The organism is Acinetobacter sp. N1-1 (assembly GCF_056711485.1).
In genome coordinates this window covers 2,072,355-2,130,025 of the sequence record NZ_JBWXUO010000012.1, presented here as the reverse complement: position 1 = coordinate 2,130,025, position 57,671 = coordinate 2,072,355, and the positions used below count along the sequence as shown (strand labels likewise).

The 57,671-nt window shown below is 35.3% G+C and carries 57 protein-coding genes (2 of these 57 cut by a window edge); 33 read left to right on the top strand and 24 right to left on the bottom strand.

Annotated features, from left to right (window positions below):
• On the top strand, positions 1 to 1,087 hold the 3' portion of the coding sequence (locus tag AC1MPL_RS10590; protein WP_479765911.1) for an amino acid permease. 257 nt of this gene lie to the left of the window's left edge; 1,087 of the gene's 1,344 nt are visible here — the last part of the coding sequence; its start codon lies beyond the left edge, outside the window; it ends in the stop codon at positions 1,085 to 1,087.
• Between the two features lie 69 nt (positions 1,088 to 1,156).
• Here the strand turns inward: AC1MPL_RS10590 and AC1MPL_RS10585 are convergent, their stop codons facing one another.
• Entirely contained in the window at positions 1,157 to 1,786 is a 630-nt protein-coding gene (locus AC1MPL_RS10585; RefSeq protein ID WP_479765909.1) for an alpha/beta hydrolase, read from the bottom strand.
• A 127-nt stretch (positions 1,787 to 1,913) separates the two neighbouring features.
• Here AC1MPL_RS10585 and yaaA point away from each other — a divergent pair, with 127 nt between their 5' ends.
• Entirely contained in the window at positions 1,914 to 2,693 is a 780-nt protein-coding gene (gene yaaA / locus AC1MPL_RS10580; RefSeq protein WP_479765908.1) for a peroxide stress protein YaaA, read from the top strand.
• A 15-nt stretch (positions 2,694 to 2,708) separates the two neighbouring features.
• Here the strand turns inward: yaaA and AC1MPL_RS10575 are convergent, their stop codons facing one another.
• Positions 2,709 to 3,878 carry a cryptochrome/photolyase family protein gene (locus AC1MPL_RS10575; RefSeq protein WP_479765906.1) on the bottom strand — a complete coding sequence of 390 codons (1,170 nt, stop codon included), beginning with the start codon at positions 3,876 to 3,878 and terminating at the stop codon, positions 2,709 to 2,711.
• Positions 3,879 to 3,902: 24 nt separating this feature from the next.
• Between AC1MPL_RS10575 and AC1MPL_RS10570 the strand changes: the two genes are divergently transcribed.
• A complete protein-coding gene (locus AC1MPL_RS10570; protein ID WP_479763665.1) occupies positions 3,903 to 4,259 on the top strand; it encodes an IS630 transposase-related protein in 357 nt (118 codons plus the stop codon).
• Entirely contained in the window at positions 4,142 to 4,741 is a 600-nt protein-coding gene (locus tag AC1MPL_RS10565) for an IS630 family transposase (RefSeq protein WP_479766221.1), read from the top strand. The genes AC1MPL_RS10570 and AC1MPL_RS10565 overlap by 118 nt, the downstream gene beginning before the upstream one ends.
• Here AC1MPL_RS10565 and AC1MPL_RS10560 read toward each other — a convergent pair.
• The 4 genes from AC1MPL_RS10560 to AC1MPL_RS10545 form a co-directional block, all read right to left on the bottom strand.
• Positions 4,659 to 5,012: a deoxyribodipyrimidine photo-lyase gene (locus AC1MPL_RS10560; RefSeq protein ID WP_479766220.1), complete on the bottom strand. Its 354-nt coding sequence runs from the start codon at positions 5,010 to 5,012 to the stop codon at positions 4,659 to 4,661. The two genes, AC1MPL_RS10565 and AC1MPL_RS10560, sit on opposite strands and share 83 nt — an antisense overlap.
• Positions 5,013 to 5,106: 94 nt before the next feature.
• On the bottom strand, positions 5,107 to 5,589 hold the full coding sequence (locus AC1MPL_RS10555) for an FKBP-type peptidyl-prolyl cis-trans isomerase (protein ID WP_479765905.1): 483 nt from the start codon (positions 5,587 to 5,589) through the stop codon (positions 5,107 to 5,109).
• A 217-nt stretch (positions 5,590 to 5,806) separates the two neighbouring features.
• Positions 5,807 to 7,096 carry an NAD(P)/FAD-dependent oxidoreductase gene (locus AC1MPL_RS10550; protein WP_479765903.1) on the bottom strand — a complete coding sequence of 430 codons (1,290 nt, stop codon included), beginning with the start codon at positions 7,094 to 7,096 and terminating at the stop codon, positions 5,807 to 5,809.
• Positions 7,097 to 7,186: 90 nt separating this feature from the next.
• On the bottom strand, positions 7,187 to 8,452 hold the full coding sequence (locus AC1MPL_RS10545) for a D-alanyl-D-alanine carboxypeptidase family protein (RefSeq protein ID WP_479766219.1): 1,266 nt from the start codon (positions 8,450 to 8,452) through the stop codon (positions 7,187 to 7,189).
• Positions 8,453 to 8,652: 200 nt separating this feature from the next.
• Between AC1MPL_RS10545 and AC1MPL_RS10540 the strand changes: the two genes are divergently transcribed.
• On the top strand, positions 8,653 to 10,353 hold the full coding sequence (locus AC1MPL_RS10540; RefSeq protein WP_479765901.1) for a M61 family metallopeptidase: 1,701 nt from the start codon (positions 8,653 to 8,655) through the stop codon (positions 10,351 to 10,353).
• A gap of 37 nt (positions 10,354 to 10,390) precedes the next feature.
• Here AC1MPL_RS10540 and uraH read toward each other — a convergent pair whose 3' ends face one another.
• Positions 10,391 to 10,795 carry a hydroxyisourate hydrolase gene (gene uraH, locus AC1MPL_RS10535; RefSeq protein ID WP_479765899.1) on the bottom strand — a complete coding sequence of 135 codons (405 nt, stop codon included), beginning with the start codon at positions 10,793 to 10,795 and terminating at the stop codon, positions 10,391 to 10,393.
• 110 nt (positions 10,796 to 10,905) lie between these two features.
• Complete coding sequence (locus tag AC1MPL_RS10530; RefSeq protein WP_479765897.1) at positions 10,906 to 11,664, bottom strand: pseudouridine synthase; 759 nt, start codon at positions 11,662 to 11,664, stop codon at positions 10,906 to 10,908.
• 177 nt (positions 11,665 to 11,841) lie between these two features.
• Between AC1MPL_RS10530 and icd the strand changes: the two genes are divergently transcribed.
• The 5 genes from icd (at position 11,842) to AC1MPL_RS10505 (ending at position 18,033) form a co-directional block, all read left to right on the top strand.
• The gene (icd, locus tag AC1MPL_RS10525) at positions 11,842 to 13,098 is read left to right on the top strand and encodes an NADP-dependent isocitrate dehydrogenase (protein ID WP_479765896.1); all 1,257 of its coding nucleotides are present in this window, start codon (positions 11,842 to 11,844) and stop codon (positions 13,096 to 13,098) included.
• A 277-nt stretch (positions 13,099 to 13,375) separates the two neighbouring features.
• Positions 13,376 to 14,770: an L-cystine transporter gene (locus tag AC1MPL_RS10520; RefSeq protein ID WP_479765894.1), complete on the top strand. Its 1,395-nt coding sequence runs from the start codon at positions 13,376 to 13,378 to the stop codon at positions 14,768 to 14,770.
• 65 nt (positions 14,771 to 14,835) lie between these two features.
• Positions 14,836 to 15,651 carry a PhzF family phenazine biosynthesis protein gene (locus AC1MPL_RS10515; RefSeq protein ID WP_479765892.1) on the top strand — a complete coding sequence of 272 codons (816 nt, stop codon included), beginning with the start codon at positions 14,836 to 14,838 and terminating at the stop codon, positions 15,649 to 15,651.
• A 12-nt stretch (positions 15,652 to 15,663) separates the two neighbouring features.
• Positions 15,664 to 16,146, top strand: coding sequence for a peptide deformylase (gene def / locus AC1MPL_RS10510; protein WP_479765890.1), 483 nt, complete (start codon positions 15,664 to 15,666; stop codon positions 16,144 to 16,146).
• 264 nt (positions 16,147 to 16,410) lie between these two features.
• Positions 16,411 to 18,033, top strand: coding sequence for an inorganic phosphate transporter (locus AC1MPL_RS10505; protein WP_479765889.1), 1,623 nt, complete (start codon positions 16,411 to 16,413; stop codon positions 18,031 to 18,033).
• 32 nt (positions 18,034 to 18,065) lie between these two features.
• On the opposite strand, the gene AC1MPL_RS10500 is transcribed toward AC1MPL_RS10505, so the two are convergent.
• The gene (locus AC1MPL_RS10500) at positions 18,066 to 18,689 is read right to left on the bottom strand and encodes a rhomboid family intramembrane serine protease (RefSeq protein ID WP_479765888.1); all 624 of its coding nucleotides are present in this window, start codon (positions 18,687 to 18,689) and stop codon (positions 18,066 to 18,068) included.
• A gap of 147 nt (positions 18,690 to 18,836) precedes the next feature.
• On the opposite strand from AC1MPL_RS10500, the gene nfuA reads away from it, so the two are divergent.
• Positions 18,837 to 19,481: a Fe-S biogenesis protein NfuA gene (gene nfuA, locus AC1MPL_RS10495; protein WP_479765887.1), complete on the top strand. Its 645-nt coding sequence runs from the start codon at positions 18,837 to 18,839 to the stop codon at positions 19,479 to 19,481.
• A gap of 35 nt (positions 19,482 to 19,516) precedes the next feature.
• Here nfuA and AC1MPL_RS10490 read toward each other — a convergent pair whose 3' ends face one another.
• Entirely contained in the window at positions 19,517 to 20,527 is a 1,011-nt protein-coding gene (locus AC1MPL_RS10490; protein ID WP_479765886.1) for a hypothetical protein, read from the bottom strand.
• Positions 20,528 to 20,735: 208 nt separating this feature from the next.
• Between AC1MPL_RS10490 and AC1MPL_RS10485 the strand changes: the two genes are divergently transcribed.
• Complete coding sequence (locus AC1MPL_RS10485) at positions 20,736 to 21,350, top strand: carbonic anhydrase (protein WP_479765884.1); 615 nt, start codon at positions 20,736 to 20,738, stop codon at positions 21,348 to 21,350.
• Between the two features lie 76 nt (positions 21,351 to 21,426).
• On the opposite strand, the gene AC1MPL_RS10480 is transcribed toward AC1MPL_RS10485, so the two are convergent.
• On the bottom strand, positions 21,427 to 22,224 hold the full coding sequence (locus AC1MPL_RS10480) for a rhomboid family intramembrane serine protease (RefSeq protein WP_479765883.1): 798 nt from the start codon (positions 22,222 to 22,224) through the stop codon (positions 21,427 to 21,429).
• 73 nt (positions 22,225 to 22,297) lie between these two features.
• Between AC1MPL_RS10480 and mtgA the strand changes: the two genes are divergently transcribed.
• Both mtgA and ppk1 read left to right on the top strand, forming a co-directional pair.
• Entirely contained in the window at positions 22,298 to 22,972 is a 675-nt protein-coding gene (gene mtgA / locus AC1MPL_RS10475) for a monofunctional biosynthetic peptidoglycan transglycosylase (protein ID WP_479765881.1), read from the top strand.
• A 115-nt stretch (positions 22,973 to 23,087) separates the two neighbouring features.
• A complete protein-coding gene (gene ppk1, locus AC1MPL_RS10470; protein WP_479765880.1) occupies positions 23,088 to 25,187 on the top strand; it encodes a polyphosphate kinase 1 in 2,100 nt (699 codons plus the stop codon).
• A gap of 152 nt (positions 25,188 to 25,339) precedes the next feature.
• On the opposite strand, the gene AC1MPL_RS10465 is transcribed toward ppk1, so the two are convergent.
• Genes AC1MPL_RS10465 through AC1MPL_RS10450 form a run of 4 tightly spaced genes read right to left on the bottom strand, consistent with a single transcriptional unit; the run spans position 25,340 to position 30,137 of the window.
• Positions 25,340 to 26,440, bottom strand: coding sequence for an ABC transporter permease (locus AC1MPL_RS10465; protein WP_479765879.1), 1,101 nt, complete (start codon positions 26,438 to 26,440; stop codon positions 25,340 to 25,342).
• Positions 26,437 to 27,567, bottom strand: coding sequence for an ABC transporter permease (locus AC1MPL_RS10460; protein WP_479765877.1), 1,131 nt, complete (start codon positions 27,565 to 27,567; stop codon positions 26,437 to 26,439). Before AC1MPL_RS10460 ends, AC1MPL_RS10465 begins: the two co-directional genes overlap by 4 nt.
• Positions 27,567 to 28,640 carry an HlyD family secretion protein gene (locus AC1MPL_RS10455; protein WP_479765876.1) on the bottom strand — a complete coding sequence of 358 codons (1,074 nt, stop codon included), beginning with the start codon at positions 28,638 to 28,640 and terminating at the stop codon, positions 27,567 to 27,569. The genes AC1MPL_RS10460 and AC1MPL_RS10455 overlap by 1 nt, the downstream gene beginning before the upstream one ends.
• Before the next feature lie 3 nt (positions 28,641 to 28,643).
• Positions 28,644 to 30,137, bottom strand: coding sequence for a TolC family protein (locus AC1MPL_RS10450; RefSeq protein WP_479765875.1), 1,494 nt, complete (start codon positions 30,135 to 30,137; stop codon positions 28,644 to 28,646).
• Positions 30,138 to 30,304: 167 nt separating this feature from the next.
• Here AC1MPL_RS10450 and thiE point away from each other — a divergent pair, with 167 nt between their 5' ends.
• Both thiE and hemL read left to right on the top strand, forming a co-directional pair.
• Positions 30,305 to 30,931 (top strand): thiamine phosphate synthase, encoded by a 627-nt coding sequence (gene thiE / locus AC1MPL_RS10445; protein WP_479765874.1) that lies wholly within the window; start codon positions 30,305 to 30,307, stop codon positions 30,929 to 30,931.
• Between the two features lie 7 nt (positions 30,932 to 30,938).
• A complete protein-coding gene (gene hemL, locus AC1MPL_RS10440) occupies positions 30,939 to 32,234 on the top strand; it encodes a glutamate-1-semialdehyde 2,1-aminomutase (RefSeq protein WP_479765872.1) in 1,296 nt (431 codons plus the stop codon).
• Positions 32,235 to 32,273: 39 nt separating this feature from the next.
• On the opposite strand, the gene AC1MPL_RS10435 is transcribed toward hemL, so the two are convergent.
• On the bottom strand, positions 32,274 to 33,077 hold the full coding sequence (locus tag AC1MPL_RS10435) for a YdcF family protein (protein ID WP_479765870.1): 804 nt from the start codon (positions 33,075 to 33,077) through the stop codon (positions 32,274 to 32,276).
• 104 nt (positions 33,078 to 33,181) lie between these two features.
• Between AC1MPL_RS10435 and AC1MPL_RS10430 the strand changes: the two genes are divergently transcribed.
• Both AC1MPL_RS10430 and AC1MPL_RS10425 read left to right on the top strand, forming a co-directional pair.
• Positions 33,182 to 34,153, top strand: coding sequence for a patatin-like phospholipase family protein (locus AC1MPL_RS10430; protein ID WP_479765868.1), 972 nt, complete (start codon positions 33,182 to 33,184; stop codon positions 34,151 to 34,153).
• A gap of 237 nt (positions 34,154 to 34,390) precedes the next feature.
• Positions 34,391 to 34,912 carry an acyl-CoA thioesterase gene (locus AC1MPL_RS10425; RefSeq protein ID WP_479765866.1) on the top strand — a complete coding sequence of 174 codons (522 nt, stop codon included), beginning with the start codon at positions 34,391 to 34,393 and terminating at the stop codon, positions 34,910 to 34,912.
• A gap of 6 nt (positions 34,913 to 34,918) precedes the next feature.
• Here AC1MPL_RS10425 and AC1MPL_RS10420 read toward each other — a convergent pair whose 3' ends face one another.
• Entirely contained in the window at positions 34,919 to 35,170 is a 252-nt protein-coding gene (locus AC1MPL_RS10420; RefSeq protein ID WP_479765864.1) for a hypothetical protein, read from the bottom strand.
• Positions 35,171 to 35,518: 348 nt separating this feature from the next.
• On the opposite strand from AC1MPL_RS10420, the gene AC1MPL_RS10415 reads away from it, so the two are divergent.
• From AC1MPL_RS10415 to AC1MPL_RS10385, 7 genes are all read left to right on the top strand, one after another.
• Positions 35,519 to 35,857, top strand: a complete 339-nt coding sequence (locus AC1MPL_RS10415) for an FKBP-type peptidyl-prolyl cis-trans isomerase (protein WP_479765862.1) — start codon at positions 35,519 to 35,521, stop codon at positions 35,855 to 35,857.
• A gap of 304 nt (positions 35,858 to 36,161) precedes the next feature.
• Complete coding sequence (gene pgaB / locus AC1MPL_RS10410; RefSeq protein WP_479765861.1) at positions 36,162 to 38,165, top strand: poly-beta-1,6-N-acetyl-D-glucosamine N-deacetylase PgaB; 2,004 nt, start codon at positions 36,162 to 36,164, stop codon at positions 38,163 to 38,165.
• 12 nt (positions 38,166 to 38,177) lie between these two features.
• Complete coding sequence (gene pgaC, locus AC1MPL_RS10405) at positions 38,178 to 39,443, top strand: poly-beta-1,6-N-acetyl-D-glucosamine synthase (RefSeq protein ID WP_479765859.1); 1,266 nt, start codon at positions 38,178 to 38,180, stop codon at positions 39,441 to 39,443.
• 17 nt (positions 39,444 to 39,460) lie between these two features.
• Positions 39,461 to 39,874, top strand: coding sequence for a poly-beta-1,6-N-acetyl-D-glucosamine biosynthesis protein PgaD (gene pgaD, locus AC1MPL_RS10400; protein WP_479765858.1), 414 nt, complete (start codon positions 39,461 to 39,463; stop codon positions 39,872 to 39,874).
• 87 nt (positions 39,875 to 39,961) lie between these two features.
• Positions 39,962 to 41,083: an acyltransferase family protein gene (locus tag AC1MPL_RS10395; protein WP_479765856.1), complete on the top strand. Its 1,122-nt coding sequence runs from the start codon at positions 39,962 to 39,964 to the stop codon at positions 41,081 to 41,083.
• A gap of 84 nt (positions 41,084 to 41,167) precedes the next feature.
• The gene (pnuC, locus tag AC1MPL_RS10390; protein ID WP_479765854.1) at positions 41,168 to 41,746 is read left to right on the top strand and encodes a nicotinamide riboside transporter PnuC; all 579 of its coding nucleotides are present in this window, start codon (positions 41,168 to 41,170) and stop codon (positions 41,744 to 41,746) included.
• A gap of 66 nt (positions 41,747 to 41,812) precedes the next feature.
• On the top strand, positions 41,813 to 42,508 hold the full coding sequence (locus tag AC1MPL_RS10385) for a DUF421 domain-containing protein (protein ID WP_479765853.1): 696 nt from the start codon (positions 41,813 to 41,815) through the stop codon (positions 42,506 to 42,508).
• Between the two features lie 12 nt (positions 42,509 to 42,520).
• Here AC1MPL_RS10385 and AC1MPL_RS10380 read toward each other — a convergent pair whose 3' ends face one another.
• Positions 42,521 to 42,901, bottom strand: a complete 381-nt coding sequence (locus AC1MPL_RS10380; RefSeq protein ID WP_479765851.1) for a DUF3144 domain-containing protein — start codon at positions 42,899 to 42,901, stop codon at positions 42,521 to 42,523.
• A 107-nt stretch (positions 42,902 to 43,008) separates the two neighbouring features.
• Here AC1MPL_RS10380 and AC1MPL_RS10375 point away from each other — a divergent pair, with 107 nt between their 5' ends.
• Positions 43,009 to 43,641 (top strand): hypothetical protein, encoded by a 633-nt coding sequence (locus tag AC1MPL_RS10375; protein ID WP_479765849.1) that lies wholly within the window; start codon positions 43,009 to 43,011, stop codon positions 43,639 to 43,641.
• 36 nt (positions 43,642 to 43,677) lie between these two features.
• Here AC1MPL_RS10375 and AC1MPL_RS10370 read toward each other — a convergent pair whose 3' ends face one another.
• Entirely contained in the window at positions 43,678 to 45,123 is a 1,446-nt protein-coding gene (locus AC1MPL_RS10370; protein ID WP_479765847.1) for a CYTH domain-containing protein, read from the bottom strand.
• Between the two features lie 320 nt (positions 45,124 to 45,443).
• On the opposite strand from AC1MPL_RS10370, the gene AC1MPL_RS10365 reads away from it, so the two are divergent.
• Entirely contained in the window at positions 45,444 to 46,214 is a 771-nt protein-coding gene (locus tag AC1MPL_RS10365) for an OmpW/AlkL family protein (RefSeq protein ID WP_479765845.1), read from the top strand.
• Positions 46,215 to 46,397: 183 nt separating this feature from the next.
• Complete coding sequence (serC, locus tag AC1MPL_RS10360) at positions 46,398 to 47,477, top strand: 3-phosphoserine/phosphohydroxythreonine transaminase (RefSeq protein ID WP_479765843.1); 1,080 nt, start codon at positions 46,398 to 46,400, stop codon at positions 47,475 to 47,477.
• A gap of 55 nt (positions 47,478 to 47,532) precedes the next feature.
• Here serC and AC1MPL_RS10355 read toward each other — a convergent pair whose 3' ends face one another.
• Together AC1MPL_RS10355 and AC1MPL_RS10350 are read right to left on the bottom strand one after the other, a co-directional pair.
• Positions 47,533 to 47,673, bottom strand: a complete 141-nt coding sequence (locus AC1MPL_RS10355; RefSeq protein ID WP_479765841.1) for a hypothetical protein — start codon at positions 47,671 to 47,673, stop codon at positions 47,533 to 47,535.
• A gap of 39 nt (positions 47,674 to 47,712) precedes the next feature.
• Complete coding sequence (locus AC1MPL_RS10350; RefSeq protein ID WP_479765839.1) at positions 47,713 to 48,654, bottom strand: hypothetical protein; 942 nt, start codon at positions 48,652 to 48,654, stop codon at positions 47,713 to 47,715.
• Positions 48,655 to 48,847: 193 nt separating this feature from the next.
• On the opposite strand from AC1MPL_RS10350, the gene AC1MPL_RS10345 reads away from it, so the two are divergent.
• From AC1MPL_RS10345 to AC1MPL_RS10330, 4 genes are all read left to right on the top strand, one after another.
• Positions 48,848 to 49,324: a YaiI/YqxD family protein gene (locus AC1MPL_RS10345; protein WP_479765837.1), complete on the top strand. Its 477-nt coding sequence runs from the start codon at positions 48,848 to 48,850 to the stop codon at positions 49,322 to 49,324.
• A 295-nt stretch (positions 49,325 to 49,619) separates the two neighbouring features.
• The gene (locus AC1MPL_RS10340; protein ID WP_479765835.1) at positions 49,620 to 50,855 is read left to right on the top strand and encodes a lipoprotein-releasing ABC transporter permease subunit; all 1,236 of its coding nucleotides are present in this window, start codon (positions 49,620 to 49,622) and stop codon (positions 50,853 to 50,855) included.
• On the top strand, positions 50,848 to 51,525 hold the full coding sequence (gene lolD / locus AC1MPL_RS10335; RefSeq protein ID WP_479765834.1) for a lipoprotein-releasing ABC transporter ATP-binding protein LolD: 678 nt from the start codon (positions 50,848 to 50,850) through the stop codon (positions 51,523 to 51,525). Before AC1MPL_RS10340 ends, lolD begins: the two co-directional genes overlap by 8 nt.
• Positions 51,526 to 51,604: 79 nt before the next feature.
• Positions 51,605 to 54,037, top strand: coding sequence for a DNA internalization-related competence protein ComEC/Rec2 (locus AC1MPL_RS10330; RefSeq protein WP_479765833.1), 2,433 nt, complete (start codon positions 51,605 to 51,607; stop codon positions 54,035 to 54,037).
• Between the two features lie 5 nt (positions 54,038 to 54,042).
• On the opposite strand, the gene AC1MPL_RS10325 is transcribed toward AC1MPL_RS10330, so the two are convergent.
• Positions 54,043 to 54,984, bottom strand: a complete 942-nt coding sequence (locus AC1MPL_RS10325) for a lysophospholipid acyltransferase family protein (RefSeq protein WP_479765832.1) — start codon at positions 54,982 to 54,984, stop codon at positions 54,043 to 54,045.
• Between the two features lie 131 nt (positions 54,985 to 55,115).
• On the opposite strand from AC1MPL_RS10325, the gene sppA reads away from it, so the two are divergent.
• A complete protein-coding gene (gene sppA / locus AC1MPL_RS10320) occupies positions 55,116 to 56,132 on the top strand; it encodes a signal peptide peptidase SppA (protein ID WP_479765831.1) in 1,017 nt (338 codons plus the stop codon).
• A 49-nt stretch (positions 56,133 to 56,181) separates the two neighbouring features.
• Here the strand turns inward: sppA and purN are convergent, their stop codons facing one another.
• A complete protein-coding gene (gene purN / locus AC1MPL_RS10315) occupies positions 56,182 to 56,814 on the bottom strand; it encodes a phosphoribosylglycinamide formyltransferase (protein WP_479765830.1) in 633 nt (210 codons plus the stop codon).
• Positions 56,811 to 57,671, bottom strand: partial view of a phosphoribosylformylglycinamidine cyclo-ligase gene (gene purM, locus AC1MPL_RS10310; RefSeq protein WP_479765829.1) — the 3' portion only. 210 nt of this gene lie beyond the right edge of the window; 861 of the gene's 1,071 nt are visible here — the last part of the coding sequence; the start codon falls outside the window, past its right edge; the stop codon is at positions 56,811 to 56,813. The genes purN and purM overlap by 4 nt, the downstream gene beginning before the upstream one ends.

Genomic DNA, 57,671 nt, shown 5'->3' with positions numbered 1-57,671 from the left:
TCCAGGATTTATTTCAGGATGGAACTATTGGATTTTATATATCCTTGTTGGAATGGCAGAATTAAGTGCGATAGGGGTATTTGTTAATTATTGGTGGCCTGACTTTCCTAAATGGGCATCAGCACTTATATTTTTTATGCTTATTAATATTATTAATTTTATTAGTGTTAAGTTCTTTGGGGAAATGGAATTTAGTTTCTCGTGCATTAAAATTATTGCTATTCTTTGCATGATTTTCTTTGGGATATATCTATTAATTAGTGGTGAGGGTGGTGAGCATGCCACAATAACTAATTTATGGGCGATTGGTGGTTTCTTCCCAAATGGTCTACACGGCTTAATTATGGCAATGGCAGCAATTATGTTTGCTTTTGGTGGCTTGGAATTGTTGGGTATTTCTGCAGCAGAAACGGCTTCTCCTGAAAAGACTTTGCCAAAGGCAATTAATCAAGTTGTATATAGAGTACTGATCTTCTACATTGGATCAATTGCTGTTTTATTAAGTTTATATCCGTGGAGTAAGGTTGCTGAAGGAGGAAGTCCATTTGTAATGATTTTTCATTCCTTAAATAGTAATCTGATCGCAGGGATTTTAAATTTTGTAGTATTAACCGCGGCAGTATCTGTATATAACAGCTGTGTATATAGTAATAGCCGTATGCTACTTGGCTTGGCTCAACAAGGTAATGCGCCTAAAGCACTTGGGAAAATCAATAGTAGAGGGATTCCTGTACAAGCACTTGCATTTTCATCACTATGTACTGTGGGATGTGTTGCAATCAATTACTTTGTACCTGACAAAGCATTTTCTATGCTTATGTTATTGGTAGTAGCTGCATTAATTATTAACTGGTTAATGATTTCAATAACACATTTAAAGTTTCGTAAGGTTAGAGAGCAAGAAAACAAAAAAAGTAAGTTTCCAAGTTTCTTGTATCCACTTACTAACTATATAACGATTGTGTTCATGTTAGCTATATTGGCAATTATGTTGTTTTCTGATGGTATGCGCATTGCTGTGTTTATGTTGCCTATATGGTTAGCCGTCTTATCTATTGCCTACATGGTTAAAGAAAAGAAAGCCTAAGATTAAATACTGAGGCAATATACACTTGCTGTTTTAATTAAAAAAAGACCAAATTTTGGTCTTTTTTATTTATAATTGAATGTATCGTTGCATTGCTGTACGTATTTGCTTTAGGTAGCCTGTAAAGAAATGGTTGGCACCAGGGAAAATAGTAATTGCATGTTTTTGTGGCTTTGCCCACGCAATAGCATCAGAAAGTAAAGTTACATCATCGGCCTCACCATGAATTAGCAAGATATCACCGCTAATTTCTGGGGTTTTGTAATGTCTTAAGCCTTGAACTGTTGCTGTTGGTAAGCCACACAAGATGAGTTGTTCAGGGCGTAGCTGTTCATTGAGTGTATGATAAGCTTTTGCCATAACATGTGCGCCAAAACTAAAGCCTCCTGCAAAAAAGCGTAAGTTGGGGTTTTGCTGGCGAGCATATTTAATGACGAATAGAATATCTTCTGTTTCACTAAATCCCTCATCGTGAATACCTTCACTTTGTCCTGAACCTCTAAAGCTTGGACGATAGACGACACAGCCACGTTCTTTTAAAATTTGTGCCATAAGTGCAGGGACTTTATGATGGGGCGTACCGCCTTGCAATGGGTGAGGGTGACATACAACGGCAAATCCTTTTGCAGTACCTTCTGGATAGTCTACAAATACTTCGATTTTACCTACGGGGCCATCTAAAAAGATTGTATCTGTCATAAACTTTTTATGTGTGTTTAAAAAGAAAGGCTTATGATACCGATAATTGTCATTAAAAACACAAATTGGCTTTCAAAATAACGTACTGTTATAGTTATATCATAGAAAATAATGATTAGGATCTACAATGCTAGCGCTTGTTTCCCCAGCAAAAACATTAGACTACGAAACATATTTACCAACAGATCAATTTACACAACCAAGGTTACTTGAGCAGTCTGAAAAATTGATTGATGTTTGTCGTCAGCTTTCAGCATCACAAGTTGCAAGTTTAATGAGTGTAAGTGAAAAAATAGCTCAATTGAATGTAGAGCGATTTAGAGATTGGCAAAAAGATTTTGATTTTTCTAATGCTCGACAAGCAATTTTTGCGTTTAAAGGAGATGTCTATACAGGTCTAGATGCATATAGTTTATCGGATACAGATCTTTCTTATGCACAAACTCATTTTAGAATGCTTTCAGGGTTGTATGGTCTATTACGCCCATTTGATTTAATGATGCCTTATCGCTTGGAAATGGGTACACGATTAGTAAATGATCGTGGTGCGAATTTGTATCAGTTTTGGGGCGATCGTATTACACAAGTCATTAATCAAGACTTAGAAAATGCAAATGCTAAACTTTTGTTAAATGTTGCTTCAGACGAATATTTTAAAGCAGTCAAAACAGCAAAAGTGCAGGCAGATATTATTAAACCTGTATTTCTTGATCAGAAGAATGGACAATATAAAGTCATTAGCTTTTATGCAAAAAAAGCACGTGGTCTCATGGCACGCTTTATGTTGGAAAATAAGATTGATCAAGTCGAAGGTCTGAAATCATTTAATGTTGATGGATATTATTTTGATGTAGATAATTCAAGCCAAAAAGAACTTATATTTAAAAGAGATGAGGTGAGTAGATAGAACTACTCACATTTTTTAAAGATTTTTAAATGCAGATAAAGCACGTTCACGACTTGCCTTTAAATCTACAATAGGTTGAGGGTAGCCAGATACCTGCAACTTGGGTGCATGTATCTGCTTATTATCTAGATGTCGAAGCTCAGGTATCCATTTTCGAATATATTCACCTGTCGGGTCAAAGCGTTGTGATTGTGTGATTGGGTTAAAAATTCTAAAATAGGGAACAGCATCTGTACCTGTAGAAGCTGACCACTGCCAACCTCCGTTATTAGCAGAAAAATCACCATCTAGTAGATGTTGCATAAACCACTTTTCGCCAATACGCCAATCTATCAGTAAGTTCTTACTTAAAAACATTGCACAAATCATTCTTACCCGATTGTGCATCCATCCCGTTTCTTTTAGCTGGCGCATACCTGCGTCGACTATAGGAAACCCTGTTTCTCCATTTTGCCATTTTTTTAGGTCTTCTAAGCTGTTTCTCCATTTAATTTTTTGTGTTTCTTTTTTAAATGGTAGGTGTTTACATATATGTGGGAAATCCACCATAACATGTTGATAGAATTCACGCCATAAAAGTTCATCTATCCATGTTTGTTGACCTTTGTTTTTGATTGAAAAGATGTAGTCATTTTCTTTGAGTATTTCTTCTAAACATTGGCGTACAGAAATAGTACCAATGTTAAGATAAGGCGATAACTGGCTTGTACCATCTATAGAGGGAATATCTCTTTTTTCATCATAATGGCTTATTTTATATTTTATAAACTTATGTAATTTTTTTTGTGCTATTTTTTCACTGATCTCTAATTGGAATGCAAGATGAGTTTTATCATGCTTAAAGTTAGAAATGAGGTCTGTAATAGATTCATTTTCAATATTACTGAGATCTACTTTGGTTTGGCTCTTAGGTAGTGGATAGCATCTAGGTATAGAGATGCTGAGTCGTTCATAGCATGTCTTTTTAAAAGCTGTAAATACTTTATATGGTTCGCCAGATTGATTGCGAATACTTTGTGTTGGAAATAGTGTTCTGTCTTCAAATAGGTGGAAGCTCTTTTTAAATTTAGCCAAATCCATTCTGACTTGACTATCTCGTTGTTGCTCATTGAATGCTAATTCGGTGTTTGCGTAGACGGTATCAATATTTAACTTTTGACAGAGCGATGAGATATAGTCAAACAATCAAAAATATAAGACAATATGGAAATGAGTTATTCAGAACATTTTAGACGAAAAGTTATAGCGAAGCTTGAGGAAGGACATTCCATACGAGCGGTATCGACACAATTTGAGATTGATAAAAATACAATTTTGAGTTGGAAAAAAAGAATTGAGGTTAAAAGAACTCGCCCACGGAAACCTTTTAAAATTGAGGATGATGCACTACGTGCTGATGTTGAGAAATATCCAGATGATTATCAATATGAGCGTGCTGTACGCTTTTCCTGCTCAGCTGCATCTATTGGTTATGCATTAAAACGTTTAGGAATCACAGTGAAAAAAAGACCTTACGCCATCCACAAGCAAAAGAATCCCTCAGATCCGCATTCACCAAAGCTTTAGATCATCTTCAAAAAAAGCATCCCATTGTTTATCTTGATGAAAGTGGGTTTAAATCACACGATTATCGACCTCATGGTTACTCTCCTAAAGGAGCACCATGTTATGGATTATTTAATTGGCAATTAAATAATCAGACCAATGCCATTGGTGCATTGTATGAAAATAAGTTGTTTAGCGTTGGGCTATTCAATTGTAAAATTAATTCAGATGTATTCCATTTCTGGGTAGAGCATTTTCTTATTCCTGAATTACCTAGACACAGCATCATTGTGATGGATAATGCGACGTTTCACAAACGAGCAGACACACAGGAGTTACTAGAACATCATGGGCATCATATTTTATGGTTACCGCCTTATAGTCCTGATTTGAATTCCATTGAAAAGACATGGGCATGGATTAAGAAAAAGAGAAAAGAATGGCAAGAGGATTGTATTGATCGACTCTTTCAGATGTTTTTTCATGTCTGTATGAGTAATTAGATTGTTTGACTATATATGTAGGGATATTATCCCACCATGGAGTGGTTTTTATAATTAAGGGAATATTTAGCCGTTCTAACTCGGTTTGAAGATTTTGAAGTTGGCGTAAATAGAGATAAATTTTGCTTGGTGCATCGTCATGGCTATGCCACTGTTGTGGAGAAATAATGGCGAGAGCAATGCAATCTTGGCTATTTTGAGTTGCATGCCATAAGCCTACATTGTCATTTAAGCGTAGGTCTTGACGAAACCAAAATAAGTGTCTAGTCATTTTTATTTTATTGGAAAAAGGTGGGTTGATATATTTTATGTGGATATAAATAAAAAAAGCAAAGCTTGCGCTTTGCTTTTTAGAAGAAACCAACTTAGTGTTGGTGACCGCCTGCACCATGTACATGACCGTGCTCAATTTCTTCTTCAGTTGCTTCACGTACGTCTGCAACTTCAACATCAAATGTTAAGTCTTGACCAGCAAGTGGGAAGTTCGCATCTACAAGAACTGTATCGCCTTCAACACCTTTTACAGTAACGATTTGTACACCGTCATCTGTTTGTGCTTGGAATTGCATACCAGGCTCAATTTTTTCAACGCCTTGGAACATTTGAGCAGGAACTTGCTGTACTAAATCTGGGTTGTATTCGCCATAACCTTCAGAAGCAGGTACAGTGATTTTGAATTTATCACCAGCAACTTTACCTTCTAAAGCTTTTTCTAGACCAGGAATAATGTTACCTGCACCGTGCAAATATGTAAGTGGTTCACCTTGAGATTTATCAAGTGTTTCACCCTCAGCATTTGTTAGTGTGTAGTGGAATGAAACCACGTTGTTATTTGCAATAGCAGTCATATTGTCTATCCAATTTGTGTTTTAAGTAAATACCTCAACATAAAAACAGCAACTTTACAAGGTTTGCCATATTTTATTTATAAAGAAGTATTGCTCATTTACTTTAATAGTATGAGGGTCATATATAAAAAATCAATGAAACTATGATCTAAAAGTGTACAACCTATGTTTTTTAAATGAATATTAACCACATAGGTTGTAAAATTTCACTTAAAAATTAGTACAGTTTGATTTTTGGGCCAACTCGGCGAGTTACAAAATCTTTTGTCATCATTAAACCAGCTTGACCATAACCATGAACATTTGCTTGATGAATGCGGTATAAAGATGCATACATAGAGCGTGCAAGTGCGCCATGAACTTTTACTTGTCCCAAAATTTGTCCTATAGCTTTGTGGCGACTTAGAGAAACTAAAGAGCCTTTGTCTGTAAAGCTGAACATTGGAAGCTGTGCACCACGTAACCGTGCAGCAAGTGCTTGGGTTAAGAAAGTCGCTTGTTGGCTTGCAACTTGTGCCCTCGGGCCTAAAGGTGGTTCTTTTGCATCAGGTTGGCAGTGTGCACAATCGCCAAATGCAAAAATGTTTGGATCAGTCATCGTTTGAAGTGTTGCGTATACCTTAAGACGGTTAATTCTATCTTTTTCAAAGTTGCTGAACTGTTCTAAAACTTCTGGTGCTTTAACACCTGCTGCCCATACTTTCATACTTGCAGGAATTGTTTTTCCATCTGCAAAAATAATAGAGTCGGCAGTGACTTCACTTACTTTATGATTAGTAAGTACTTCAATTCCCATTTTCTCTAAAGTTTTTTGTGTTTGTGCTGAAATAGCTTCAGACAAAGCAGGCAAGATACGCTGAGTTGCTTCAATTAGCGTAATCTTTACTAGCTTTGGATCAATTTTATTTAAACCATATTGATGAAAGTTTTCTTTAGCATCAATAAGTTCAGCAGCAAGTTCAACACCTGTTGCACCCGCACCAATAATTGCAATATTAAGTGCAGATACGGTTTGACGATTTTGTGCATTTAAATAAAGGTGGAATAAGTCTTGCTGGAAGATTTCTGCTTGTTCTCTGTTATCTAAGAAATAGCAGTTGTCACGAACGCCTTTGGTATTAAAGTCGTTACAGCGAGAGCCAATCGCCATCACCAGTGTATCGTAGTTGATTTCTGTATAGCCATCTTGACAATACTTTTCAGAAATTTGAGGGGTGCTAATTTGAATCTTTTTCTGTTCACGGTCTATAGTTTCAAATTGACCTAGAATAAATTGATAATTGTGTTTTTTTGCATGAGCAAAATAGTTGGTTTCTTCAGCATGAGGATTAAGCGTACCAGCCGCAATTTCATGGAGAAGAGGCTTCCAAATATGAGATAAAGATCGGTCAATTAAGATGATCTGTGCTTTCTGGTGTTTACCAAGAGTATCTCCGAGTTGTGTTGCTAACTCTAAGCCCCCAGCTCCTCCACCAACGATAACAATACGGTGTAGCGCCTTACTCATAACTTGCGTTTGCCTTTATGCTTGAATGATAAAAGATGACATCTTAAGGTTATTAAATGTCATCTTTTAATAAATGTAAACGATTATCGTTTATTTGATCGGATAAACGATAGTTTCCGCAGTATTATCAGAGAAGAACGGCAAAATATGCTTTAACCAATGAATAAAACGTTCAAAGAAATTGGCACGTTCTAGTTCAACTTTTGCTGACAATGGAAAATCTTCAATTAATTGATTATTTTGGAAAACTTTAACATTTGCAAGGTTCATTTCCTGATTTAATGGCGCAGTGAGTTGTTTTTGATCAAGTTGTATTGATAGCTGTGTTTTTGTGTCCTGTAATGGTGCAATAGTTTGGCTGTCTATACTAATTAAGCCACTGGTATTGCTAAAATTTTTCATATTTATTGGGCTGTTTGAGTCATATAATGATGTTGTGATGATCTTTGTGCTATTCGCCTTTAAAGTAAATGTATTCTGTTTTCCTTCAATAACAGGAAATTGGGCAATTGGTTGGTTAGCCTTAATTGCGACTTCATCACGTGTATAGTTAAACGCCATGTTCATGAGCTCATAAGCAACTTCTGCGCGTTTATAAGCACTTTTTGTACCCATAACAACGACAATAAGACGACGCTCGGGAAGTTGTGTATTAACCGTTGGTCTTTTTGCAGTCAGTGCAAGGTTATAGCCTGCGGCTGCTGTATAGCCTGTTTTTAAACCGTCAACAGTAGGATCTTGTTTAAGTAGAATGTTGGTTGCATGGTGAGTATGCCCATTCCATGAGTAACTCGTTTGTTTAGAGTAATATAAATATTGTGGATATTGTTGTATGAGTATGTTTGCAAGCTTGGCTAAATCTGCAGCAGATGCATAATGACCATCCATAGTGATACCAGCAGGGTTGGTAAAGTGAGTATCTGTCATTCCGAGTGCTTTGGCTTCATTATTCATCATTTCCACGAAATGGGGAATGTCTCCACCTAATTGCTGTGCAAGTGTTACAGCAGCATCATTGGCAGACATAACGATGAGGCCACTTAAAAGTTGGTCTATAGTAATCTGTTGTCCTTGACGTAAGAACATCTGAGATTCATCTGGTTGAACAATATGGACGACATTTGATGCGGTAATGACATCTGTTGTTTTAAGTTTACCTTCTTGAATTGCTTTGAGCGTAAGGTAAGCAACCATCATTTTAGTTAAAGATGCAGGAGCACGTTGTGCATGACTGTTATGTTCAGCTAAAGTTTGTTTAGACTGTGGATCATAGATAATCCATGAAGCGGCTTCGACAGAGTCTGGATTAATTGTTAGAACACTGGCATGTATAGTTGTTGTGCATAGTAATGCCATGAAACTTGTGAGGAGCAGGGTGAAACGTTTCAAAAGAGCCGCCTTAAGGATGAGCTAGAGGTGGAAAAATACTATATAAAACTTAAAAAGAATTAAAATTTAGGTATGTATATAGAATCCGTACGAAGTATGCGATCTTAGAATAAAAAAATGCTAAGCTAAACCCTTGCTAAGCGAGATTAGGATTAGAATTCTGACTTATGTTGCACTATCAAATAGAATTTGACGATTATAAACAACACCTTATTCATGTAACATTACGTTTTTTGGCAAATCCATCTCAGGTTTTATGGATACCTACTTGGATTCCTGGTAGTTATTTAGTCCGTGAATTTGCCAAACATATTGAGTCTGTAAAAGCATATGATGAGGCTGGTCGTAACTTAACAATAACAAAATTTGAAAAGAATAAATGGCGTTTACATAATACCGATCATGAATTAATAACCGTTGAATATGATGTTTATGCATATGATTTGTCTGTACGTGGTGCATATGTCGATCAGCAACGTTTGTATATCAATCCAGCATGTGTATGTTTAGGTCTAGAAAAACAAGAAGATGTTGCCTGTGAAGTTGAGGTTTTTGTTCCTGAAGCACTAAAACATTTTTCACTTGCGACAGGTTTAAAAACAAAGAGTTTAGTATCGGGTAGACATACGCTTTATGCAAAAGACTATATGCAGTTAATAGATAGTCCTTTTGAGCTAGCAGAGCAAGACCGCTTTGTATTTAATGTCGAAAATATTCCACATGAATTTGTGCTTTCAGGCAAACACTCAACGAATTTAACGCGTTTGCAACAAGATATAGAAAAAATTTGCCGAACTGAAATTCAAATGTTTGGCTCAGCACCATTTCAAAATTATGTTTTTATGACGATTGCTACAGGCAATAGTTATGGTGGGTTGGAGCATCCGAATTCGACAAGTTTAATAACCCCACGTGATGATTTGCCCAAGATGAATGAACCAGAGGAGCCTTCAGCAGCGTATCAACGCTTTCTTGGGCTTTGTAGTCACGAATATTTTCATTCTTGGTTAGTGAAATTTATTCGCCCTGAAAATTTTACAAATTATGATTTAAATAAAGAGGGTTATACTTCTTTACTATGGATTTTTGAAGGATTTACGTCGTATTACGATGATCTTATTTTGTTACGCAGTGGTGTGATTTCTCAGGATAGTTATTTAAAACTGTTAAAGGCTCAAATTGACCGTTATTTACAGAATCCGGGGCGCTATATTCAGTCTGTGACAGAGTCGAGTTTCGATACATGGATTAAATTTTATAGACCTGATGAAAATACGAATAATGCAGGTACAAGCTACTATAATAAAGGTGCTTTGGTTGCACTATGCTTAGACTTAAGCTTAAGGAATTATGGGTCTAGTTTAGATGCTGTGATGCGCTGTTTGTATGAGAATGCACAGCAAGGTAAGCAAGTCAATGAGAAGACTATTTTTGAATTATGTCAAAAATTAACAGGCGAAGATTGGACAGAACGTTTGAGCTTCCTTATTCATACGACAGAAGAGCTGCCAATTGAAGAGTTATTATCGAGTGTAGGGGTTTCTTATAAACTAGAAGCAGAAAAAAGCTTACCATTTGGTATAAAAACTATTGAAAAACCTGAAGGGGTTGTTGTTCAGCAAGTGCGCCGTGATAGTGCTGCTGCCCACGCTGGTGTATCTGCACATGATGTGATTATTGCTATTGATGGTATTAAAGCTACTGATCAGAAATTGATAAGCTATTCACAGCAACAAGAAGCATTAGAATTGCATCTGTTTAGACGTGATGAACTGCTATGTTTATCTATAGAAGGGCAAAAAGTAGATTTAAACACAGTGAAACTTACTGTTGTAGATGAGCAAAAAGTCAAAAGCTGGTTGTCTTAATGTATAAAGAGGCATAGAAAGAGCTATGCCTCTTTTACTAATCAGCCGATTTATATGTGGAATAACCATATTGGCTAATTGTGAGAGGAATTTGATAGTGGTCTGTACTACCATCAATCACAAATACGATCGGAATTTCAGTGTAGAAAGCACGCTGATTCTTATTTTTAAACCAATCACCTGTTTTAAATGTAATTTTATAAATGCCTTTGTCTAGCGTTGTTTTTGTACTTGGGTAAAGTGTATCTAAATGACCTTTGTCATCTGTTGTACCTTCACCAATTTTTGTCCATGTATTATTTTGTTGAGCTTCAAGTTCAACATTCATTTGTGTTGCAGGGCCACCTGTCTCAAGGTTTGTGACTTGTACACTAATTGGTGTAATTGCAAAAGCCATGTGAGAAAAGATGAGCCCTGTCATCAGTGTGATTAGTTTCTTCATCGTTATCCTACATAAGTTAGGTTTACAATCTATCATACGGTTTCTTGCAAAAAATGCCGATATGAAAATGTAACTTCACAAATAAGACGACTAAATGAAGGAAGTGATCACTATTTTCTAGATCTACCTCTACCTTTCTTTAAGTTTGGACGTGTGGTGCCATTGGTAATACGACGTGGTCGTTTAGCATCTGTTTTAAAGATTTCAACAAGAACTTCTTCACGCTTTTTATTTTGCTTTCTCTTTTTAGGATCTTCACGTTTCCCTGATTTTTTAGCTGGTGCTTTAAGCTTTTCTATGACTGCTTTGTATTCAGGATAAAGCAAAGGCTCAATTGCGCGTTTTTCTCCAGGGAGTAAGCCAAGTTCAATGAGATCAACTGAACCTATTTGTGTACGAATAAGGCGTAGTGTTGGAAAGCCAACAGCAGCAGTCATACGACGAACTTGGCGGTTACGACCTTCTGATATTTTAATTTCTACCCATGTAGTTGGAATGTTAGCACGGTAGCGAATAGGTGGGTTTCTTTCCCATAGCCAAGTTGGTTCTTCGATGATACGGACTTGAGCTGGTCGTGTTGGACCGTCATTTAACTCTACGCCTGCGGTCAGTTTTTGAATTGCTTCCGCACTAAACTCACCTTCTACTTGAGCAAGGTAGGTTTTATGTTGTTTATTTTTGGGGTGAGTAATAAGCTGATTCAATCCACCTTGATCTGTAAGGATGAGTAAACCTTCTGAGTCACGGTCAAGACGTCCAGATACACGCAAGTCAGGGTCTGTAATAAACTCAGCCAGTGTGGGGTGCTTTTCATCCTCTCTAAATTGAGAGAGGACATTAAAGGGTTTATTCAGTACAGTGATTTTCATGGGAATATCTGCTTTAACAAGAATGGTATATATGTATTGATTTTTTAAATGTAGATTATTTCTAAGCTAAATAACATATTGTGTATATTTACTTTAGAATGATGGCACATTTAAAAAAATGAAAATTGTTCGAAAGACAATAATGTAGTTCGCCAAATATAAAAGGGAGCCTGGCAAATGGGTTATGAAAAGATTGTTGTACCAACAAGTGGTGACAAAATTACCGTAAATGCAGACCGTTCATGGAATGTTCCAAACCGTCCAATCATTCCTTTTATTGAAGGTGATGGTATTGGTATAGATATTACACCTGCCATGAAAGAGGTTGTTGATGCTGCAGTAGAAAAGGCTTACGGTGGCGAACGCTCTATTGAATGGATGGAAGTATACTGCGGTGAGAAGGCAAATGCTAGCTATGGTACATATATGCCAGAAGAAACTTTTGCCGCGATCCGTGATTTTGTTGTTGCGATTAAAGGCCCATTAACAACACCAGTAGGCGGTGGTATTCGCTCATTAAATGTAGCATTACGTCAAGAGTTAGACTTATATGTTTGTTCGCGTCCAGTGCGTTGGTTTGAAGGTGTACCTTCACCTGTAAAGCATCCTGAACAAACAAATATGACTATTTTCCGCGAAAACTCTGAAGATATTTATGCAGGTATTGAATGGAAAGCAGACTCTGACGAAGCGAAAAAAGTTATTAAATTCCTGCAAGAAGAAATGGGTGTGAAAAAAATCCGTTTCTCTGAAGGGTGTGGTATTGGTGTTAAACCTGTATCGAAAGAAGGTACACAGCGTCTCGTACGTAAAGCAATCCAGTTTGCAATTGATAATGATAAGCCATCTGTGACGTTAGTGCACAAAGGCAATATTATGAAATACACAGAAGGTGCTTTTAAAGAGTGGGGCTATGAGCTTGCACAAGAAGCATTTGGTGGTGAGCTAATTGATGGTGGTCCATGGGTAAGTATTAAAAATCCAAAAAATGGTAAAGAAATTATCATTAAAGATGTTATTGCAGATGCCTTCTTACAACAAATTTTAATGCGTCCTGCTGAGTACTCAGTAATTGCAACATTGAACCTAAATGGTGACTATGTTTCAGATGCATTGGCTGCACAAGTAGGTGGTATTGGTATTGCACCTGGTGCAAATATTGGTGATGCAGTGTCTGTTTATGAAGCAACGCATGGCACTGCACCAAAATATGCAGGTCAAGATAAAGTGAATCCTGGTTCAATTATTTTATCTGCCGAAATGATGCTACGTGATATGGGATGGACAGAAGCTGCCGATCTGATTATTAAAGGTGTTTCAGGCGCGATTGCTCATAAAACAGTGACTTATGACTTTGAACGTCTTATGGATGGGGCAACACTGCTCAGTTGTTCAGCATTTGGTAAAGCAATTGTAAAAAATATGGATGCTTAAATCTGTATTAAGTCTGAAAAGCTCTATCATTTGATAGAGCTTTTTTATTCTTATAAAAATTTAAACTAAGCTTAGTAAGAAAAAAGAATAACGATATTTTTATGTTTTTTGTGTTTTTAAGATCTTGTTTTTAAAATAAAAAATAATATTATGAAAATAAAGGCTAATTATATTAAAATTTTGAAGAAGAGAATGGCTCTCGTTATTTATCTATTTACTTTATAATAAATGGTAATTATATCTGATTTTGAGAATAGCCATTTGGCTAGGAGTTGCGATGAGCATGCCACTTATCATAAACACTGTGGTGTTTGTGATTTTACTATTGTTGCTTGCACAAACACGTAAAACAACATGGAGTCTTTCTAAGAAAGTACTTTCAGGGCTAGTGCTGGGTGTGCTGTTTGGATTAGGACTACATTTAGTTTACCCGACAGGTGCTCAAATTTTAACTGATTCGATTAGTTGGTTTAATATTGTTGGTAATGGTTATGTGAAACTTTTACAAATGGTTGTTATGCCACTGGTTTTTATTTCTATTTTGAGTGCAGTGGCAAAATTGCATACAGCGACGTCTTCTTTGGGAAAAATAAGTTTTCTTAGTATAGGTACGTTGCTTGTAACCACATTTATTGCAGCTTTAGTTGCTGTTTTTGTGACGCGACTTTTTGGTTTGACTGCAGATGGTCTAGTACAAGGTGCAGCTGAAACAGCACGTTTGAGTGCATTACAATCTGACTATGTTGGAAAATTGACTGATTTAAGTGTTCCCCAGTTTATTTTATCTTTTATTCCGACCAATCCATTTGCAGATTTAACAGGTGCAAAACCAACTGCAATTATTAGTGTAGTCATTTTTGCAGCATTTTTGGGTGTGGCAGCTTTACGCTTACTTAAAGATGATGAAGCAAAAGGGAAGTATGTTTTAACAGCAATAGATACTGCACAAATGTGGATCATGAAGCTTGTTCGTTTAGTGATGACATTAACGCCGTATGGTGTTTTTGCACTGATGACAAAAGTTGTTGCAAGTTCAAACTTGGCAGATATTTTAAAACTTGGTGGCTTCTTAGCAGCTTCTTATGTTGGTATTGCTATCATGTTTGTTGTACATGCGCTTATCTTGGCAGGCTCAGGAATTAACCCAATTCGTTTCTTTAAGAAAGTATGGCCTGTGATTACTTTTGCATTTACAAGCCGATCTAGTGCTGCAAGTATTCCAATGAGTATTGAAGCACAAACTAATCGTATTGGTGTACCTGAGTCAATTGCGAGCTTTTCAGCATCGTTTGGTACAACAATTGGTCAAAATGGCTGTGCAGGATTATATCCTGCAATGCTTGCAGTGATGGTTGCGCCAACAATGGGGGTAAACCCTTTAGATCCTTTATGGATATTAACTCTGGCTGGTATTGTGACCATGAGTTCAATTGGTGTGGCAGGTGTAGGTGGTGGAGCAACATTTGCTGCACTTATCGTATTACCTGCATTAGGGTTCCCAATTACATTGGCTGCATTACTTATCTCAATTGAACCATTAATTGATATGGGAAGAACAGCATTAAATGTTAACGGCTCAATGACAGCAGGTACTTTTACGAGTCAGGTCATGGGACTGACAGATAAAAATAAATTTGATCAGGAAAATGATAAAGATCTCGTAAATAGTTGATCATTTGAAGTATATTAAAAGAGCAAATGTTTTTAGCATTTGCTCTTTTTTTTGAGGATATAATAATGAAGATGTACCAAGTTGATGCATTCACAACACAATTATTTAAAGGAAATCCTGCGGCAGTTATTGTATTAGATGATTGGTTAGATGACGGTTTAATGCAACATATTGCACTAGAAAATAATTTGTCTGAAACAGCATTTGTAAAGAGAAATACATTAAATAACTATGATATTCGCTGGTTTACACCAACAGATGAAGTACCATTTTGTGGACATGCAACATTAGCCAGTGCATTTATTTTATTCCAAGAAGTTGAAGGGCTAGAATATATCGAATTTGAAACACGTGAGTTAGGAACTTTCTATATTCGACAAAAGAATGAAAAAGTTGTCATGAATTTTCCAATTTTAAGAGCAAAGAAGTTAGAAGATTATCCTAAAGCATTAAATACCGCATTTGATATTCCATTTAAGCAAGTGCATTTAAATAATCAGGCCTATATTATTGAATACGAAAATGCTCAACAGGTTTTAGATGTACAGCCAGACTTTTTAAAATTACGAGAAATTAGTTTAGCATCAAAAGAAATTTACGGTAAAACACGTGATATTGTTATTACGGCACAGGGTAATAAAGACTATGATTGCATCAGCCGTTATTTTGCGCCTGCAATTGGTGTAAATGAAGATCCAGTCACTGGTTCAATTCATACAGCTATTATTCCACTTTGGTCTGAAAAATTGGAAAAAGATGTAATTATTGCTTATCAAGCATCATCTAGAGGTGGTTGGTTATATGGTGAAATTTTGCCAAATGATCGTATAGAAATTTCTGGTCAGGCAAAATTATATATGATTGCAGATATTCATATTTAAAAGGAATAGCATATGGCTGAAGTGGTGTTACCTATTGCACAAGATGGTGAAGGTATACTTAAACTCATTGCAGCAAAGGTAAGTGCAAAGGAGTTTGGTTCGTTATGGTTGCGGCAGCTTGTACAAGCAATGCAAACAACTATGAGGTATCATCATGGCGTTGGGATTGCAGCACCACAGGTCTATGTTTCAAAAAGAATTATTGTTGTCGCATCAAGACCAAATCCACGATATCCGAATGCACCAGAAATGCCTGAAATTGTTATGGTTAACCCTGAAATTATTACCAAATCTAGAGAAAGTATTTTAGGGGAAGAAGGGTGTTTGAGTGTGTTCGGAGCAAGGGGAAATGTTTTACGTGCAGATAAATTAGTTGTTGAATACTATACGATTAGAGGTGAAAGAATACAGCAAAATTTTACTGGATTTCCTGCACGAATTATTCAGCATGAAATAGATCATTTAAATGGGGTTTTATTTGTAAGCTATTTATAGATATTTTCATTTTTCTGAAATATTTATCGTGCAAATTAAACAAAGTTAAATGAAATGAGAGACTTAATTTGAAGTTTTAAATAGTAATCAAGTTTTATGTGAAAATAACAATTTAAATAGGTATTTTTTTAGTACACTTTTTGCTCTTAAAGGAGGCGGAAGGTGGTCTTTTAGTGCATAATAAATAAAAATGTCATATAACTGTCATAATTTAATTAAACAATATGGCCACCTATAAAGTTTCGTCATACATGCAGCATGAAAATGAATACATCTTCTAAACAAGATTCCGTACCTCCTGATGCGATGAATAGTAAAAATGTAAATGTGCCTACACCTAAATTCTTCATGCCGGTGTTTCTTACAATTATTATTTCTACACTTGTTTATATCGGATTTCAGCTAAATGCTGATCTTGCAAACGTTCCTCCCCTGAGTCTTTATTCTGTCATTTTACTATCTACAGCACTTTTTATTGCGTTAGGCTTTGAGTTTGTAAATGGTTTTCATGATACAGCCAATGCTGTTGCAACAGTGATTTACACAAATGCTTTGCCTGCACCAATTGCTGTTATGTGGGCAGGTTTTTGTAATTTTCTTGGTGTGTTATTAGCAAGTGGTGCAGTGGCATACGGCATTATTGCTTTGCTTCCTGTTGAACTGATTATGAATGTAGGTAGTGGTGCTGGCTTTGCAATGGTATTTGCATTGTTAATCGCTGCAATTCTATGGAATTTAGGAACATGGTTCTTTGGTATTCCTGCTTCAAGTTCACATACAATGATTGGTTCTATTTTAGGTATTGGTCTTATGAATCATATCCTAAATACTGCAGCTGAGGCTGGAACTAGCGGTATTGATATGGAACAAGTCATGAAAGTAGGTAAAGCACTTCTATTTTCGCCATTAATAGGTTTTGCACTTGCTGCTGTTGTATTCTTACTTGTTAAGTTTGTTTTTAGAAAGCAATTAGAGTTATTTAAAGCACCTGAAGGGAGCAAGCCACCACCTTTAGTTATTCGTGCGTTGCTTATTTTTACATGTACAGGCGTAAGCTTTGCACATGGTTCAAACGATGGTCAAAAAGGAATGGGGCTTATTATGCTTATTCTGATTGGCTTAGTACCACTTGCTTATTCATTAAATAAAAATATTGATAGTAATCAGTTACAAGCGTTTAAGGGATTATCTCAAGAAGCAGCTCTTATTATTTCAGCAGATAATACGCAAAAATATAATCGTAAAGAAGCAAAAGATATTCTGACACGCTATATTCAAGACAAAAAAGCAACCGCTGATGTTTTACCTGCACTTGCAAGTATGACTTACGGTTTAGGGCAAGAGCTGGCACCTTACAATTCTTTGAAAAATATTCCTGAGCAAAGTGTCAGTGATATTCGCAATGAAATGTATTTAAGCACGACAACTTTTAAAGCACTTGGTAAACAAAAAGCTTTACCACAGTGGAATGAGGCTCAACAGAAAACAATTAAATCTTATCAAAAAGGTTTAGATGGTTTCTTACAATATATTCCAAATTGGGTGAAAGTTGCTGTTGCGTTGGCATTAGGTTTAGGCACGATGGTTGGTTGGAAGCGTATTGTTGTGACTGTTGGCGAAAGAATTGGTAAAGATCATATGACATACGGGCAGGGTTTATCTGCTGAGTTAGTTGCAATGACGACAATTGCTGCCGCTGATGGTCTAGGTATGCCAGTTTCTACAACACATGTTTTAAATAGTGCTGTTGCGGGAACAATGGTTGCCAATAAGTCAGGTCTACAATGGTCAACGATTAAAAGTATTATTTCAGCTTGGGTACTGACATTGCCTGTAACAATTATCTTATCAGGCAGTCTATATTGGTTGTTTCTACATATTTTTTAAATACATGAAAGGGCTGATATCAGCCCTTTTTTTTAACTCAAAAAAGGAATGTGAATGAGCTGATTAATAAAGTGAGGAATAATTTTAGGTTCAATAATAATGGTAATAATGATGCCATAAGCTGCACCCCAAAGATGTGCACTATGATTGATGTGATTATTATTACGTTTATTCGACCATATTGTATAAGCGACATAAAGAACAGCAAAAATAATTGCGGGGACAGGTACAAAAAAAACAAAAATTAAGTTCCAAGGCTTAAAAAGAATATATGCAAAAAGAACAGCAGAAACAGCACCAGATGCACCAAGACTTGCCCATTGGAAGTCATTTTTATGCTTTAAATAGCTTGGAAGAATAGAAATAATTAATCCACCTAAATAAAACAGCACAAAGCCCATGTTAAAGGCATATTGACGGTAAAAAATCTCAATTGCACTACCAAAGAAGAATAAAGTGATCATGTTAAAGAGAAGGTGAGCACCATCTGCATGAACAAATCCATGAGTAATGAATCGATCAAATTGTCCTTTTCCTATGGCAGGAGGCCAGAAAATAAGACGATTCATAATATTCTGATTAGAAAATGCCAAAAGTGAAACAATGACAGTAATAATAATAAGTGTAATACTATGGTTAAATGGAAGGTCTAGCATAATATGACAAAGTAGTTAACTTAACTTATCATGACATAAAAAATATAAGATATGAAATTAAAATAAATCCGACGAAATGCATTGATTTTTGGTAATTACCCCATATCTTCAGTTAAACTAAGTACCTTCAGGTTGAGGAAAGATAATATGTCTATGGAAAATGTCGGCACGACTCAGGCAGCAAGTGAAGATATACCAAATCTATTAATTACTCCTTCTGCACAAGAGTACTTAAGCGAATTATTGGCAAAGCAAAATACGCCAGGTATAGGTGTACGTGTATTTGTAGAAAATGCAGGAACGCCACGTGCTGAGTGTTGTATGGCATATAGTGCCCCTGATGAAGTCGTTGAAACTGACTATAAGCAAGACTATCCTGACTTTCCAGCATTTGTTGATGCGCCATCCATTCCATATCTTAAAGATGCTGTCATTGACTATAATAAAGATCGCTTTGGTGGACAGCTCACATTTCGCGCTCCAAACTCTAAAGTACCTCGTGTAGGGCCAGATGCTTCTATGGAAGAGCGTATCACTTATGTATTACAGTCTGAGATTAATCCTGGATTGGCAAGTCATGGTGGGAACTGTAGTTTAGTTGCTGTTGAAGAAAATGAAGAGCATGGTTTAACGGCAGTTCTAAAATTCGGTGGTGGTTGTCAGGGATGTTCAGCAATTGATGTAACTTTAAAGCAAGGTGTTGAAACAACATTGAAAGAATATATACCTGAATTACAACGTGTGGTTGACGAAACAGATCACTCTAAATCTGAAGGTGCTTATTATAAATAAGTAGTTAACGAGAAAAGGCGCATATTGCGCCTTTTTTATATCTGTTTTAATAGCTTTAAGGTGTCTTCATTATAGTAAAAATCTGCTAAAAGTGTGTATATTCGTGACTTTAGATAGCCTTCATCAATAAGCTGTTCAATAATTGGCTTGAACATAGATGTAAACTCCTCCTGAAGAAATGCTTCATCTATATTTAAACTTTTAAATAAGTAACTGAAAGTATGATCTTTGTTATGGTTGTACCATGTATGTAGGCTGTCTTGTAATCCTATTTTCGCATAATCTGTTTGTCTAAAAGTATTCCAAAACTCATTTATAATATCGACCAACTCGGTCAGGTTGTCTGTAGATAGTGGCTTAGTTACTTTAGAAAGCGTCGTATCTTTAATTTGGTGCCACAGCTCTGCTTGTAAATGATAGAGTCGATCATTTGTTAAATGTTTATTTAAAACATGTTCGCTCATATGACCTAATTTTAAGATATTTTTTTCTACATATTGAGCGATTGTCTTTTCTAAAGTTGCATCAGTCATATTTTCAAAAACTGATTTTCCAACTTTCATGATTTTACTCATGTTCGATATTTTTGAAGATAAATTTTCGTCAAAATATTGTTGAATGGCTTGCTGAATAAGTTGTGCCATGATTGTAGAAAAAGAAGGGTGATTGATAATAAAATGTATAAATGCTTGTCGAGATGTTTCTTTATTTGCAATAAACTGGGCTAAACGGTCGACTGTCATGACATCTATAATGTGTGCAATTTTAGTATTATTATTGACTGAATGGACGGCTGAAAAGTGAAGCTGCTGTGCAAAGTTTTTTAAAAGTATAGAGGGGAGTGCTTTATCTAACATCTTTTTTTTAATACAAAGATATATTGGCTCTGGTGTTCCAAAGTCTTTAATTTTTTTGGTTGATAACCAATGATATAGTGAAATTGCTTCATCATTAATATATGTTTTTGAATTTAAAACGTCTTCTAAAAATGCAATTTGAGATTCTATAAGTTGTTCAATAATAGGGTTTTTTAGACGATTGTCCATATGAGAGGTCTTATTGTAAGTACAATTTATTTATAGTATAACGTGCTAAGTTGATCAGGCTATAGTTTTCCGTATTTAAAATAGCATTTTGTATAAGATTGATAGGTATAAATGTAGTGTGTAGACCTTTTTAGTCAGTGACAAGCATGCTGTCGCCACCTAGAATATAGCCAATTTATTATTTTGATAAAACGAGATAGGAAAAATCATGCTGACAGCACAAGAAGCACTAGATCGCTTAAAACAAGGAAACCAGCGTTTTGCAAATGGTAAATCATCTATTCCAGACTTAATCTCTCAAGAGCATCGCTCGCAGTTAACAGCAGATCAAAATCCATTTGCGATTATTTTAGGGTGTTCAGACTCGCGTGTACCTGCAGAAATTATATTTGACCAAGGGTTAGGGGATCTTTTTGTAATTCGTGTCGCAGGGAATATTGTTGCACCATCACAAGTTGGAAGTGTAGAGTTTGCTGCTGCAAGTTATGATTGTGCTGTTGTAGTCGTGCTTGGTCATAGTCATTGTGGTGCTGTTAAAGCAACAATTGATACACTACGTAATCCAGATCAGCCACCATCAAATAATCTGATGTCGATTGTCAATCGTGTACGTCCATCTGTTGAAATTTTAATGCAAACAGAGTTAAAAGATGATTTACCAAAACTATGTGAACATGCTGTAAGGTCAAATGTATTTGCTTCTGTAAATCAGTTGCGCCATGGTTCATCTGTACTTGAAAATTTAATTGCACAGGGTAAATTAAAAATAGTAGGTGCTGAGTATTCATTAGAAACAGGTGAAGTCACTTTCTTTGATTTCTAAAATATTTTAAACATATTAAAGGCTTAAAATGAGAGCCTTTAATATGTTTTTAATTATTATGTGAACTTAATCATTATTAATTAAATGGATTGCTATTTAAAATATCTATCCATAGCTGATAAACTCCTTGTACTTCATGTTTGCAATATAGGTATATTATAATATTAAGAAAACCACCAAAAATAATAGCCAAAATAGGTTTTGGTAATTTGTAAGTATTTTTTTCGAGTAAATACCAAATAAAACTTAATAATGCCCCCATAATAGTTCCACCAATATGAGCCATATTATTAATATTGGGTGTAAATAAGCCAACACTTAAATTAATAAGCATAACAATAATAAGTGTTTTTTTACTTAAAATAAATTTTTGTGTAGATGTTGGTGGGAAAAATGCCAGTAATGTGAGGGCACCACCAATCCCCATAACTGCACCTGAAGCACCACCATTAATGGTGGGTACAAGATTTTGAGAAAATTTTTCTAGTAATACATAGCTGTTATGAATGCTAAGCCACTCAGTAAATAAGCTACCTGTAATTCCTGCAAGAATGTAAAGTGCAATATAGTAGCAACGACCATATATCTGTTCTGCAATTGAACCAAAAATATAAAGTGACCACATATTTAGAGCTAAATGAATAAAACCAAAATGAAAGAATAGGCATGTGAATATTCTATATGGTTCAGTGGTCATTGTAAGAGGGGCATAGTCTGCACCCCATTGAATAGCATCTATTGCGCTTGGTGTACTGCTATTGACGCCTGTACTAATTTGCAAAGTGTAAAGTAGTGTATTCAAGGCAATAAGAAGTGCCGTAACCCACCATAATTTAAGCCTTAATTTACTTTTATAAAATAAAGGTTGTTCCATTTTATACATGCTATGCTTGGCAAATTTTTAGTCTCAGCTTAACAGAACCTGTGCTTTGGAGAAAGTTACATTCATGAAGAACATTTTTTTAAGTATTATTAAATTCTTAAGTATTTTATTTATTCTTGTTCAAATGTGGGTTTTTATTTCTTTATATTGGTGGTCTGATCATCCTGTTGAAACAACAATGTTCATGCGTATTGATGCATGGGAAAATAGTGTAACTGAAGTGGATCATACATGGGTCAGTTATTCGCATATGAGTCCTTATATAAAACAAGCAGTAATAACTGGTGAAGATGGCAAGTTTTTAGAACATCATGGGTTTGATTGGGATGGTATGCAAGTGGCTTTAGCGCGTAATGAGGAAAATGGTAGTATTGTGGCAGGTGGGTCAACAATTACGCAACAGTTAGCAAAAAATCTTTTCCTTTATAATCAACGTTCTTATTTTAGAAAATTTCAAGAAGCCATTATTACTTTAATGATGGAAAAAATGTGGTCTAAAAAAAGAATATTAGAAGTATATTTGAACTCGGTTGAGTTTGGTGAGAATTTATATGGAGTAGAGGCAGCTTCGCAATATTATTTTAAAAAAGAGAGTAAATATTTAACCAAGCAACAATCAATATTTTTGGCTGCATTATTACCTGATCCTAAATATTTTCAAAACCATCCTAACGATAAAAAGTTACATTTTCGTGAACATTTTATTGTGAAGTATATTAACTCTACACAAATACCATAAACAAATATTTAAATGTATTGTTTGTTTATGAATTACGCATTTCTTTATGAAATTGCCATAAATATAACGCATAATTAGAAAAGAAAATCGCATAATGCTTATTATGGAACAGTATATGAATACAGAGGCGCATGCTGTGGAAAATTACGAAGAAAATACCTATTTCCCAGAATATACTTATAATGAACGATATATTAATCGTGAGTTATCTATTTTAGATTTTCACTTAAGAGTACTAGAGCAAGCTGTTGATCCTCTCCATCCTCTCCTTGAAAGATTAAATTTTTTGCTTATTTTCTCACGCAATATGGATGAATTTTTTGAAATTCGTGTTGCTGGCGTTATGGAGCAATTAACTTTAGGGAATGAAAGTCATACACCCGATGGTCTTACACCTAAACAAGTTCTCGAACAAATTTCAAAAACAGCGCATGAAGCAATTGAGCGCCAGTATCGAATTTTAAATCAGGAAATTTTACCTAAGTTAAGAGAAGAAGATATTTGCTTTTTGCGTCGAGGAGAACTATCTCCTGCACAAACTGCATGGGTGAAGAAATATTTTCATGATCAAGTTGCCCCAGTTTTAACTCCGATTAGTTTAGATCCAGCACATCCATTTCCTCGTTTAGTGAATAAAAGTTTAAACTTTATTGTAACTTTAGAAGGAAAAGATGCCTTTGGTCGCCAAATTGACTTAGCTGTTGTTCCTGCACCTCGTTCATTGCCACGTGTTGTGCGCTTACCTGATGAATTGACGGATGGCAAAGAGCATCATGTGATGTTGTCTGCAATTATTCATGAGCATGTTTCTGATTTATTTCCAGGCATGACGGCAACAGGCTGTTATCAGTTTAGGGTAACCCGTAATGCCGATTTAGAGCTAAATGAAGATGTTGAAGACCTTGCAATTGCATTAAAAGGTGAATTAAGTTCACGCCGTTTTGGTCGTGCTGTACGTTTAGAGGTAACTCAAAGTTGTCCAAAGCATATTTACCAGTATTTACTCAATGAGTTTGAACTGCATGAAGAACAGTTATATAAGGTTGATGGCCCTGTAAATCTTGCACGTCTAGTTTCTAATTTCAAACGTCCTCATTTGAAATATGCAGCATATACGCCTGTTATTCCAAAAGTACTTCGTAAGTCAGAAAATATTTTTTCTGCAATGAAAAAACAAGATATTTTATTACACCATCCATTTGAATCTTTTGCTCCTGTAATTACTTTACTGAGAGAAGCAGCGCGTGATCCTAAAGTGCTGGCAATTAAACAAACTTTATATAGAAGTGGCCCTGATTCAGAAATTGTACAGGTACTTGCTGAAGCTGCAAGAAATGGTAAAGAAGTTACAGCTGTTATTGAGTTGCGTGCCCGTTTTGATGAAGAATCAAATATTGCTGTTGCCAATGTATTGCAGGAGGCTGGAGCTGTTGTTGTCTACGGTATTGTAGGCTATAAAACACATGCGAAAATGATTTTGGTTATTCGTCGTGAAAATAATAAGCTTGCTCGTTATGCACATTTAGGTACGGGAAATTACCATGCGGGTAATGCACGTATGTATACAGACTATGGTTTATTAACAACAGATAAAGAACTATGTGAAGATGTACATCGTATTTTCCAAGAGCTTACTGGTATGGGCAAAATGGCAAAACTCAAGAAGTTATTGCATGCGCCATTTACATTACATAGCCATTTACTTGGGTTTATTGATGATGAGATTGCTCATGCCAATGAGGGTAAAGAAGCGCATATTATTATTAAAGTAAATGCACTGACAGAAGTTCAATTAATTAATAAATTGTATGAAGCCTCTCAAGCGGGTGTAAAAGTTGATTTAATTATTCGTTCAATTTGTTGTTTACGTCCGGGGTTGCCAGGACTATCTGAAAATATTCATGTACGTTCGATCGTTGGACGTTTCCTTGAACATACACGTGTGTTTTATTTCAGCAATAATGGGAATGCACGTATTTATGGTTCAAGTGCAGACTGGATGAACCGTAATCTGTTTAATCGTGTTGAAGCATGTTTTCCTGTTGAAGATCCAACATTACGAAAATGTATTTATCAGCAAGGTTTATTAAACTATTTAAAAGATAATGAGCGTGCTTGGGTATTAAGTGGTGATGGTTCTTGGGCACGAGTACAAAGACAAGAAGGCGAGGTTCCACATAACTCGCAACAAGTACTTATAGAAGCATTTCGCTAGATTATAAAGTCTATTCATCAATAGCTTTGAGTTTGTATTAAAGCTATTGATGGCTTCTATTTTCCTTTGCAGAATATCCAAGCGTATTTTAGTGATTTCATGGATTATAACTATTTTTAAAATGAGTCAGTGTATGCAAAAAATGGGAGTGGTTACTTACTTATTTTGCATAGTTGGATATAGGCGAGAACTAAGAAAATAAAGCCACTGATACTTAAAAATATCAGCTTAGGTATAATTATTTCTGTCGGTACACCCATTTGGTTTAATTGAATGAACATTTGAATTGCATGGGTAGAGGGGAGGCATAAACTAAACCATTGAAGTGGCAGAGGCATTGCTTGTAGGGGCCATGATGTACCACTTAAAAGAAATAGTACAATAGATGTAGGTACAAGGATATGACCAACACGTTCAGGCATATCGAAAAAGCTAGCAATAAACATACTAAGTGCAATAATACAGCTAATAAATATGGGTACAGCGATGAGCATGCCTAAAAAGTTTCCACCACGTGGATAATCGTATAACCAAAATATAAAACCAAATAAATAAAAACTGGTTAAACAGCCAATTAAAAATATTGCTGCAAAAAAACCGAAAAACTCATTAGGCTGTGGTTGCCATCTTCTTTTTTCTCTATAGCCAGCAATAAGCATACCTACACCTAGTAAGATGGTTTGATGAATAATTAAAGGTGCAACTGAAGGAAAAATGTAGCTGCCATATCCTGACAGGGTATTAAATAAAGGAATTTGATGAATCGGTAGTTTAGGACTAAAATGACTTACTTTACTGAAGCGTTGTAGATAGCTCTCTATAATATTTTCTAAAGATATTGCTAAACCTGATGTAATTTGTTTCACACGAATTAAATATGCCGAACTGATATAAAGACCAATCCCTGTATTTTTTGGGTCTGTAAGTAATTCTGAAGATAACTTTTCGGGAAGGAGCAAAATTGCATCTGCTTTTTGTGCTTGGACTTGTTGTTGTGCCTCCAAAAAGTTCGTTGTAATTTGAGTAATTCTAATATTGGGGTTCGAGTTAATTGTGTTAATGATCTGATTGGTTAAAGCACTTTGGTCTTGATCTACGATAATAACAGGCAGGTCTTCTGCTTGCTGTGCTTTATATGCTGTTGGATAGAAAAAACCATAGAGTATAGAGCCTAAGATGAGGGTTGTAAAAACAGCAGAAAAGCCTTTTATATCTTTAAAGGTTTTAAAGAAATAGAACAGGAATGACTTCATGTTTTAGCCTCCTGACTTACTTTTTTTAAGCTAATAACTGACAGTAAATAACCAATAAAACAAAAAAGAATAAGTAATAAAAAGGGGGGTGTAGAAATATATGTAGGACTACCAACAACCCATTGTTCCGTTTGTAGTTTTACATAAGGTGTATAGGGAATCAGGTTTGACCATAACTGTGTGAAAAATGGGGCATTATTTAAGGGAAGTGTAACACCTGCAAAACTTAAAGATGAACCGCCATAAATTGCAATTACACCAAAAGTACGTGTTAAATCTTTGATGGCAAGTGTTACTGCTGTGATCAGTAGCGCATAACTTAAGTAAAGTAAAAATAGCGCGACCAATAGCAGTAATAAGTTTCCAGCTATAAACCAGCCACGAATGACTGTAAGCCAAAATAGCCATAAAAGTGACCAACTAAATAAAATACTACTATGTATAAGACTTTTTGCAAAAATAGCTTGGCTTAATGATATGTTGTCTAACCATTGAGGTATGGTTTTAAACTTCATTTCTTGCCCGACAGAAAATGCAATTGAGCAGCAAATAATGAGGTGAAGGAGTGCAGGGATTAGAAAAGGTTCTAAAAATAACTCATAGTCTAAAGTTGGGTTAAATAATGGCGAAACCTTTACATGTGGTGCAGAAATATCTAAGTAAGGAATATTGTTTTTGAAGTGGTTTTTTTCTAAAAAATCAATCGTTGCTTCTGCTGTAGATGTAAGCATTGCTGATGAAATTGTATTTCCAATACTGAAAAAAGATTGATTGTATGTAATTGCAATCTGAGCATCTTGACCACGTACAAGACGTTTCTCGGCACCGTAGGGAATAAGGACATAACCCCAAACTTGGGTTTTATTTAAACTTTTTTCAGCATAGCTTTGATCGGCTGTTTGTAGTTGTATATGTAGTGAGTGATTTAATGCCAAGTAATTGGTGATTTTTGCACTGAGCTGGCTTTGATCTTGGTCAATAATTGCAATAGGGAGCTGCTCAGGTTTTCCTTGCATGAGCATGCTGCTGAAAATAAGAATAATCAGCAGTGGTGCAATGGTAAGCATAGAAAGATCCCATTTGTGTGTTCGCAAGTAGTGAAGCTCTCTCCATAATGCTTTATACATTAGTGTCCCTCTTCTACCTTAAAGATGACACTCATTCCTTCTTTAATGGGAATGTGACGATCTTCAGGCGTTAGGTGTAGCTTAAAGCTACGAATATCGTACCCTCCTGTTTGGCGCGTTGTTTTAATCGTGGCAAAGTTGCCTTGAGGGTCTATATTCTCAATTTTAAAAGTCATATTTTGGTTAAGTGCAGGCACAAATCCCTCAATACTATTTTTATTATAAATATTTGAATATTGGTCTTCTCTAATATTTAAACTCACCCAAAGATGTGCTGTATCTACGATATCAATGACGGGTACGCCTGTTGCAACAAGTTCAGACGGATTACCATAAATATTTGCGATAGTTCCATGAATTGGGGCGAGTAACTGTGTTTCTGATTCCAAAGACTTTACTTCATTTACGGCAGCCTGAGCAATTTCTACTTGAGCATCTGCCATTGATTTCTGTTCGGTTGTACTTCCATCTTTTGCACGTTTATATTGTTGGTAGGCAGCTTCTGTCATTTGTGCAGATGATTGTTGTGCAGCAAACATTTCATCTCGACGTTGTCTAGAAATAACACCTTCTTGATAAAGATTTGCTCCACGTTGATAAGTCGTGTGTGCAAGTTGTTGTTGTGCACGTAAGCTTTGCCAATTTGCATATAGGCTAGCAAGGTTTTCTTCACGTGTACCACGATTGGTCGTTGCCTGTAAGGCTAAAGCAGACTGTAAAGAGGCAAGAGCTTGTTGTTTTTTTGCATCAATTTCAGGACTATGTAAGCGAGCGAGTGGTTGTCCTTGAGTGACCACTTGCCCTTCAGAAACGTAAATATCATCGATACGACTAAGTAGTTTAGTACTGACATGAATAACTTCGGCTTCAACACGACCTTGAATAGATACCTCTTCAGGTTGATAGCTTTTCCATAGTCCAAAACCAATTAGAGCTAAGATGAGAAGTAAAATAATTACTAATATAATAATTTTGATTAATTTTTTTTGGAAATTATTTTGCTTCATTTCGGATGTATGTTCAGACGAAGCATTTTTCTCATTATTTTGTTCGTTCATGGAGTTCTCTTGCATGCATTAATGAATAAATATTGTATTTGATTGATTAATATATTGAGGAAATTGCTTAATTGAACCATTGGCTTGTAACAGTGCTGCAAGGGCGAGTATGTATTTATAAGCATTCATGGCAGATTCAGCTTGCATGGCATGATAGATATTTTCCGCATCTACCACTTGAGTGGCTGTGCCCATATTCTCTTTAAAAGAAAGTGATTGAATGCGTAAGTTTTCTTGAGCTGCCTGCATATTTTCTTGTAGTAAGCGTTGCGTATGTTGAGCACCTTCCATGGTGGTATATGCTTTAAAAATTAGATTTTGTAGCTCTTGCTTAGTACGCTCGGTAGCAAAGGTGCTAGCGTCTCGTTGTAATTCAGCAGCTTGCACTTGCTTTTTATGGTCTATTCCTGAAAAGAGGTTATAGCGTGCAGCAATGCCAATCACCCAATTTTCTTTGTTGTCTATCACGTATTCACCAAATGCATATAGGCTTGGTTTTTGCGATGCACGCTGAATTTTAATGTTTTGATCCGCAAGTTGGGTATCCATTTGCATTTTACGTAGTAGTGTAGATTTATTATCAAGTTGATTATAAATGTTGGTAAGAGGTTGGCTCATTGAGCTATTGATAAAAAGTGCTGTGGTGAGGTTTAGAGGCTGTTGAGTTTTGACAAGTTGTTGTAATGCAAAAAGGCTTTGTTGTAATTGAATTTGTAAGTTGTCTAAAGCTCTCAGCGAGTTATTGTAAGCAACTTCAAATTGCATACGTTGTCCCTTACTGATGAAGCCTTGCTGTTCAAGTTTGATTGCATTATTGACATGCTTTTGCATGGCATTGGCATTAAATTGTGCGATATCAACTAATTTTCTTTGCAATTGAACATTAAAATAATTTTGAATTACTTCAAATCGCTGATTATCTTCCTGCTGTTGTACAGTGATTTCACCACGAGAGGCTTGTAGTGATGCAAGCGCTTTTGTGCTTGATATTAGTCCGCCTGTATATAGAGGCATAATGACTGAAATTGTTGGTCGAATATCGTGGTCTTTTACAATAACATTGGTCTGATCGGGAATGAGGTTATTTATGCCATCAGAGATGTTTTGATCAGCAGCTTGGCTAATTTGCGAGATTGCATCTGCATTTATTCCGAGTTGCGATCCCACATTTGAGATTTGACTATTTAAATTTTGTGAAATGCTTTGGCTAATATTATTCTTAATACTTTTTAGAGAGATATTTTGTTCTGCATGAAAACTATATGCACGCACATTTAAGTTAATACTTGGAAGCCCAGCATGTTTTACAGCTTCTGCATTCAGTTGTGATGCTTGCTGTAATCTCTGACTTGCTTGTGTGCTATAACTAGTATTTAGTGTTTGTTGTTCTGCTTGTTGATAGCTTAAATCATAAGAAAAACTATGCTGTGAGTATATGAAGCCGAAGGTAAGCAAAAGATATTTGGAAATATCTGATGTTACTTGAAGATTTAAAAAGCGAAAATTTTTCATATTGTCATAGATCTTTAGTTTTGATCATTATTCTATTTTCTAGAAACAACACTATATTACATGTAATAAAACCATTGTATAAAATTTTACTATTCATCAGAAAGTTGGAAATTTAGAGTCGAAGTGCGTAAAATCGAGTTCAGTTACTATTTCGGCTTGAGGCATCTATGCGAGGACTTTATCTCATTACTAATGATGATCCTTTTCGAGTACTTTTTGAGAAATTAGAGATTGCTTTAGCAACTCAGAAAGTTCAAATCTTACAATATCGCCGTAAAAAAGTTGAATATGAACAGCAAATTGAAGAAATTAAAGAAATTAAGATTTTATGCGAGCAGTATCAAACCCCATTTGTAATTAATGATAACTTAGCACTTGCGTCAAAGTTTTCTTTAGGTGTTCATTTAGGGCAGGGAGATGGGGAGATTATTGATGCAGTTCAGCAATTACAAAAGCATAAAAGGATTATTGGAAGAACATGTAAAAACTCTTTAGATTTCGCACAAACTGCAATAGATGAAGGCGCGACCTATGTGGCTTTTGGCGCTATTTATGCAACTGCAACAAAACCTGAAGCAGGAAGCTTTGGCGTTGATGTTGTAAGACAAGCACGAAAACGATTTAACGTACCTATTTGTGCGATTGGTGGCTTAACTGTAGAAAATGCACAACCTGTTATTGATGCTGGCGCAGATTTATGTGCTGTGATTAGTGATGTATTAGGACGAGATATTCAAGATATTCCTGCACGTATTGATGCATGGACAAAACTATTTCATATTGAAGAAAAGTGAGTAAAAAATGGGACTTTCTACAAAGCAAGTACAGCTATTTGAACAGGCAAGTAAGCATATTCCTGGTGGCGTAAACTCTCCTGTGCGTGCATTTAATGGTGTAGGTGGCACACCTGTATTTATTGAAAAAGCAAAAGGTGCATATCTTTGGGATGTCGATGGTAAGAAATATGTTGACTATATTGGTTCTTGGGGGCCAATGATTTTAGGTCATGCACATCCTGATATTATTCATGCTGTACAAACTGCAGCAGAGGACGGTCTAAGTTTTGGTGCGCCAACGGTGCATGAAACTACTCTGGCCGATATTATTTGTGAAGTTGTACCTTCTATTGAAATGGTACGTATGACGAATTCGGGTACTGAAGCGACAATGTCAGCGATTCGCTTGGCACGTGGCTATACTGGGCGTGACAAAATTGTAAAGTTTGAAGGTTGTTATCACGGTCATTCAGACTCATTACTTGTGAAAGCAGGCTCGGGGTTACTGACGCTTGGTGAACCAACATCAAAAGGTGTTCCTGCAGATTTTGCAAAGCATACGATTACATTGCCATATAACGACATAGAAGCATTACATACATGCTTTGAAAAATATGGATCAGAAATTGCAGGTGTGATTGTAGAGCCTGTTGCTGGAAATATGAACCTTGTAAAACCTATTGCAGGATTTTTAGAGGCAATTAGAGAAGTTTGTGATACACATCAATCGGTATTTATTATTGATGAAGTGATGACGGGTTTTCGTGTTTCATTAGGTGGCGCGCAAGCATATTATGGTGTTACACCTGATTTAACAACGCTTGGAAAAATTATTGGTGCTGGTTTACCTGTTGGTGCTTTTGGTGGTAAACGTGAAATTATGGAATGTATTGCACCGTTGGGTGGTGTATATCAGGCAGGTACGCTTTCAGGAAATCCTCTTGCAATGCGTGCAGGGATCACCATGTTTAAACACCTGCGCGAACCAAGCTTTTATGAGAACCTAACTAAAAAGCTGGAGGCATTACTTGTAGGATTGCAGCAGGTTGCAGATGAGGTTGGTGTGCCTTTTAAAACAGAACAAGCAGGCGCAATGTTTGGCTTGTACTTCACAGATCAAACTGAAATTACAAGCTTTGATGATATTCTAGAATGTGATGCGGAAGCATTTAAAGTATTTTTCCATGGTATGTTAGAGCGAGGTGTTAACCTTGCACCATCGGCATTTGAAGCGGGCTTTATTTCATCTGCACATACAGATACAGATATTGAGTTTACTGTGAAGATGGCAAAAGAAGTCTTTCTTACAATGAAAAAATAAGGTTAAAAAAAGGGGGTGATCCCCCTTTTTTTTAAGTTGTCAAAATTCTTTGAGGAGCTTTGCATGAATTGTTGCAAAATACTCTCTGAACCATAAGTTATAACGTGTAAGTAATGGTGTCGAAGCGCTGACCATGTATATATGAGAATATCCTTGTTTCTCTCCGATTGCTTTTGAGCGAGGTATGTGAAACTCACTTGTTACGACAGCTAAGGGCATTTGCTTTGTAATATGATATTTTTCCATAATGACAGCACTATTTTGAAAGTTAGTAAAAGTGCTTGTACTTTGATTTTCTAAGAGCATACGATCATTTCTAATATTATAGTTGCGCTTTAAGTATTCGGCCATAACTTGTGCTTCGCTAAAGTCAGGATCAGTTGTGTATCCACCTGTTAAAATAATATGAGTATAGGGCTGTTGTAGAGCAATAGCGGCTGCACGGTCTAAGCGCTGTTGTAATGTAGGACTTGGCTTACCATTGATCGTGCCACATCCTAAAACCATAATATTATCTACATGTGGAACATGTTTAGTTGCTAAAACATTTTGCTGGATTTTCCAAAAAAATATACCGAGTGTAATGAGCCATACAAAAAAGAATAACCATGCAAGTCGCCATGCTTTTTTAGTGTACGAGTGTTTTGTAAGAAAGCGTTGAATGGGTTTCCATATAATACTGAGAATAATGAAAAGTATGCCTAACATTAAGGGTGCAAGCGTACTTAAATCTCGTTTTTGTAATGAAAGAAGGTAACTATTTATTGAAACCAAGATAATACCAGCGAGCATAAGTGGTACTTGGTTAAATAGAAAATAAGGTGATTTTTTTAGGATTTTCATTGGATTAAACAATTCTGTAAAGAAAAATAATAAAACAAAATAGTGAAGACAGTAGAATAGCGTATCAAATATTTTTCAAAAACTTCAATTTGTAGTAGTTCTATATGAAAAAGTGGGCTTTTATACTAATTTCTTTTATCTTTTTGCCATTGGTGGCTATAGCCCAACCGTCTATAAAATTGATACCTGTTGAGCGAATTCAGACCATTGAAACTGCTGAAGCGAGACCAAGTTTTTATAATTTTCATCTCGAAAAAGAAAAAAAGCATAAGCCTATTATTGCTTTAGTATTGGGTAGCGGGGGAGCAAGAGGTTATGCGCATATAGGTGCAATTGAAGCATTAGAAAACCAAGGAATTCGACCAGACTTTATTGTTGGCACAAGTGCTGGAAGTATTGTAGGTGCAATGTATGCAAGTGGAAAAACTCCAAATGAAATGAAAAATATTGCATTAAATATGAGAGTGAATGATGTTCGTGAAATTACACTTACGCGAAAGGGTTTTTTAGATGGAGAAAAAGTTTCAGATTTTGTAAATAAACAGATTAATTATTTACCTTTAGAAAAAATGAAAATTCCTTTATATATTGTTGCAACTGAATTAAAAACAGGAGCAAAAACAGTTTTTGATTATGGCAATACAGGGCAGGCAGTACAGGCGTCAACAGCGATACCTAGTATGTTTGTTCCAGCCAAAATTGCAGGTAAAGAATATGTGGATGGTGGACTTGTAAGCCCTGTCCCAGTTGATGTTGCACGCCGTTTAGGTGCAGATATTGTTATTGCTGTTGATATATTGCAACAGCCACAATATACAGAAACAACAAATATGTGGGGGTTATTTAATCAAAATATTAATATTATGCAGCAACAATTATCTCAAAATGAGTTGAAAGAAGCAGATATTATTATACAGCCAGATATTCGTGAGAAAGCACATATTTTTGATGTAAAAGCACGAGATAATACAATGATTGCAGGTTTGCTTGCTGCACAAAGTAAGATAGATGAGCTGAAAGAAATAATTCATCAGAAGTCACTTATTATGCAGGAAAAGAATACAGAGATGTTTTAGCTCAAGTCATATAAATTATTTTATTTCTATTTTAAAAAGATACAAAAAAACAATATTTTCTAAATTAAATATTAATTTTAAAAGATGTGTATAAATAACTGGTTAAATTTAATATTTATTCGACTTATTTTGGATATAAGGGTTTGTTTAATTGGATTGATGAATATCCTTTAGTATCTAGGTTGAAGTCGATATAATAACGGTAAAGAAAAGATGCTTTAATCAAGGATGTAAGTAATGCCTGAATTAGATCAACAAGTGGTTCCCTCATCAGAAGACCAATCTGAGTTAACGATGACCGTTTTGATGACACCAGATATGGCAAATTTTTCAGGAAATGTACATGGTGGTACAATTTTAAAACTGTTAGACCAAGTTGCATATGCATGTGCAAGCCGTTACTCAGGTAGCTATGTCGTTACACTGTCTGTAGATCAAGTGACTTTTAAAGAACCAATACATGTAGGGGAGCTTGTAACTTTTTTAGCTTCAGTAAATCATGTTGGTCGTACATCAATGGAAATTGGTATACGTGTAGAGGCACAAAATATTCGTACACGTACACAGCGACATACAAATAGTTGTTATTTCACAATGGTTGCTGTAGATGAATCAGGGAAGCCACAAGTTGTACCTAAACTTAATATTGAAAATGAATGGCAACGTTGTCGCTTTGATGCTGCTGAAGCACGTAAGAAAATGAGACTACATCAGCACCAAAAAAAATCATGTAGTTTAACGTACAAAGAGAAAAAATAGTCGTTTCTAATAAAGTGTACTTTGCTTAGGAATATAACCTTGTGTATCCATACCATGAAGTGCGCCGTTTAAATGGTATTGGATTGCATGAGGATCTGCTGTAATAACATTTGGCTGATGAATAGGATTTAAGTCTGCTAATTTTTGTAGTGAGATATTACTGTGGTGTTTTTTGTAGATATGCTCACAAGTATGAGTAAATGCTGTGCTTGCTGAAAAAGTTGATGATGTTGCAAATATATCTTTTACATTTTTCATGGCAAATATCCTTTACTTCTATATATGAAATAATGACGTATGTTTAATTAAAACCATGTATTTATACTAAATGAAAAAAATCATCTATTTCGGATAATGACAAAAGTTAACGCAGATTTTACTTCTAATATACATGTAGCATATATTTGTAATTGCGCTGTGAAGTATTTTTTTTAAGCCGTAAATATAGAGGTAAAAGGTGTAAATGATATGGTTATTTTTTACCCTAATAACTTACATTTTATTTACAAGATCTATGCTTAAACAGTTTGTAAGCACTGCTTCTATCTAAATTTTATGAAGTCATTTATGATGTGTAGCAATCAATACATGAAGATATAAAAAGATATGCAAGAACTTGAAGTAACAGATATTAAAGAAGGAACAGGCAAAACTGTTGTTAAAGGTGCACTGATTACAACGCATTATATAGGTTGGTTGGCAGATGGAACAAAATTTGATGCTTCTTTAGATCGTGGACAATATTTTGAATGTGTTATTGGAACAGGTCGTGTGATTAAAGGTTGGGATCAGGGGCTTATGGGTATGAAAGTTGGTGGTAAGCGTCATTTAAAAGTTCCTGCACATCTTGCATATGGTGATAGAAAAATAGGGAAAATTATTCCTAAAAATGCTGATTTAACGTTTGAAATTGAATTGTTTGATGTAAAAACAAGAGATGAATAACACTATTAAATACTGCATTCATAGCCTTAGTCTAATTTGTACAATTTGTATCTGTTAAAAGATAAAAAAAATATAAATAAAGCTTATATTTTAGCTAGCTTATTCAGATAAATTCGCTACAATCTCGCCTATCATATCATCATGAATTGGTTGTGAAGGCTCTTGGTGTTTTAAGCTTAAATTCAGTTTAACTTTTGACAATATATAAGAGTTACTGATTAAAAGTATGTAATGAGGAAGTTAGTTTGCGCATGGATGTGGCTTCGATCTAATCAGTAATATGAAATTTATAAACGGAAACCGTATGCTTACTCGTTTTTTAGGTTCAGTCGTTGCAGGCTGTGTCAGTCTAGCTATGCTGGGTCTATCACCTTCTATATATGCAGCTAAGAAACCCCATATAAGCCCAACGACACTGACAGTGATTGGGTACCATGAAGTGACCAACCAAGCGAATGATGCATTAATTCCATTTTATGCGGTGAGTACTGAGAACTTTGAAAAACAAGTAAAGTGGTTACAGCAAAACGGCTTTCACTTTATCTCTGTGAATGAGCTGATTAAAGCACATGCTGGTAAACTTACACTACCTGCTAAGCCAGTACTTCTTACAGTTGATGATGGCTATGAATCTTTTTATAGCAATATCTATCCATTTGTAAAAGAGAATAAGATACCTATAGTACTTGCTGTTGTTGGCTCATGGGTAGATACACCTTCTAACCAAGAAGTACACTTTGGTGATGATGAAATTAGCCGTAACAAGATTTTAACGTGGCAACAAATTAAAGAAATGAGTGATAGTGGTTATGTTGAAATTGCGAACCACAGTTACGACTTGCACCATGGTGTGATTGGTAACCCACAAGGGAACTCTGAACCGGCTGCAACTACACGAATTTATAATGCAACGACGAAGAAATATGAAGGTGATGGTGAATATAATCGACGTATTTACAATGATCTGAAGAAAAACAATGAGGCATTTAAAGCCAATGGTATTCCTGTACCACGTGTAATGGTTTGGCCATATGGTCGTTACAATATGGAAACAGTGCGTATTGCTAAACAGCTAGGTATGCCAATTACCATTACTTTAGATGATGGCCCTGCATATTTGAAAAAGTCACTAGGTGCATTAAACCGCATCTTGGTTGAACATGACATGACTTTAGATGATTTAGGTCGAGAAATTGAAAGCCGAGAAAAGAATCTTGGGGATAACTATCGTCCACAAAAAATCATGCATGTTGATTTAGACTACATCTATGACAAAGATGAAAAACAAGAAGAGAAGAACTTAGGTGCTTTACTCGATCGCATCCAAAAAATGAATGTGAACACAGTTTACTTACAAGCGTTCTCAGATCCAGATGCCAATGGTTCAGCGGATATGGTTTACTTTCCAAATCGCTACATTCCAATGCGTCAAGACTTGTTTAACCGAGTTGCTTGGCAAATTGCATCACGTACCCAAGTACAACGAGTATATGCATGGATGCCACTACTTGCATGGGAGCTTCCAAAATCTAATCCTGTTTCTAAAGACCTAGTAGTTTCACAACAACCGAAGCATAGTGACCATTTAAATATGGGTTATATTCGTTTGTCACCATTTTCAGCACCTGCACGTAAAGTCATTGAAGGTATTTATCAGGATTTAGGAAAGTCAGCAACGATTGACGGTATCTTATTCCATGATGATGCGACATTGTCTGATTATGAAGATGCCAGTCCTGAAGCGTTACAGGCATATAAAAAAGCAGGATTGCCGACAGATTTAGAAGCGATACGCAAAGATGACAAGACGCTACAAAAATGGGCAGCATTTAAAACAAACTATTTGGACAACTTTGCGTTACAATTAGCAGCAGAAGTTAGACAATATCAACCTGCATTACACACAGCGCGGAATATGTATGCACAAGTTGTATTAAACCCGAATGCAGAGACATGGTATTCTCAATCACTTGAACAGTCATTAAATCGTTATGACTTCACAGCTATCATGGCTATGCCTTATATGGAGCAAGCCAAAGATAAAACTAAATTCTATTCAGATATTGTTAAGCGCTTAAAGCAGTATCCAAATGGGATTCGCAAATCTGTCGTTGAGTTACAAGCGGTTGATTGGAGGCAGAACAGTAAGCCAATTCCATCACAGGAGTTAGCGAGTACGATTAAGTCTTTATATCAGCAAGGTGTTATGCATGTTGCATATTATCCCGATGATCCAATTACAGGTCATCCCGATCCAACGATTATGCGCCAAGCGTTTGATTTAAAGTCAAATGGTATTGAGCCTTAGGAGTTTGACAATATGTCAGCATTACAGCACTTTTGGAAATCAGCCTTAGCTTTTGTTTTCTACTATCCACTTTTTATGTCTTATTTGTGGATGATTGGTGCAATTATCTTTTACTTGAAAGAGAAAAAAGATCCACCATATACACAGCCTAAACCATTACCAGCATATCCTAAGGTTGCTGTTCTTGTTCCATGCTTTAATGAAAGTGATAATGCAGAGGAAACGATTAGCCATGCTTTACAGCTTGACTATCCAGACTTTGAGGTAATCGCTATTAATGATGGTAGTTCTGATAATACTGCTGAAGTATTAGATGAATTGGCAATGAAGTATGAGAAACTAAGAGTAGTGCATCTTGCCCAAAATCAGGGGAAAGCGATGGCATTACAAGCAGGAAGCCTTGTAACAGAAGCTGAGTACCTTATTGGTATAGATGGTGATGCATTACTTGATAAGCATGCGGCAACTTGGATGATGCGCCACTTTTTAGCAGATCCTACCGTAGCAGCAGTAACGGGTAATCCTCGTATTAGAACGCGTTCTACATTATTGGGGCGTATTCAAGTTGGAGAGTTTTCTTCAATTGTTGGTATGATTAAACGAGCACAACGAGTGTTTGGTCGTTTATTTACAGTATCTGGTGTAATTACTGCGTTCCGTAAAACGGCAGTACATGAAATTGGATATTGGTCGCCTGATATGTTGACAGAAGATATTGATATTACTTGGAAACTACAGAGAGCAGGGTGGGATGTGCAATTTGAGCCAAATGCTTTGGTTTGGATACTCATGCCTGAGACATTAAAAGGTCTTTATAAGCAACGATTACGCTGGGCAATGGGTGGTGCGCAAGTCCTTATTAAGAATTTTGATGTTTTATTTAGACCAAGTTTAAACTTTTTATGGCCATTAATGATCGAACTTTGTCTTACATTGGTTTGGTCGTATTTGATGCTTATCATGGCAGGTATATGGTTGTTTAATCTAATTTTTCCAAACCATGTGCTTCCTGCAATGAGTTCACCATTTTTCCCAGATGGGATTGGGATCTTACTTGGTGCGACATGTTTATTGCAGTTTGTCATGAGTAAATGGATGGATAGTCGTTATGAGCCTCGACTATTTAAAAACTATTATTGGATGATTTGGTATCCATTTGTATTTTGGCTCATTACCGTAACAGCCAGCATTATTGCTTTTCCAAAGGTGCTAGCTAGACGCGATGGAAAACGAGCACGGTGGGTAAGTCCTGACCGTGGTGTCCGTTCTAAGTCCTAATATTAAAGGTTTTCCTTATGAGTACTAGATCATTGATTATAGATTTACGTCAGCAGTTACCTTGGCATAGACGTTATATGTCAACTACGACAACAGCGCTTTTATGGGGCTGTTGGTTTCTGCTGTGGCGTCCAATTCTACTCATTTTAATGTTTATCATTTATAGCACGCCATATGGCTTAAATAAGCTATGGAATGCATTTTGGCTTGGTCTACAAGTAGATATGGTTTCATTGCTCTTATGTGCAGGTGGTTTATGTCTATGGTGTAAGTTAATACCTGCGCATACCGTGAAGCAGGTCGCGACTAAAACGACACAAGATTATGCACGACATTTTGCATTACCTGAACAAGAAGTTGCACAAAGTCGTCTGCAAAAAGTTACAACGGTATATCACAATGAGCAAGGAAAAATTATTCGTGTAGAGTAATTAGTTGGTAGGGATTGTGTTGTTTTGCTTGCAAGTTACACAAGCTCATTTATTATGCTTCGTTAGTTTGATATCTGCACTTTCCCTATGGCTAAATTAAATTCTGCTGAAAGTATTCGTGGTTTAGCCTGCTTGGCGGTTGTTTTTTCCCACCTGAGCTTAAGCTTTTATCCATATTTACACCAATTTTCTCCCGAGGACCGCGCGCGCGGTGCTTGGGATCATTTTATGCATCATTCACCATTTACGTTTTGGTATTCTGGTACAGCTGCAGTATTTGTATTCTTTGTTTTAAGTGGATTTGTTTTAAGCTATGCAATTTTTAGGAATGCGAATATTCCACGAAAAGTTGCTGAAATGGCTATTAAGCGCTATCCAAGATTAGCAATCCCTGCATTTTTTTCATGTATATTGGCATGGCTTGCGTTATCCTTTACGGATATTGACAGTAATTTAGTTAATGGTTGGTTGCAAGCATATGCAACAGAAACTATTACATTTAAGCAAGCAGTTTATGAAGGTAGCCTAGGTGCTTTCTTTTTTGCTAGCAGTACAACGAATTGGGTACTGTGGACAATGCAATTAGAGTTCTTCGGTTCATTATTGCTTTTTGCATTGATATTAGTCCATCACTATAAGCCATCTATGTTTATTCTTGCTTCGTTAGTATTACCTTGTCTTACATTATGGATGGGTGAAAGTTTCTTTCTTGGTATGTGTAGCTTCGTTATTGGTTGCTATTTGTATTTATATGGCCGGAAAATTCCTTTTTTTGTTGGAATTATAATGCTTATTCTTGGGCTATATTTTGCAGGTGCTCATAATAATAGCCATGCATATCATTGGCTATATAGTGTTTTGGGCAAAAGAACGTATGAATATGGCAACTTTATTGCAGGTATTCTCATTGTTTATAGTATTTTAATGACCCCAAGAATTAGTGAAGCATTAGATAAAAAAGCCTTGGTGTATTTAGGCAAATTGTCATTCTCAATTTATTTACTACATATGATGTTTATTTACTTAACATGTATACCTGTCTTTAATTATTTGAGACATTTACATTTGAGCTATGATGCCTCTGTTGTAGGTGCAGTATCCGTTTGTTTGGTTTCAGTGTTTATTGCATCTGCGATTTATAGTAAATATATTGATCAATTCTCGGTAAAATGCAGTAATTATATTTCAAGAAAAATACTGGGATTGTAAAAGTAAAACATTGGTTGAAATGCAATTGCTAATTTTTTTGACAGGCTTTAGCATAAGATTACTCTCTATCTAAATCTTATTCGCATGTCTAACTTGGAAATATTTGCAGTTCTTGTAAGTGTCATTGGTGTGGGACTTACAATTCTTCGCCATATGTGGTGTTGGTGGTTTAACCTTTTAGCTTATGTTCTCTATGGCTATCTATTTTTTGAATATAAGCTATATGGAGAGGTGATTTTACAATTTATTTTTTTAATAATGAATTTCTATGGTTTTTATTTTTGGTTAAAAACAAAACAAGAACAGCTTGATATTCGTATTGAACCTTTGGCTGTTAACCAACTTGTTTTACAGTTGATTCTTGCAGAATTTTTTGGTTTATTTTTTGGTTTTGCATTAAAAACATTCACGAATGCTGCTGTACCTATGTTAGATGCACAGTTGGCTGCATTTAGTCTATTAGCAACTTATTGGACAAGTCGTAAATATATTGCTACATGGCCTTTATGGGTAGTTGTAGATATAATTTATGTTGGTATGTTTGTATATAAAAATTTATATTTAACAGCGGGATTATATGCTGCATTTGTAATTATGGCATTTTATGGGTGGAAGAAATGGAAAGCTGTAAAAGAAAGTCAATCTAACGTGGTATTATTATAAAAATAGTAAACTTAATAAATGTAAGAATATTTATAGTGGAATGTTAATAAAAACAAAGGCATAAAAATGGGCTTAATCTTTTATATCTTCTTATTAGTAAAATTAGTGATCGCATTTACTATTATTATTTCGTACATGAACTTTATTGGAAAAACACAGCTTACACAATTCACTGCAGTAGACTTTATTGGTAATTTTATTTTTGGTGCGGTGGTTGGTGGTTCTATCTATAATGATGGTTTAAGAATTACAGAATTTGTGTTATTGCTTTTGATCAGCGTAACTTTTATGTATTTTTTAAACTATTTATCACATCGTGTTTTAAGGTTTAGAACAATTGCTGTGGGTCAATCTATTCCAGTAATCCGTCATGGTAAGTTTCTGCTTAATGATATAGAGCAAAAACGTCGAAAAATTGATATGTTAAGAATTCTTTCACAGTTACATTGTATGGGCTATCATTCATTTCAAGAGGTTTATTATGCTGAAATTCAACCTGATGGTCAGCTAGCGGCAGTAAAGGATAGTGCAATCCCTCCATCGGAAATCTTTATTCTAAGAGGACAGTTATTTACTACCCTTATAGAAGAACAGAGTATTGATCGTGATGGCTTGGAAGAATTTTTATTAAATCATCATCTAGACTTATCAACTATATTTTTAGGCGAATATTATGATGATCATTTATTGATTACATTTAAAGATGGTAGTGAGAAGAAGTTTGATATCTCTGCAATTAAAGTTAAAGAAAAAGAGCTGTGACACAGCTCTTTTTTATTCGTGTTTATGGTGATGGAATTCTTCATTTTTTCTAAAGCGTAGATAGCTTTCAAACTGTTCACAATATTCATCATAATTGTCTTCAAGCATCATGTGAAACTGTTGCATGAGATATGAAATTACATCATCTTTTGAATTATGCATTTCTTCACTATTTTGAAATGTATTTGATGCCACCCATGTGTTAAAGCGTGCACTAGCAAAAAGTAATGATGCGCTAACTTCGCTTCGTATTTGTGCTGGACTTTTAGACTTTTTCTTATCAGGACGACAAAACTCATTTGCTATTTTTATAAACTCATCTGCACGCTCAAAGAAAACAGCATTTAATGCTTCTTCTTCAGTAATATCTGTTGCAATTATTTTTTGTGTCATTGTTTATATCCATACAAAAATAGATTTTATTATAACAAATGCTTGCTTAAACATAACCATTCACTTAATCTGAATATGAATAGCCTAAGTTTTTGGTTTATATAATTATGTCAGATGCAATAGAAATTCAAAATTTAAAGCAAGATATTCAACTTTTAAGACAAGAGTCATGGCCGCCAAAAAATATAGCATTTGTTGAAGGATTACCAATTTATTATGCTCCACAAAGAGATGTCGAAGCATATTATCAGCAATGGAAGCCTCTTATTGAGAGAGCAAAGCAGTTATGTCAACCCTTTATGCAAGATGATGTTGTAGATGATATTCATTTGCCAAGCCATCTTAATTTACCTTTATTTTTTTTTCATGTAGATCGTATTCGTATTAATAAAACAAGGGCAAAAGAATCTAAAACTTTTCGTAATGTTGTGACTCTTGTAGATAAATGTGGTCAATTTGACGATGCTGAATTATTTGCAATGAAATCGTGGATAGATAGTGATGATACGGCAGCATTGGTGGCACATAGAGAGTTTATCGATTTAAGGACTTATGTTTTTCAGTACGGTAGAAGTGATTATACAAGAACTCGTTTTTATATGAATGGAATTGTTTTAGGTGTAAAAGAGCATTTTAAATTAGTAGATGCTCGAGATAAACCTCGCAAGCAACGAAGCGATAGCTATAGTGACCCAATCGCAGATAATGGCATTTGGAAAGTATTTGGAAAATATAGGTAACTGGCTTTTGTGTAAAAGCCAGTTAACCTTTAATAATTATTCTTGAGTAGAAAGTCTATTCATAAGTTTATGATAGCGTTTTAGAATTTTATCTTCTCGTCCACTAATCCATCCTAAAAAGAAAAATTGTTCTGTTTTAATAGCTTTCACATGCTGTAAAACAACTTTTCTAGTAAGTAAATGATTTTTATATAAATCATATATTTCTGAGAAGTAATCTTTATCTAGTTGAAGAGGTAAAAGATTTTTATGAGAGTGATTTAGACAATATTGGAATTGAGAGATCAGCATTAATGTTTGAGCATCTGGCTCACACTCTTCATTCTCTGAATGAACTGTTTGAGAAAGTTGTTGTTTTAATAACTTATATCTTTTCGTAAGTATTTTTTCAAAACGTGGGCTTTCATCCTTTTGTTTTGTTTTTTCTAGAGGTAAGCCCAGTTTCATGAGTTCTAAAATAAGGCAAGTAAATGCAGGAGAGCGCACCGTTTTAGAAAACTCTAAACGATATTTATCTAAGACTCGATCAATATTTTTAAATTGATACGCTTCTACAGATTGTAATGTTTCATGTTTAAGATAATGAAGTACTGTAAAATCAATAAGCTGATTATTTAAGTCTAAAAGTATCTGCTTATTTTCGCTTATTGTATTTGGAACATGCTCAATGAGTAAGTCTAATGTATGGCAAATATTTTCTATAATAAGTTGAGTCGAGAAGAAGTGTTTTGCATCGGCAATTTGGTCTGAAATTACTGCAATATTTGGAAGTAGCTGTTGAGTGTATGATGCTATAATATTTTGTAATGCTTGTTTACCTGAAGCTTTTTTTTCAAGTGTAGTTACTTCAAAGTTTTTTGCAGTATTGTTTGTCATATTACGTGCAAGTAAATTTCCACGTTCTGCTTTACTACGTACATCTAACCAAATGTGGTACTTTTTAACCCACTCTTGAACAAGATTAATAAGCTCATTCGTTTTACCTTTTTTGAGCTCAAATTCTAATTCGTAAATCTCTTGCGAAATATCTTTAGTATCGCCAACTGTGCCAATATCAAGACAAATTTCAACTTCGGTATTTTCGTGTTGTATAAGTTTAAAGTCTCTTTCTACAATCGTTTCAAATTTTACTTGAAGAGGTTGTACTTTAGCTTCTTTTAAAATGGTTGAGAGTATTTTTTGTGCAGCCTTGTCATTTTTATATAAAGATAAATCAACTTTAGGCACAGCATCAGAAATGCCTAAATTTATTTCATTTTCATAGCGAGCAAGAGCATTTTTTCCTGCTTTAAGTGTTTGTACCCAGTTATTATTTTCTTTTCTTAAACGTAATGCAGCAAAGTTCTCTGCAAATAGAAATTTTTCTGTATCTAGATATTGTGCATGTAATGATGCGTGCTCGGGCGAAAGCATATGAATCGCTTTTTTTACAGTCAGCTTTTTATGCTGAGGAATTTGTAACTTTAGCTCGACTTCATACATTAGAAAATCCTTAAAATATTAGATAGCTATATCTTAGTTTACTTGCTTTAAGATATATATCGAAGAAATGCATAAGTAACTTACAAACAATTACATAAAAATTAATGTTTGCTTTTAATTTTTTGATTAAAAAGTAAACAAATGGTAAAATCTACTATCTATGATAAATTAGAGCTAAAACTTTAATAATTCATGTTTTTTTCATAATTTACATATTTTAAGTAAAAAAATAGATTGAAAATTAAAGTAAATATTCTAATAATTTGCGTAATTTTTTATTGCACCTTATGCAATTCACCTAATTTGGGATATGAAATATCATGAACAAGCTAACATATATGATTGCGCCTGTCGCACTAGCTTTAGTAAGTGCAGCAGTACATGCAGAAACTACAGATGGAAAAAACATTGCTGTTTCAGCAGGTTGGGCACATATTATGCCACAAGGTGATAAACAAGGTGTTTATTCAACCAGTAATAATAAACTTGTAAGTTCAACAGGATTTACTGCAAATGCTGGTTTTGATTTAGAAAAAACAAATACAGCAGAATTTAAGATTGATTATCTTGTTAATGATAATGTGAGCTTAGGATTAATTCTCGGTGTACCACCACGTCTAGATATTAAAGGTAAAGGGTCATTATTAAATGGAAAACTTAACCTAGATAAATTTAGTAAAGTTGGTGACATCAAAGTTTATAGCCCAGTGATTGCAGGTAAATATCATTTTGGCGCAGTTACCAATAAATTTCGCCCATATATTGGTGCTGGTTTAATGTATGCTCACTTTTCTGATTTAAGATTGGATTCAGGCATTCAAAATGATTCATTGTTAAAAGCAACAAATGGTTCTATCACAAATGTGAAAGTTAAAGATGCGATTGCACCAGTTGCTTTCTTAGGTGCTGACTATAATATAAATAAAGATTGGTTCATTACTGCATCTGTAAGTTATGTTCAGCTAGAAACACATGCAAACTTAACTGTGTCAGGAAAACATCCTTTAGCAGGAGCATACACTGTAAAGGGTGATACAAAAATTGAAATTAACCCAATCGTAACTTATTTAGGTTTTGGTTTCCGCTTCTAATTCATATCCTATTTCGGATACATTCAAATAGTTGGGTGTATCTGAGATTTCATATTAAAAATATTAAAAAAAAATGTATTTTCGCTTTATTATCGTTTATATATAAGAATCTAAACTTAGTAAGTTTTGAACTTACTGTCATATCTCAAACACTTTCGTATTGAATATATAAAAGGAAATCTTATGCGCGCGTACAATTTCTGTGCTGGACCTGCTGCATTGCCCACTGCTGTCTTAGAAAAAGCTCAACATGAGTTATTAAATTGGCAAGGTAAAGGTGTTTCCATCATGGAGATGAGTCACCGCAATAAAGATTATGTTGCAGTTGCCGAGAAAGCAGAGGCAGATTTTAGAGATTTATTGAATATTCCTGATAACTATAAAGTCCTTTTTTTACAAGGTGGAGCAACACTTCAATTTTCTGCAATACCATTAAATCTATTGGGAAAAAATAGTCAGGCAGATTATATTTCTACAGGAATATGGTCAGAAAAAGCCATTAAAGAAGCACAGCGTTATGGGAATATCCATACAATTGATGCAACTTTCCAAAAAGAGGGTAAAACAGCCATTTCAGATAGTAGTACTTGGCAGCTATCTGAAAATGCAAGTTATGTACATTATTGTGATAATGAAACAATTGGTGGTATACAGTTTAAAGAAGTTCCTAAAACAACAGCACCATTGGTTGTAGATTTATCCTCTAGTATATTATCTGCACCATTAGATGTTTCTAAGTTTGGTTTGATTTATGCAGGTGCTCAAAAAAATATTGGTCCTGCGGGTTTAACAATTGTTATTGTTCGTGATGACTTACTTGATCAGGCAAAACCTGAGATTCCATCATTATTAAAATACTCTGCACAAGCAGATAATGGATCTATGCTAAATACACCTGCGACTTATTCTTGGTATCTCGCAGGGCTAGTATTTGAATGGTTAAAAGAGCAGGGCGGTGTTGAGGCCATTCATCAGAAAAACCTTGAGAAAGCTAACTTGCTTTATGGCTATATTGATCAGAGTAATTTTTATGATAATCCAATTGCACAATCTAATCGTTCTATTATGAATGTGCCATTTACTTTGGCAGATAGCACTTTAGATAAAGAGTTTTTGAAACAGGCTGAAGCAGCTCATTTATTAAATCTTGCAGGTCACCGCTCAGTGGGCGGTATGCGAGCAAGTATCTATAATGCTGTGCCATTAGAAGGTGTACAAGCACTTGTAGACTTTATGGAGCAGTTCGCAAACAAACATTGCTAACATGCCATAGAGAGACGCTATCCCTTTTAAATAAAAGGGATAGCGTGTTTTTTAATTAGTAAATAGAATGTAATAAGAATACAAGCATAAAAATACCAAGAAAAAAGAAGCAAATTGCACCTGCATCAATTCTAATCTTTGGCTGTGCATGATGGTGTTGTACAAGGGTATTTATTTGTTCTGGAGCGGTTTTCATTTATAAGTTCCAAATCATATAATATTCATTATATGGTTATTATTTACTCTCGATTGTAGAATAAATATTTGCTTGAATCCATATGTTACCGCGAATATATTCGCCTACTTCATAATTCTTATACAAATTATCTTTAGTAATGATACGAATAAGGGTTGCTTCTTCGTTGTCTTCGAGTAATAGCGTCACGTCATAGAGCGTATATACTTCATCATTGAAGTCTAAATAACTTTTACCAACAACTTTACCTTGAAACCATGCTTCATCTTCTTGACCAATGTTTTCACCATATAGGTAAGCAACCATTTTAGAAAAATCGACAGTAACGGGTGCTTTGTCATCTTCTGTTTCGGGTTGCCATTGATCAATTAACTCTTGTAGATTAGCAGGAGCTACGCCGTTGTGCTTTGCTAAAATATCATTTAAAGCACGATGATGTTTTATTGATGCAGGATCATCAACAACAATATGCTCATCAGGGTTAACAGTATTTAGTTCATATGCCCATGCTGTAAGGGATACAGCATAAGTTTGTGCCGCATCATATTGTTCATGATTGACAGCATATAAATTGTCAAAAGCATAAACCGTTGCATTGTGACCTACATTTAGACGTAAAACGGCTTGGCTATTATTTTCACTACGAATAATTCTTTCAATTTTTGCAGCGGTTTTAAAAGGACTTTCAAAAACTGGGAAGGCTATTTTAACGGCTTTGGGTTGATTATTTTCAACAGCAATAACTTGCGTAATTTGAATTTTAGATTCACTTGGTCCTTGGATAAGCCAACAATTCTGATCCATATCATTTTCTGTTGAGCATAGCCCCATAGGCATAATAGGGGAGTTGAGTGCTTGACCTAACCACTGTGGCACTGTTTGAGTGGGATCATTGGTAAGAAGGCTCCAATGTTCAACATGGCTACCAAAATTTTTATCTTCAACAGTGATTGTTTCAGGTCTATTTTTTTGTATATTCATAAGCACGCTAAGTTTTATCCCTTTAGCTCACTATATCGTGCATTTTTCTCTATTTTTCAAGTCATTTGTATGAAAACTTCGTAAAATTTAAACGTATATGCATATTATATAATCACTTTAAGCAGATTTTAGTGAATAAATCTTTAAGACATTTCTTAAGATATCTTGCTAAAATAAATTTATTTAAAATGAAATGATTGATGTGTTGAAGTTTAAGTTATGGGTAGATGCCGATGCATTACCAAGAATTTATAGAGATATTATTTTTAAAGCATCTGACCGTTATCAATTAGAAGTAATTTTTGTAGCTAATCAGCCCTTAGGAATTACGCCATCTATCCGTATTAAGTCTATACAAGTTTTAAGTGGTGCAGATCAAGCTGATAAGGAAATTGTTCATCAGATGTGTGAGGGAGATATTGTCATTACACAAGATATTCCACTTGCTGCAGAAGTGATTGAAAAAGGTGGTGTGGCGATTCATCCACGAGGTGAGATTTATACCATTGCAAATATAAAGGCACGATTACATTTGCGTGATTATATGGATACATTACGTGGGGCAGGTGTACAAACGGGTGGACCTAAACCACTTGGGGAAAGAGATAAACGAGAGTTTTCTAGTGCTTTAGATCAGACAATACAACGACAAAAGCGCCGTTGTTTGTAAGAAAGATAGATCTAGGTAACATGCTTTGTACAATTGAATCGTATATGGTATCTGTAATATGGTTTTAATTTATTTGAAATAAAGATAAGATTTTGCCAATTTATTGATCTTTTCCCAATTAAATCATCTTAATATATTATTCACTTTATGAGTTTATTGTTTGGAGTAGTTCAAAAAGGTCATTAGTATCTTTTAAGGATATTATATTTTCATAAAGGATTGGATTATAAAATCTTAAGCAGTTGCGATATATATTGTTGCTGTATTTGTTCATAAATACTCGGATTTAGGTCGTATGTTTAAACCCATCTCGCTGTACATCGGTTTGAGATATACTCGCGCTAGGCGCAGTAATCACTTTATTTCTTTTATTGCGCTTGTTTCAATGATTGGGCTTACGCTAGGCGTTGCTGTGTTGATAACAGTACTTTCGGTCATGAATGGTTTCGACCGTGAACTGAAAACGCGTGTTCTTGGTATGGTGCCACAAGCAACAATATCTTCAAGTGAAATTATTACAAATTGGCCGAGTTTAGCGGAAAAAGTTGCAAAGCAAGAGCATGTAACAGGTGTTGCACCATTTACACAGTTACAAGGAATGCTCACAGCCCAAGGTCAAGTTTCTGGACTTATGGTGACAGGTATCGATGCTAAGTATGAGAAGAATGTATCTATTATTCAAAATCATATGGTTGCGGGCAGTATTGATAATTTAACGAAGGGTAGTTTTGGTATTGTTATTGGGAAGCAACTTGCTGACTCATTTGGGCTCGGTCTAAATGATAGTGTGACTTTGGTGTTGCCTGAAGCTACACCATCGCCTGCAGGTGTTGTTCCTCGATTTAAGCGGTTCAAAATTGTGGGTATATTTAGTATTGGTGCAGAAGTTGATTCTAGCATGGGCTATATCAATTTATATGATGCATCTACTTTATTACGTTTGCCCGATGGTGCGCAGGGGATTCGTTTAAAGCTTGATAATTTATTTCTTGCACCGCAAGTGAGTCAAAATATTGTACATCAGTTACCACAAGGTTTTTATGCATCTGATTGGACATATACACATGGTAATTTGTTTAGTGCAATTCAAATGGAAAAGGCAATGGTTAGCCTTTTATTATTTTTAATTGTGGTTGTTGCCGCTTTCAATATTGTATCTTCTTTGGTAATGGTGGTAACTGATAAAAAATCAGATATTGCAATTCTAAGAACACTTGGGGCTTCTCCAAGCACGATTACACGTATTTTTATGGTGCAAGGTACGATTATTGGTGTTGTTGGTACACTTACAGGTGCAGTACTCGGTGTTATTCTTGCAACAAGTATCAGTAATATTATTGATTGGTTAAATACTCGTTTAGGTTGGCATTTATTTGATGCTTACTTTATTAATTATTTACCCTCTTATTTAAGATGGCAAGATGTTGTTCTTATTGTAACAGTGTCTTTAATATTAAGCTTCTTAGCAACAATTTACCCTGCATTTCGTGCATCAAAAGTACAACCTGCGGAGGCTTTACGCTATGAGTAAAATTGTATTAGAAGCAAAAAATATTTCAAAAACTTTTAGTGAAGGCAAATCGCATGTTGAAGTATTGAAGGGTTTATCTCTTCAAGTTCATGCAGGGGAATTTGTTTCTATTGTAGGTTCAAGTGGATCGGGTAAAAGTACGTTACTTCACGTTTTGGGTGGGCTAGACCGTCCCACGGAAGGTGAAGTGTTTTTAAATGATAAGCGTTTTGATGACTTGAATGAAACTCAGCGTGGAAATTTAAGAAATGCACATTTAGGGTTTGTATATCAGTTCCATCATTTACTCCCTGAGTTTAGTGCGCTTGAAAATGTAGCTATGCCTTTGATGTTAAGAAAAGGTACGCAATATAAAGAAGTAAAGGAAAAAGCAGAATACTTATTAGAGCGTGTTGGACTATCACATCGACTCACACATAAACCAGGTGAGCTTTCAGGCGGTGAAAGACAGCGTGTTGCTTTAGCCCGTGCTTTGGTTGCTAAACCACAAGTGATGCTTGCAGATGAGCCAACAGGAAATTTAGATAGACATACAGCAAAAGGTATTTTTGAATTATTAAATGATTTAAAGGCTGAGTTTAATATGGCAATGTTAATTGTTACACATGATGAAGGTCTAGCTCGATCTGCCGATAAAATTTTGCATATGCAAGATGGGATTTGGATTTAAACTTTATACAAATATATTATATAATTATTAAAGTTCACAAATGTGGGCTTTAATTTTATGTATTTTAATTATGAGTTGAATGTTATATACAGCACTAATTGCATGGGTTTTAGGGCATGCATATATAGGTTTACCCATAATAGAGCCAATATCTTATACACGACTGATAGCAATTGCCTTTATTGCACTATGTATTTTTATACCTATTGGGTATGGTCTAAACTTTTTAAAATTATATCAAAAATTTATTTTTCAAGTCAGTATCAGCTTAACGATTGCTATTATCATTTTTTTATTTGCACAGACACATGCACATAATGCCTTACAAGATCGATTGAAAAATCGGATTATTGCAAAAGATACTGTGAAAGTGTTGGTATATATTCAAAAAATTGATCAGCTAAAAGAGCAGTCTATCCAACAAGATATACATGTTTTTACACCTCACTCAAATAGAGATTGGAGCGATTGGCGTACAGGGTTTTCTTTAAAAAAATATAAAGAAAACCCTTTAAAGCTTGGTCATTATTATTTTTTAGAAGGTCAGGTTGATAAAATTCAGGGGTATGCCACGCCGTATGCATTTGATAAAGAAAAATGGCTAATTGCACAGAATATTATGGGTACATTACGTATTACAAGTATTCAAGAGGCCGATGAGCACATACTTAAGCAAGATTATAGATATAAGTTATTTGTTCAAGAGCAAAACCATTGGTTTTCGCTTTGGCAATTAGCTATAGAAAAAAAGCGTTTGCAGTATCGCCAGTTTATTGAGCAACAGTCATTTAAGCATTCAGGGTTATTACTTGCTTTATTAACAGGTGATGAAAGTTTAATTACCAGCCATACGCAGGAACAGTTTCAATATTTAGGAATTAGTCATCTTTTGGCAATTTCAGGGCCACACATTCTTATATTTGCAAGTCTTATCACTCTCTTAATACAAGTAGTGATTTATTTTGGATTTCCAAACCTGTATCTGAAATATCCGAGAAAATATGTGCTCGCAATCCCTTTTTTCTTAGGAGTATTATTTTACTGTGCATTTGTTGGCTTTGAAATTCCAGCAGTACGTACATTGATTACGGTTGTTATTTTCACTCTATTTTTATTCTTAAAGCAAAAAGTATCTGCATTTTTTACAATTCTATTCAGTGCATCTGTAATGCTTTGGTTAGATGCTTTAAATATATTATCGGCTGCGTTTTGGCTATCTTATGGCGCATGTTTTGTTTTAATAAGAATTTATCAGATTACTGAACAAAGAGCTCAAATTAAGTGGTTCAATCGTGTATTTAAACCTTTTATTTTTTCTCAGTGGCAAATTTTTATTGTATTGCTTCCGATTACACTTATATTTTTTCATCAAATTTCATGGTTTGCACCCTTTACCAATTTGGTCGCAATTCCTGTACTTGGGGGGATTATTGTTCCCCTTATTATTTTGGCTGCATGTTTATTTAATATTGTACCTGCTATAGGTTTCTATTGTTTTAAAATTGCAGATTGGATTTTAGATATTTTTTCTAAAATTTTGATCTACTTAGAAAAGCTACCATTAGCCACTGCTTATATTCCCTTGAATACTTGGCAAATTGCATTGTGTGCAATGGGTATATTTATATTGTTCCTTCCCAAAAGAACTTTACCAAAATTTTGGGCATTGGTATGCTTTTTGCCATGTATTCTACCTATAAAGCAGGATAGAGATTTTGAAGTTAATGTACTTGACGTTGGGCAGGGACAGTCAATTTTTATACGACACCATAATTATAATATGCTAATCGATACAGGTGGACATTTTAATGAGTCACAGTTTAGTTTAGCTAAAGCGATTTTACTTCCGTTCTTGATGAAGAAAGGAATTGCTGATTTAGACCATGTATTACTATCTCATTTAGATCAAGACCATAGTGGGGCATTCCCTGTATTAAAACAAAATATACCTATAAAGCATGTTATGAGTAATCATGCGCCTGATGATTTGGATGGAATCAAAAATTTTTCCTATTGTCAGGAAGGACAGTTTATTTATTATGATCGCCTAAAAATTCAAATTTTGTCACCAAATTTGGATGGTTTACAACATGTTGAAAAATCAGGAAATGAATATTCTTGTGTTGTTTATTTGTCTTATGAGAATGACAATAAAAAGATATTAAACTTTCTAGTAATGGCTGATGTTGGTAAGGAAACAGAACAACGTCTAATGAAAGAGTATCCAAATCTACCTGTAGATATATTGGTACTTGGACATCATGGTAGCAAAAATAGTTCTTCCGAAGAGTTTTTGAGATTCTATAAACCACAGATAGCGATTGCCTCGGCTGGGTATAATAATCGCTATGGGCATCCACATATAGATGTTGTGCATCGATTAGAAAAACTAGGTGTTCCATTATGGGTGACAAGTGAAACTGGGGCTATACAGATCACTTTAAAGCAAAACGGCCGCATAGAGTCTCAATTCTATCGTGATTCTAAAAATTGGTTAAAATACGTAAAATAAAGTCTTTAATTTGGTTCTCGTAAATTTTGAATACGGCTTAAAGCCTCTGCTTGTGGGATGTCGTAAATGTTATGTAGCTTAGGATTTGCTCTAAATCGTTTGTAACTCCAATGATAATGTTCAGGATGTTTTTCAATGAGTTTTTCTATCATTCTATTAATTTTTCTTGTACCTTCTACATCTGAACATTCGTAAATAGAAGAATGAATAGGCTGAATGACCATGTTAAAGCCAAAATTTTCATTGCGAATAGCATATAAAAATAGGGCACGTGCTTTAGTTTTTTGAATCAGTTTTGCTGAAAGTGTGCTAGAGGCCAATGGAATATTAAAATAATCTACCATTGTGCCGCCAATATGTGGTGTGTGGTCGGGAAGGATAACTGTTGTACCACCTTGTTTTAATGCTTTAAAAATTTGCCTTACACCAGACTCATCAGTTGGAACGAGCGTGGCACTTTCTCGTCCTCTCGCTTCACGTACAAAGCGGTCTGCCTCAGCATTTTTAATGGGTTTATACATAATCGTCATATTTGTATATTGAGCAAACCATGCATTCATAATTTCCCAAGTGCCAAAATGAGGAACAATAAGGATAAGTCCTTTATTTTCTGCTAATGCATCGTGAAAATAATGTTCGCCTTCGATATGATGTATGCGTTTAATATTTTTTTGAGTACTTGCACCCCAAATATTAAAAAACTCAAAATATGAAATCATTTCATTTTGAATGGCACTTCTAATAATCATTTGCCGTTTTTCATCTTCAAAATGAGGTAATGCAATCTTAATATTTAAATGTGCAGACTTTGCAGTTTTAGAAATTTTAATATGGTTGACAATGATCGCCAAAAATCGTGCAACTATACGTGTAAGATGTAAAGGTGGCTTACTCATGAATTTAAGTAAACGATAAGTAGATGAATTTTCTGCTTTAGGATTTGACATCAGATAGAGGCAAGGCATTCAGAATTATTGTGTATGGCGTTGATTATAAGTGAAAATGTAGAAATTAGACAGTATTCACCAATTGAGAGTATATAATAAGGTATTAATTTTAACTATTTTGGATGTGATATATGTCCGATTGGCCACCAAAACCAACAGATCAATCAAATTCGCAAAGAGAGCAGAAAGGTAATGAATGGGATATTTTAGAGAAAGTTGTTTTATCTTCTGTCAATGAACAAAAGAAGACGAGAAAATGGGGCATATTTTTTAAAAGTTTAACTTTCATCTATCTTTTTATCGTACTTGTATTTTTTATTAAAAGTTGTTCAATTTCAAAAGATATGGACAGCGATAAGTCGGTTGGCAATCATTTAGCGATTGTAGATATTCAAGGAACTATTGGTTCAAGTACAAAAGATGTCAATAGTGCTGATACTATCAAAGCATTAAAAGCTGCTTTTAAAGCAGAGAATAGCAAAGCGATTGTTCTAAACATTAACTCGCCAGGAGGTTCTCCTGTTGAGTCAGATAATATTTGGCAAGAGATTCGCTATTTAGAAAAAGAGCATCCAAATAAGAAAGTATATGCTGTTATTGGAGATATGGGTGCATCAGGTGCTTACTATATTGCATCAGCAGCAAATGAGATTTGGGTTAATCCATCAAGCCTTATTGGTTCTATAGGTGTGATTATGCCGAATTATGGTGTAGCAGGTTTAGCACAAAAACTAGGTGTTGAAGACCGTACTATGACATCGGGTGCAAATAAAGATATTCTCAGTATGACAAAACCGATTAATCCTGCACAGAGAGAACATGTACAGGCAGTTTTAGATGATGTCCATCAGCACTTTATAGATGCAGTCAAAGAAGGTCGTGGAGATCGTCTTAAAAATGCAGACCCAAGTGTATTCTCAGGTTTATTTTGGTCTGGAAGTCAAGCAATTAAGATTGGAATCGCAGATCATGCTGGAAATTTAGAAAGCTTGAAACGCACGCTGAAAATCTCTAAAACAGTTGATTATACTGTTGAGCATAATCCATTAGAGTCTATCTTAGGAAAAATGGGAGCAGAGATGGGGCAAGGTTTAGGTGCTTCATTGACACAACAGCTAGAGGCTAAACAGCAGGCAAGTTTACAATAATCATTATCATATAATAAAAAAGGCGCATCTTCATCGATGCGCTTTTTAGTTAAATTGAACAAACCTGAAAAGGTTGTGTTAATTTTTTTCCATTTAATGAAATATAGTCTGCATTTGTATAGGCTAGCTTTTCTGTACAAATCCACTCAGTAACCATTGGGTAAATACGATGCTCTAGTAAGTGCACACGCTGAGCGAGAGTATCTTGTGTGTCGTGAGGTAAGACCTCAACAACACCTTGAGCAATTGCCTGACCTGCATCAAGTTGTGGTGTGACAAAATGTACAGTACAACCATGCCACCGATCGCCTGTTTGAAGAACACGTTGATGTGTATGCATACCTTTATAGGCAGGAAGTAGAGAAGGATGAATGTTTAACATTTTCCCTTCCCATTGCATGACAAAGTCCGTGCTTAGAATACGCATAAACCCAGCTAAAATAACAAGATCTACATTCCATTTGCAAAGCTGTTGATGCATTGCTTGATCAAAAGCTTCACGTGTTGGATAGTTCTGATGTTCAATGACACAAGTTGCAATATTGGCTTGGGCAGCACGTTCTAAAGCAAAAGCATTTGCTTTATTTGAAAGTACGCCAACAATTTGACCTGATAGATTTGCATCAATAAGTGCTTGCAAGTTACTGCCATTGCCTGAAACTAATACTGCAATTTTTTTCATTCGAAAATCACACGAATTTTTTCGTCTGCACCTTCAACTGATGCTTCATTCTCTTGAATGTAGCCAATTTCCCATGCTTTTTCGCCTTGCGCATTTAGAATTTCAATCGCCTTTGCTGCATTTTCTTTAGCAAGTGCAATAACCATTCCAACACCACAGTTGAAAGTACGATACATTTCAAACTGTTCAACGTTACCTTCACGTTGTAGTAGATTGAAAAGTTCAGGCCATTGCCAAGAAGATTCATTGATAACAGCTTGTGCACCATTTGGTAACACACGTGGTAGGTTTCCTGGTAAACCACCACCTGTGATATGTGCCATCGCATGGATATCAACTTGTTTGTAAAGCTCTAAAATTGGCTTAACGTAAATACGTGTTGGTTCCATAACTACATCTGATAATGGGCGACCATCTATAGTTTGAGTAAGATCAACATTTTTTACATCTAAGATTTTACGTAAAAGAGAGTAGCCATTTGAGTGTGCACCAGATGAAGCAATACCAATAAGTACATCACCTGATTTTACTTTTGAACCATCAATAATTTTACTTTCTTCAACAACACCTACTGAGAATCCAGCAAGATCGTAATCTTCGCCTTCATACATGCCTGGCATTTCTGCTGTTTCGCCACCTACAAGTGCACAACCTGCAAGTTCACAACCTTTACCAATGCCTGTTACAACATCAGCAGCAACATCTACATTAAGATGTCCTGTTGCATAGTAGTCGAGAAAGAAAAGCGGTTCAGCACCACAAACAAGTAAATCATTTACGCACATTGCGACAAGGTCTTGTCCAATGGTGTCATGTTTTTTAAGGTTAAGCGCAAGGCGTAGTTTTGTGCCTACACC

Excerpts from the sequence above, each read along its gene's own strand:
- AC1MPL_RS10585 (WP_479765909.1), bottom strand. The coding sequence starts at position 1,786 with ATGACAGATACAATCTTTTTAGATGGCCCCGTAGGTAAAATCGAAGTA.
- yaaA (WP_479765908.1), top strand. The coding sequence starts at position 1,914 with ATGCTAGCGCTTGTTTCCCCAGCAAAAACATTAGACTACGAAACATAT.
- AC1MPL_RS10570 (WP_479763665.1), top strand. The coding sequence starts at position 3,903 with ATGAGTTATTCAGAACATTTTAGACGAAAAGTTATAGCGAAGCTTGAG.
- AC1MPL_RS10560 (WP_479766220.1), bottom strand. The coding sequence starts at position 5,012 with ATGACTAGACACTTATTTTGGTTTCGTCAAGACCTACGCTTAAATGAC.
- AC1MPL_RS10555 (WP_479765905.1), bottom strand. The coding sequence starts at position 5,589 with ATGACTGCTATTGCAAATAACAACGTGGTTTCATTCCACTACACACTA.
- AC1MPL_RS10550 (WP_479765903.1), bottom strand. The coding sequence starts at position 7,096 with ATGAGTAAGGCGCTACACCGTATTGTTATCGTTGGTGGAGGAGCTGGG.
- AC1MPL_RS10545 (WP_479766219.1), bottom strand. The coding sequence starts at position 8,452 with ATGGCATTACTATGCACAACAACTATACATGCCAGTGTTCTAACAATT.
- AC1MPL_RS10540 (WP_479765901.1), top strand. The coding sequence starts at position 8,653 with ATGTTGCACTATCAAATAGAATTTGACGATTATAAACAACACCTTATT.
- uraH (WP_479765899.1), bottom strand. The coding sequence starts at position 10,795 with ATGAAGAAACTAATCACACTGATGACAGGGCTCATCTTTTCTCACATG.
- AC1MPL_RS10530 (WP_479765897.1), bottom strand. The coding sequence starts at position 11,664 with ATGAAAATCACTGTACTGAATAAACCCTTTAATGTCCTCTCTCAATTT.
- icd (WP_479765896.1), top strand. The coding sequence starts at position 11,842 with ATGGGTTATGAAAAGATTGTTGTACCAACAAGTGGTGACAAAATTACC.
- AC1MPL_RS10520 (WP_479765894.1), top strand. The coding sequence starts at position 13,376 with ATGAGCATGCCACTTATCATAAACACTGTGGTGTTTGTGATTTTACTA.
- AC1MPL_RS10515 (WP_479765892.1), top strand. The coding sequence starts at position 14,836 with ATGAAGATGTACCAAGTTGATGCATTCACAACACAATTATTTAAAGGA.
- def (WP_479765890.1), top strand. The coding sequence starts at position 15,664 with ATGGCTGAAGTGGTGTTACCTATTGCACAAGATGGTGAAGGTATACTT.
- AC1MPL_RS10505 (WP_479765889.1), top strand. The coding sequence starts at position 16,411 with ATGAATACATCTTCTAAACAAGATTCCGTACCTCCTGATGCGATGAAT.
- AC1MPL_RS10500 (WP_479765888.1), bottom strand. The coding sequence starts at position 18,689 with ATGCTAGACCTTCCATTTAACCATAGTATTACACTTATTATTATTACT.
- nfuA (WP_479765887.1), top strand. The coding sequence starts at position 18,837 with ATGTCTATGGAAAATGTCGGCACGACTCAGGCAGCAAGTGAAGATATA.
- AC1MPL_RS10490 (WP_479765886.1), bottom strand. The coding sequence starts at position 20,527 with ATGGACAATCGTCTAAAAAACCCTATTATTGAACAACTTATAGAATCT.
- AC1MPL_RS10485 (WP_479765884.1), top strand. The coding sequence starts at position 20,736 with ATGCTGACAGCACAAGAAGCACTAGATCGCTTAAAACAAGGAAACCAG.
- AC1MPL_RS10480 (WP_479765883.1), bottom strand. The coding sequence starts at position 22,224 with ATGGAACAACCTTTATTTTATAAAAGTAAATTAAGGCTTAAATTATGG.
- mtgA (WP_479765881.1), top strand. The coding sequence starts at position 22,298 with ATGAAGAACATTTTTTTAAGTATTATTAAATTCTTAAGTATTTTATTT.
- ppk1 (WP_479765880.1), top strand. The coding sequence starts at position 23,088 with ATGAATACAGAGGCGCATGCTGTGGAAAATTACGAAGAAAATACCTAT.
- AC1MPL_RS10465 (WP_479765879.1), bottom strand. The coding sequence starts at position 26,440 with ATGAAGTCATTCCTGTTCTATTTCTTTAAAACCTTTAAAGATATAAAA.
- AC1MPL_RS10460 (WP_479765877.1), bottom strand. The coding sequence starts at position 27,567 with ATGTATAAAGCATTATGGAGAGAGCTTCACTACTTGCGAACACACAAA.
- AC1MPL_RS10455 (WP_479765876.1), bottom strand. The coding sequence starts at position 28,640 with ATGCAAGAGAACTCCATGAACGAACAAAATAATGAGAAAAATGCTTCG.
- AC1MPL_RS10450 (WP_479765875.1), bottom strand. The coding sequence starts at position 30,137 with ATGAAAAATTTTCGCTTTTTAAATCTTCAAGTAACATCAGATATTTCC.
- thiE (WP_479765874.1), top strand. The coding sequence starts at position 30,305 with ATGCGAGGACTTTATCTCATTACTAATGATGATCCTTTTCGAGTACTT.
- hemL (WP_479765872.1), top strand. The coding sequence starts at position 30,939 with ATGGGACTTTCTACAAAGCAAGTACAGCTATTTGAACAGGCAAGTAAG.
- AC1MPL_RS10435 (WP_479765870.1), bottom strand. The coding sequence starts at position 33,077 with ATGAAAATCCTAAAAAAATCACCTTATTTTCTATTTAACCAAGTACCA.
- AC1MPL_RS10430 (WP_479765868.1), top strand. The coding sequence starts at position 33,182 with ATGAAAAAGTGGGCTTTTATACTAATTTCTTTTATCTTTTTGCCATTG.
- AC1MPL_RS10425 (WP_479765866.1), top strand. The coding sequence starts at position 34,391 with ATGCCTGAATTAGATCAACAAGTGGTTCCCTCATCAGAAGACCAATCT.
- AC1MPL_RS10420 (WP_479765864.1), bottom strand. The coding sequence starts at position 35,170 with ATGAAAAATGTAAAAGATATATTTGCAACATCATCAACTTTTTCAGCA.
- AC1MPL_RS10415 (WP_479765862.1), top strand. The coding sequence starts at position 35,519 with ATGCAAGAACTTGAAGTAACAGATATTAAAGAAGGAACAGGCAAAACT.
- pgaB (WP_479765861.1), top strand. The coding sequence starts at position 36,162 with ATGCTTACTCGTTTTTTAGGTTCAGTCGTTGCAGGCTGTGTCAGTCTA.
- pgaC (WP_479765859.1), top strand. The coding sequence starts at position 38,178 with ATGTCAGCATTACAGCACTTTTGGAAATCAGCCTTAGCTTTTGTTTTC.
- pgaD (WP_479765858.1), top strand. The coding sequence starts at position 39,461 with ATGAGTACTAGATCATTGATTATAGATTTACGTCAGCAGTTACCTTGG.
- AC1MPL_RS10395 (WP_479765856.1), top strand. The coding sequence starts at position 39,962 with ATGGCTAAATTAAATTCTGCTGAAAGTATTCGTGGTTTAGCCTGCTTG.
- pnuC (WP_479765854.1), top strand. The coding sequence starts at position 41,168 with ATGTCTAACTTGGAAATATTTGCAGTTCTTGTAAGTGTCATTGGTGTG.
- AC1MPL_RS10385 (WP_479765853.1), top strand. The coding sequence starts at position 41,813 with ATGGGCTTAATCTTTTATATCTTCTTATTAGTAAAATTAGTGATCGCA.
- AC1MPL_RS10380 (WP_479765851.1), bottom strand. The coding sequence starts at position 42,901 with ATGACACAAAAAATAATTGCAACAGATATTACTGAAGAAGAAGCATTA.
- AC1MPL_RS10375 (WP_479765849.1), top strand. The coding sequence starts at position 43,009 with ATGTCAGATGCAATAGAAATTCAAAATTTAAAGCAAGATATTCAACTT.
- AC1MPL_RS10370 (WP_479765847.1), bottom strand. The coding sequence starts at position 45,123 with ATGTATGAAGTCGAGCTAAAGTTACAAATTCCTCAGCATAAAAAGCTG.
- AC1MPL_RS10365 (WP_479765845.1), top strand. The coding sequence starts at position 45,444 with ATGAACAAGCTAACATATATGATTGCGCCTGTCGCACTAGCTTTAGTA.
- serC (WP_479765843.1), top strand. The coding sequence starts at position 46,398 with ATGCGCGCGTACAATTTCTGTGCTGGACCTGCTGCATTGCCCACTGCT.
- AC1MPL_RS10355 (WP_479765841.1), bottom strand. The coding sequence starts at position 47,673 with ATGAAAACCGCTCCAGAACAAATAAATACCCTTGTACAACACCATCAT.
- AC1MPL_RS10350 (WP_479765839.1), bottom strand. The coding sequence starts at position 48,654 with ATGAATATACAAAAAAATAGACCTGAAACAATCACTGTTGAAGATAAA.
- AC1MPL_RS10345 (WP_479765837.1), top strand. The coding sequence starts at position 48,848 with ATGATTGATGTGTTGAAGTTTAAGTTATGGGTAGATGCCGATGCATTA.
- AC1MPL_RS10340 (WP_479765835.1), top strand. The coding sequence starts at position 49,620 with ATGTTTAAACCCATCTCGCTGTACATCGGTTTGAGATATACTCGCGCT.
- lolD (WP_479765834.1), top strand. The coding sequence starts at position 50,848 with ATGAGTAAAATTGTATTAGAAGCAAAAAATATTTCAAAAACTTTTAGT.
- AC1MPL_RS10330 (WP_479765833.1), top strand. The coding sequence starts at position 51,605 with ATGTTATATACAGCACTAATTGCATGGGTTTTAGGGCATGCATATATA.
- AC1MPL_RS10325 (WP_479765832.1), bottom strand. The coding sequence starts at position 54,984 with ATGTCAAATCCTAAAGCAGAAAATTCATCTACTTATCGTTTACTTAAA.
- sppA (WP_479765831.1), top strand. The coding sequence starts at position 55,116 with ATGTCCGATTGGCCACCAAAACCAACAGATCAATCAAATTCGCAAAGA.
- purN (WP_479765830.1), bottom strand. The coding sequence starts at position 56,814 with ATGAAAAAAATTGCAGTATTAGTTTCAGGCAATGGCAGTAACTTGCAA.